This window comes from Streptomyces sp. NPDC056373, from assembly GCF_042262425.1.
Classification (GTDB): domain Bacteria; phylum Actinomycetota; class Actinomycetes; order Streptomycetales; family Streptomycetaceae; genus Streptomyces.
Genome location: NZ_JBHJPX010000019.1, coordinates 115,344 through 156,500 on the forward strand (window position 1 = coordinate 115,344; position 41,157 = coordinate 156,500).

Annotated in this window: 36 protein-coding genes (1 of these 36 cut by a window edge); 21 read left to right on the forward strand and 15 right to left on the reverse strand. The window is 71.5% G+C overall.

The genetic code is table 11. From position 1 onward, the window contains the following. The 3 genes from ACFCXS_RS33490 to ACFCXS_RS33500 form a co-directional block, all read left to right on the forward strand. Positions 1 to 444 carry the 3' portion of a BlaI/MecI/CopY family transcriptional regulator gene (locus ACFCXS_RS33490; RefSeq protein ID WP_376647121.1) on the forward strand. It extends 30 nt beyond the left edge of the window, so 444 of the gene's 474 nt are visible here — the last part of the coding sequence; its start codon lies off the left edge, out of view; it ends in the stop codon at positions 442 to 444. A 9-nt stretch (positions 445 to 453) separates the two neighbouring features. Then, complete coding sequence (locus ACFCXS_RS33495) at positions 454 to 987, forward strand: amino-acid N-acetyltransferase (RefSeq protein WP_031111859.1); 534 nt, start codon at positions 454 to 456, stop codon at positions 985 to 987. A gap of 264 nt (positions 988 to 1,251) precedes the next feature. Continuing rightward, on the forward strand, positions 1,252 to 1,587 hold the full coding sequence (locus ACFCXS_RS33500; protein WP_376647122.1) for an Lsr2 family protein: 336 nt from the start codon (positions 1,252 to 1,254) through the stop codon (positions 1,585 to 1,587). Between the two features lie 9 nt (positions 1,588 to 1,596). On the opposite strand, the gene ACFCXS_RS33505 is transcribed toward ACFCXS_RS33500, so the two are convergent. Next, complete coding sequence (locus tag ACFCXS_RS33505) at positions 1,597 to 2,529, reverse strand: SCO3374 family protein (RefSeq protein ID WP_376647123.1); 933 nt, start codon at positions 2,527 to 2,529, stop codon at positions 1,597 to 1,599. 451 nt (positions 2,530 to 2,980) lie between these two features. On the opposite strand from ACFCXS_RS33505, the gene ACFCXS_RS33510 reads away from it, so the two are divergent. After that, positions 2,981 to 5,506 carry an ATP-dependent Clp protease ATP-binding subunit gene (locus ACFCXS_RS33510; protein ID WP_376647124.1) on the forward strand — a complete coding sequence of 842 codons (2,526 nt, stop codon included), beginning with the start codon at positions 2,981 to 2,983 and terminating at the stop codon, positions 5,504 to 5,506. 63 nt (positions 5,507 to 5,569) lie between these two features. Here the strand turns inward: ACFCXS_RS33510 and ACFCXS_RS33515 are convergent, their stop codons facing one another. Together ACFCXS_RS33515 and ACFCXS_RS33520 are read right to left on the reverse strand one after the other, a co-directional pair. Beyond that, positions 5,570 to 8,626, reverse strand: a complete 3,057-nt coding sequence (locus tag ACFCXS_RS33515) for an NACHT domain-containing protein (RefSeq protein WP_376647125.1) — start codon at positions 8,624 to 8,626, stop codon at positions 5,570 to 5,572. 58 nt (positions 8,627 to 8,684) lie between these two features. Next, the gene (locus ACFCXS_RS33520) at positions 8,685 to 9,326 is read right to left on the reverse strand and encodes an HAD family acid phosphatase (protein WP_376647126.1); all 642 of its coding nucleotides are present in this window, start codon (positions 9,324 to 9,326) and stop codon (positions 8,685 to 8,687) included. A gap of 440 nt (positions 9,327 to 9,766) precedes the next feature. Between ACFCXS_RS33520 and ACFCXS_RS33525 the strand changes: the two genes are divergently transcribed. Continuing rightward, positions 9,767 to 10,471 carry a M23 family metallopeptidase gene (locus ACFCXS_RS33525; RefSeq protein ID WP_376647127.1) on the forward strand — a complete coding sequence of 235 codons (705 nt, stop codon included), beginning with the start codon at positions 9,767 to 9,769 and terminating at the stop codon, positions 10,469 to 10,471. Between the two features lie 25 nt (positions 10,472 to 10,496). On the opposite strand, the gene ACFCXS_RS33530 is transcribed toward ACFCXS_RS33525, so the two are convergent. Further along, the gene (locus ACFCXS_RS33530; RefSeq protein ID WP_376647128.1) at positions 10,497 to 11,093 is read right to left on the reverse strand and encodes a TetR/AcrR family transcriptional regulator; all 597 of its coding nucleotides are present in this window, start codon (positions 11,091 to 11,093) and stop codon (positions 10,497 to 10,499) included. Positions 11,094 to 11,216: 123 nt separating this feature from the next. Here ACFCXS_RS33530 and ACFCXS_RS33535 point away from each other — a divergent pair, with 123 nt between their 5' ends. Both ACFCXS_RS33535 and ACFCXS_RS33540 read left to right on the forward strand, forming a co-directional pair. Beyond that, positions 11,217 to 12,800 carry an MDR family MFS transporter gene (locus ACFCXS_RS33535; protein WP_376647129.1) on the forward strand — a complete coding sequence of 528 codons (1,584 nt, stop codon included), beginning with the start codon at positions 11,217 to 11,219 and terminating at the stop codon, positions 12,798 to 12,800. A gap of 121 nt (positions 12,801 to 12,921) precedes the next feature. Then, on the forward strand, positions 12,922 to 13,047 hold the full coding sequence (locus tag ACFCXS_RS33540) for a hypothetical protein (RefSeq protein ID WP_376647130.1): 126 nt from the start codon (positions 12,922 to 12,924) through the stop codon (positions 13,045 to 13,047). Here ACFCXS_RS33540 and cseC read toward each other — a convergent pair. From cseC to ACFCXS_RS33565, 5 genes are all read right to left on the reverse strand, one after another. Further along, positions 13,023 to 14,372 carry a two-component system sensor histidine kinase CseC gene (cseC, locus tag ACFCXS_RS33545; RefSeq protein ID WP_376647131.1) on the reverse strand — a complete coding sequence of 450 codons (1,350 nt, stop codon included), beginning with the start codon at positions 14,370 to 14,372 and terminating at the stop codon, positions 13,023 to 13,025. The genes ACFCXS_RS33540 and cseC overlap by 25 nt on opposite strands. A 14-nt stretch (positions 14,373 to 14,386) precedes the next feature. After that, a complete protein-coding gene (gene cseB, locus ACFCXS_RS33550) occupies positions 14,387 to 15,088 on the reverse strand; it encodes a two-component system response regulator CseB (RefSeq protein WP_376647132.1) in 702 nt (233 codons plus the stop codon). A 168-nt stretch (positions 15,089 to 15,256) separates the two neighbouring features. Next, positions 15,257 to 15,913 (reverse strand): hypothetical protein, encoded by a 657-nt coding sequence (locus tag ACFCXS_RS33555; RefSeq protein WP_376647133.1) that lies wholly within the window; start codon positions 15,911 to 15,913, stop codon positions 15,257 to 15,259. Beyond that, positions 15,901 to 16,440: a SigE family RNA polymerase sigma factor gene (locus tag ACFCXS_RS33560; protein ID WP_030251439.1), complete on the reverse strand. Its 540-nt coding sequence runs from the start codon at positions 16,438 to 16,440 to the stop codon at positions 15,901 to 15,903. Before ACFCXS_RS33560 ends, ACFCXS_RS33555 begins: the two co-directional genes overlap by 13 nt. A 285-nt stretch (positions 16,441 to 16,725) precedes the next feature. Further along, positions 16,726 to 17,679: an A/G-specific adenine glycosylase gene (locus ACFCXS_RS33565; protein WP_376647134.1), complete on the reverse strand. Its 954-nt coding sequence runs from the start codon at positions 17,677 to 17,679 to the stop codon at positions 16,726 to 16,728. Positions 17,680 to 17,797: 118 nt separating this feature from the next. Here ACFCXS_RS33565 and ACFCXS_RS33570 point away from each other — a divergent pair, with 118 nt between their 5' ends. Continuing rightward, a complete protein-coding gene (locus tag ACFCXS_RS33570) occupies positions 17,798 to 19,369 on the forward strand; it encodes a sensor histidine kinase (RefSeq protein ID WP_376647135.1) in 1,572 nt (523 codons plus the stop codon). A 56-nt stretch (positions 19,370 to 19,425) separates the two neighbouring features. Further along, entirely contained in the window at positions 19,426 to 20,049 is a 624-nt protein-coding gene (locus ACFCXS_RS33575; RefSeq protein ID WP_376647156.1) for a response regulator, read from the forward strand. Between the two features lie 140 nt (positions 20,050 to 20,189). Here ACFCXS_RS33575 and ACFCXS_RS33580 read toward each other — a convergent pair whose 3' ends face one another. Further along, on the reverse strand, positions 20,190 to 20,831 hold the full coding sequence (locus ACFCXS_RS33580) for a phosphatase PAP2 family protein (protein ID WP_376647136.1): 642 nt from the start codon (positions 20,829 to 20,831) through the stop codon (positions 20,190 to 20,192). A gap of 175 nt (positions 20,832 to 21,006) precedes the next feature. Between ACFCXS_RS33580 and ACFCXS_RS33585 the strand changes: the two genes are divergently transcribed. Then, on the forward strand, positions 21,007 to 21,879 hold the full coding sequence (locus tag ACFCXS_RS33585) for a hypothetical protein (RefSeq protein ID WP_376647137.1): 873 nt from the start codon (positions 21,007 to 21,009) through the stop codon (positions 21,877 to 21,879). A 123-nt stretch (positions 21,880 to 22,002) separates the two neighbouring features. Here the strand turns inward: ACFCXS_RS33585 and disA are convergent, their stop codons facing one another. Together disA and radA are read right to left on the reverse strand one after the other, a co-directional pair. After that, positions 22,003 to 23,127, reverse strand: a complete 1,125-nt coding sequence (disA, locus tag ACFCXS_RS33590; RefSeq protein WP_376647138.1) for a DNA integrity scanning diadenylate cyclase DisA — start codon at positions 23,125 to 23,127, stop codon at positions 22,003 to 22,005. An 80-nt stretch (positions 23,128 to 23,207) separates the two neighbouring features. Then, the gene (radA, locus tag ACFCXS_RS33595; protein ID WP_362044224.1) at positions 23,208 to 24,617 is read right to left on the reverse strand and encodes a DNA repair protein RadA; all 1,410 of its coding nucleotides are present in this window, start codon (positions 24,615 to 24,617) and stop codon (positions 23,208 to 23,210) included. A gap of 196 nt (positions 24,618 to 24,813) precedes the next feature. Between radA and ACFCXS_RS33600 the strand changes: the two genes are divergently transcribed. Next, complete coding sequence (locus tag ACFCXS_RS33600; protein WP_376647139.1) at positions 24,814 to 26,538, forward strand: hypothetical protein; 1,725 nt, start codon at positions 24,814 to 24,816, stop codon at positions 26,536 to 26,538. Positions 26,539 to 26,585: 47 nt separating this feature from the next. On the opposite strand, the gene ACFCXS_RS33605 is transcribed toward ACFCXS_RS33600, so the two are convergent. Further along, on the reverse strand, positions 26,586 to 27,404 hold the full coding sequence (locus tag ACFCXS_RS33605; RefSeq protein ID WP_376647140.1) for a hypothetical protein: 819 nt from the start codon (positions 27,402 to 27,404) through the stop codon (positions 26,586 to 26,588). A gap of 83 nt (positions 27,405 to 27,487) precedes the next feature. Between ACFCXS_RS33605 and ACFCXS_RS33610 the strand changes: the two genes are divergently transcribed. From ACFCXS_RS33610 to ilvD, 4 genes are all read left to right on the forward strand, one after another. Beyond that, entirely contained in the window at positions 27,488 to 28,420 is a 933-nt protein-coding gene (locus tag ACFCXS_RS33610) for a Ppx/GppA family phosphatase (protein ID WP_376647141.1), read from the forward strand. Positions 28,421 to 28,513: 93 nt separating this feature from the next. Then, positions 28,514 to 29,338, forward strand: coding sequence for a sugar phosphate isomerase/epimerase family protein (locus ACFCXS_RS33615; RefSeq protein ID WP_376647142.1), 825 nt, complete (start codon positions 28,514 to 28,516; stop codon positions 29,336 to 29,338). Next, positions 29,335 to 29,967: a TetR family transcriptional regulator gene (locus tag ACFCXS_RS33620; protein WP_376647143.1), complete on the forward strand. Its 633-nt coding sequence runs from the start codon at positions 29,335 to 29,337 to the stop codon at positions 29,965 to 29,967. Before ACFCXS_RS33615 ends, ACFCXS_RS33620 begins: the two co-directional genes overlap by 4 nt. Positions 29,968 to 30,118: 151 nt before the next feature. After that, positions 30,119 to 31,972 (forward strand): dihydroxy-acid dehydratase, encoded by a 1,854-nt coding sequence (ilvD, locus tag ACFCXS_RS33625; RefSeq protein WP_376647144.1) that lies wholly within the window; start codon positions 30,119 to 30,121, stop codon positions 31,970 to 31,972. Positions 31,973 to 32,168: 196 nt separating this feature from the next. Here ilvD and ACFCXS_RS33630 read toward each other — a convergent pair whose 3' ends face one another. After that, positions 32,169 to 34,385 (reverse strand): serine/threonine-protein kinase, encoded by a 2,217-nt coding sequence (locus tag ACFCXS_RS33630; protein ID WP_376647145.1) that lies wholly within the window; start codon positions 34,383 to 34,385, stop codon positions 32,169 to 32,171. Positions 34,386 to 34,569: 184 nt separating this feature from the next. Between ACFCXS_RS33630 and ACFCXS_RS33635 the strand changes: the two genes are divergently transcribed. From ACFCXS_RS33635 to proC, 6 genes are all read left to right on the forward strand, one after another. Further along, complete coding sequence (locus ACFCXS_RS33635) at positions 34,570 to 34,890, forward strand: SH3 domain-containing protein (protein WP_376647146.1); 321 nt, start codon at positions 34,570 to 34,572, stop codon at positions 34,888 to 34,890. Between the two features lie 365 nt (positions 34,891 to 35,255). Further along, entirely contained in the window at positions 35,256 to 35,765 is a 510-nt protein-coding gene (locus tag ACFCXS_RS33640; RefSeq protein ID WP_376647147.1) for an EamA/RhaT family transporter, read from the forward strand. Between the two features lie 197 nt (positions 35,766 to 35,962). Then, positions 35,963 to 36,844, forward strand: coding sequence for a class I SAM-dependent methyltransferase (locus ACFCXS_RS33645; RefSeq protein WP_376647148.1), 882 nt, complete (start codon positions 35,963 to 35,965; stop codon positions 36,842 to 36,844). Positions 36,845 to 36,916: 72 nt separating this feature from the next. After that, positions 36,917 to 37,750, forward strand: a complete 834-nt coding sequence (locus ACFCXS_RS33650; RefSeq protein ID WP_376647149.1) for an ABC transporter ATP-binding protein — start codon at positions 36,917 to 36,919, stop codon at positions 37,748 to 37,750. Further along, the gene (locus ACFCXS_RS33655) at positions 37,747 to 38,562 is read left to right on the forward strand and encodes an ABC transporter permease (RefSeq protein ID WP_376647150.1); all 816 of its coding nucleotides are present in this window, start codon (positions 37,747 to 37,749) and stop codon (positions 38,560 to 38,562) included. The genes ACFCXS_RS33650 and ACFCXS_RS33655 overlap by 4 nt, the downstream gene beginning before the upstream one ends. A gap of 104 nt (positions 38,563 to 38,666) precedes the next feature. Further along, positions 38,667 to 39,479, forward strand: a complete 813-nt coding sequence (gene proC, locus ACFCXS_RS33660) for a pyrroline-5-carboxylate reductase (RefSeq protein WP_376647151.1) — start codon at positions 38,667 to 38,669, stop codon at positions 39,477 to 39,479. Positions 39,480 to 39,522: 43 nt separating this feature from the next. Here the strand turns inward: proC and trpS are convergent, their stop codons facing one another. Continuing rightward, positions 39,523 to 40,557, reverse strand: a complete 1,035-nt coding sequence (gene trpS, locus ACFCXS_RS33665) for a tryptophan--tRNA ligase (protein ID WP_376647152.1) — start codon at positions 40,555 to 40,557, stop codon at positions 39,523 to 39,525. Between the last annotated feature and the right edge of the window lie 600 nt (positions 40,558 to 41,157).

The window sequence follows — 41,157 nt, forward strand, 5'->3', positions numbered from 1 at the left end:
GCGGTCATGTCGCGGGTGTGGAAGTGGAACCGCCCGGTGACCGTTCGAGAAGTCCTGGAAGATCTTCAGAAGGAGCGGTCCATCGCGTACACCACCGTGATGACCGTTTTGGACAATCTCCATCAGAAGGGCTGGGTGCGCCGCGAGGCGGAAGGCCGTGCCTATCGATATGAGGCGGTCTCCACCCGCGCCGCCTACGCGGCCGCCCTGATGAACGACGCCTGGTCGCAGAGCGACAACCCCGCCGCCGCTCTCGTCGCCTTCTTCGGCATGATGAGCGAGGAACAACGGCAGTCTCTCAGCGATGCCGTGCGGATCGTGCAGGGGCCGGAAACCCAGGAACCGACCGAACCGTCGGAATCCGCGGAACGGGCCGAACGGCCGGAACGCGGGGAAGGGGCCGAGGAGAACCCCGCCTCCGCTCAGGACCCCGGCGGGCGATAGCGTCCCGCCATGTCCGCGAAGAGCCCCGAAGCCACCGCAAAAGCCATCACCGTCCGGCGGGCCCGCACCAGCGATGTCCCGGCCGTGCGCGGCCTCCTTGACGCCTACGTGCGCGGCCGCATCCTGCTCGACAAAGCGACGGTGACGCTTTACGAGGACATCCAGGAGTTCTGGGTCGCGGAACGGGACGACAACGCCGAGGTCGTCGGCTGCGGTGCGCTGCACGTGATGTGGGAAGACCTCGCGGAAGTCCGCACTCTCGCGGTGAAGCCCGGCCTGAAGGGCGCGGGCGTCGGGCACCGGGTGCTGGAGAAGTTGCTGCAGACCGCCCGCTGGCTCGGTGTTCGCCGGGTTTTCTGTCTGACCTTCGAAGTCGACTTCTTCACCAAGCACGGCTTCGTGGAGATCGGCGAGACACCCGTCGACACGGATGTGTACGCGGAGCTGCTGCGTTCCTATGACGAGGGCGTCGCGGAGTTCCTGGGACTCGAACGAGTGAAACCGAACACCTTGGGCAACAGCCGGATGCTTCTGCATCTGTGATCGTCGGGCGCAAGTCGTCGCAAGAGGGCCGGGCGGGTTCGGCAAGGCATATTCCGCGGGGCCGCCCCTGCCCCGGTGCCCTATGTCCGAAACGCGCACGTTTCCGGACCGAGCCCGGGCTGCCGGTCTCTGCCGGGGGTTTGTGTTTTTCCGGCAAAAGCGGTTTGCTTTCCGAGGTACTGCAGTACTGCATATAACAGGGGACGGCGATACGGCGGACGCCGGCACACCCCGGCCCTGAAGATATCGATGAAAGGAAATCCGGTGGCACAGAAGGTTCAGGTCCTTCTTGTCGACGACCTCGACGGTGGCGAGGCGGACGAGACCGTGACGTTCGCGCTGGACGGCAAGACGTACGAGATCGATCTCACCACCTCCAATGCGGACAAGCTCCGTGGCCTTCTCGAGCCTTACGTGAAGGGCGGTCGTCGTACCGGAGGCCGTGCTTCGGGCGGACGCGGAAAGGCGCGCGCGGCTTCGGGCGGCAGCCAGGACACCGCGGCGATCCGCGCCTGGGCGAAGGAGAACGGCTACGAGGTCAACGACCGCGGCCGTGTTCCCGCGACCATCCGCGAGGCTTACGAGAAGGCCAACGGCTGAACAGCGGCACTACCGACCCTGCGTACGCACGGCCGGTGGCTGGGCGCACGCGCGCCGCAGCCGGACCCGGTGGCACTGTGTGGCCACCGCGTTCACCAACCGCACGAGATCGGGGGCGTCCCCAGCGCCCCCCAGCGCCGACAGCGTCGGCAGCGAGGCCTCGACCTCGCATCCCGGCTCGGGGGGCCGCAGCCACACGGCGGCCCCCTGGGAACCGACCCGGCCCGGCGCGGACGGCCGGCCGACGGCGGAACCGGGACCAGAGGGCGGCGACCCGCCCCTGAACGGTGTGCCCGCGCCACAGGCCGGGAGAGCGACCGCCGGTACGGCGCGGGGCTCGCACGGATCGCGCGGCCCGGACGGTTCGGACACCCCGCACGCTTCGTGTCCCTCGGACGCCCCCCGCGCTTCGCAGCCCTCGGACGGCTCCCACGGCTCACGTGCCTCGGAAGGCACCCACGGCTCGCGCGCCTCGGACGGCTCGGAGGGCTCGCACGAGAGCAGCCCCGCCCTCTCCCCGTGAGACACCCGGGGCGACGGCGCCGCCATCAGGCCGCCCGCCCCGATCGCCGCCAGATCCAGCGGCAGGCGTCCCCAGTCCAGCCACTCCAGCAGCCCGGGAAGTTCTTCGGCGCTGCCCGCGGCCACCAGGAACAGCATCCGGTCGCCGTGGAGGGCCACGGGAGAGCCCGTCGCCCGGCGGCGCAGCGTCGCGTGCCCCGCCCGCGCCGGCACGTCCAGAACGTCGTAACGCACCCCCACCACCAGTCGCGGGGGATCGCCGGGCACCGTCGGCCAGCCCAGTTCCTTCTCGTACCACCGCCGGACCTGACCGCTCGCGGGACGGTCCGTGCCCGGGCCGCTCACGGCTGGGCCGGCCGGGTCGAGCGGCCGGCGGGGGAGCGGGAAGGCGGGGGACGGGAGGGCCGGGGACGCGATCACGGGACGAGGGGCGCCGAACATGCCAAGTGCAACAGCCGGAAAGCCGTGCGGGTTACGCTGGGTGGCGTCGCGGACGCACAGGGTGGCGAATCGGGGGCGCGAAAGGGGTGCGGGGAGGCGCAAGGTTGTTCGCCCGTAGCGGAGGGAACGGGGGCGCTCGGCATGGACTTCCGGTCCCCGCGGGTAAGACATCCCTAGTGGGAGGGGGCGACACGCAGAAAAGGACGTCTCACGTTCGCCATCGGCGTACTGGCGAGTGGGGTATACGCCTGGCCTGCGGGAACATCGTCTCGCACCATCGGGTTGGAGCAGATGTCGGCGTCACGGGTCAGGAGGCCATCGACGGTGTCGGCAGTTGGAATGAGCGGTCCCCGCTTGCGGGACTAAGCTGCGGAAGGACAGGGAGGGGAAGTTCCCCCCACTGCCTGACCGCTCTGAGGAGCGATTAACGATGTTCGAGAGGTTCACCGACCGCGCGCGGCGGGTTGTCGTCCTGGCTCAGGAAGAAGCCCGGATGCTCAACCACAACTACATCGGCACTGAGCACATCCTCCTGGGCCTGATCCACGAGGGTGAAGGTGTCGCCGCCAAGGCCCTTGAGAGCCTCGGGATTTCGCTCGAGGCGGTCCGCCAGCAGGTGGAGGAGATCATCGGGCAGGGGCAGCAGGCCCCGTCCGGGCACATCCCCTTCACCCCCCGTGCCAAGAAGGTCCTGGAGCTGTCGCTCCGCGAGGCCCTTCAGCTGGGCCACAACTACATCGGCACGGAGCACATCCTGCTCGGCCTGATCCGCGAGGGCGAGGGCGTCGCCGCCCAGGTCCTCGTCAAGCTGGGCGCAGATCTCAACCGCGTGCGGCAGCAGGTCATCCAGCTGCTCTCCGGTTACCAGGGCAAGGAGACCGCCACCGCCGGCGGTCCTGCCGAGGGCACCCCCTCCACGTCCCTGGTCCTCGACCAGTTCGGCCGGAACCTCACCCAGGCCGCTCGTGAGTCCAAGCTCGACCCGGTCATCGGGCGCGAGAAGGAGATCGAGCGGGTCATGCAGGTGCTGTCCCGCCGTACGAAGAACAACCCGGTGCTGATCGGTGAGCCCGGCGTCGGCAAGACCGCCGTCGTCGAGGGCCTCGCCCAGGCCATCGTCAAGGGCGAGGTGCCCGAGACCCTCAAGGACAAGCACCTCTACACCCTGGACCTCGGCGCGCTGGTCGCCGGCTCCCGCTACCGCGGTGACTTCGAGGAGCGCCTGAAGAAGGTCCTCAAGGAGATCCGCACCCGCGGCGACATCATCCTGTTCATCGACGAGCTGCACACGCTGGTCGGTGCGGGTGCCGCCGAGGGCGCCATCGACGCCGCTTCGATCCTGAAGCCGATGCTGGCCCGCGGTGAGCTGCAGACCATCGGTGCGACCACGCTGGACGAGTACCGCAAGCACCTGGAGAAGGACGCGGCCCTGGAGCGCCGCTTCCAGCCCATCCAGGTCGCGGAGCCGTCCCTGCCGCACACGATCGAGATCCTCAAGGGTCTCCGTGACCGGTACGAGGCCCACCACCGCGTCTCCATCACCGACGAGGCGCTGGTCCAGGCCGCCACCCTGGCCGACCGGTACATCTCGGACCGCTTCCTGCCGGACAAGGCGATCGACCTGATCGACGAGGCCGGTTCCCGGATGCGCATCCGCCGGATGACCGCCCCGCCGGACCTGCGCGAGTTCGACGAGAAGATCGCGGGCGTGCGCCGCGACAAGGAGTCCGCGATCGACTCGCAGGACTTCGAGAAGGCCGCCTCCCTGCGCGACAAGGAGAAGCAGCTCCTGGCCGCCAAGGCCAAGCGGGAGAAGGAGTGGAAGGCCGGCGACATGGACGTCGTCGCCGAGGTCGACGGCGAGCTGATCGCCGAGGTCCTCGCCACGGCCACCGGCATCCCGGTCTTCAAGCTGACCGAGGAGGAGTCCTCGCGTCTGCTGCGCATGGAGGACGAGCTCCACAAGCGCGTCATCGGCCAGGTCGACGCCGTCAAGGCGCTGTCGAAGGCGATCCGCCGTACGCGTGCCGGTCTGAAGGACCCCAAGCGCCCCGGTGGCTCGTTCATCTTCGCCGGCCCCTCCGGTGTCGGTAAGACCGAGCTGTCCAAGGCGCTCGCCGAGTTCCTCTTCGGCGACGAGGACGCGCTGATCTCCCTCGACATGTCGGAGTTCAGCGAGAAGCACACGGTCTCGCGGCTCTTCGGCTCGCCCCCCGGTTACGTGGGCTACGAGGAGGGCGGCCAGCTCACCGAGAAGGTCCGCCGCAAGCCGTTCTCCGTCGTCCTCTTCGACGAGGTCGAGAAGGCCCACCCGGACATCTTCAACTCGCTGCTGCAGATCCTGGAGGACGGTCGCCTGACCGACTCCCAGGGCCGGGTCGTGGACTTCAAGAACACGGTCATCATCATGACGACCAACCTCGGCACCCGGGACATCTCCAAGGGCTTCAACCTGGGCTTCGCGGCCCAGGGCGACACGAAGTCCAACTACGAGCGCATGAAGAACAAGGTCTCGGACGAGCTCAAGCAGCACTTCCGGCCCGAGTTCCTCAACCGCGTCGACGACGTGGTCGTCTTCCCGCAGCTCAGCCAGGACGACATCCTCAAGATCGTCGACCTGATGATCGGCAAGGTCGACGAGCGCCTGAAGGACCGGGACATGGGCATCGAGCTCTCCCAGTCCGCCAAGGAGCTGCTGTCCAAGAAGGGCTACGACCCGGTGCTGGGTGCGCGTCCGCTGCGTCGCACCATCCAGCGCGAGATCGAGGACTCGCTGTCGGAGAAGATCCTCTTCGGCGAGCTGCGTCCCGGTCACATCGTGGTCGTCGACACGGAGGGTGAGGGCGAGACCAAGACCTTCACCTTCCGCGGCGAGGAGAAGGCGGCCCTGCCGGACGTCCCGCCGATCGAGCAGGCGGCCGGCGGCTCGGGTCCGAACCTGAGCAAGGACGCGTAAGCGTCACGACCCGCTGAGAGGGGCCGGTGCTGAACAGCACCGGCCCCTCTCGCATGCCTCGGATCAGATCCGGATGATCTCGGCGGCGGGGAAGAATTCGGCGTAGGAGATGAGGGGCTCCTTGCTCTCGAACCGCCTGACCGCCAGCGTGCGCAAGCCGGGCAGACGGGACGCGAGGGTGCGCAGTGCCTTCTCGGGGTAGTACCGGTCGGAGATCTGCAGGCTGGTGAGATTGGGCAGGTGCGGCATGGCGTCGAGGGAGTAGGCGCCGGACAGCCCGTACAGGTACAGAGCAGTGAGCGACGGGAGTGACGCCACTTCTTGCCAGTCATCGGCACTCAGTGGCGTCTGAGCCGATACGTCGAGGGTCAGGTACCGCACCGTGGGCCACCGGGCCAGGTCTCGCAGACCAGTGGAACGGATGACGTCCATGCCCAGGTAGAGGTCTTCCAAGGGCGCGTCGACCGGGAGGGAATCGGCGAGGCTGCTGCCCGGGAGCCGCTGGTTGACCCACAGCTGGGTGAGCAGGCGCAGCGTCCGCAGCCCACCGATGTCCGCCAGCCCGAACACCAGCAGATCGGTGAGGGGAAGCTCCGACAAGGGCGCGAGGCCGGCGGCCCGGGGGCAGCCTTGGATCCGCAGGCTGGTCAGCGATCGAAACCGCAGCAGTTCGCCCAGGTCGTCGAGGAGCGCATTGTGGTGCAGGCTCAGAGTGCGCACCGAGGCGGGTTCGGCAACGGAGCCGAGGATCTCGGCGAGGGGCGCCGGGCCCTGAAGTCTGATCCGTTCCCAGGGACGCATCAGACGGAGTGCCGCCCTCTGCTCGGCCGAATCGCAGCTCAGCAGCAGCCCGTCCCGTTTCAGGTGGTCGAGTACCTCGATCGCGTACTCCCGAGCGTCGAACCGGCTCCAGGTCCCCACGAGCTGGCGCCGTACCCCGAGATCCGGATGCCCGCGGAAGCGGCGCAGCACGGCCAGCGCGCCCTCGGGTTCCTGGTCCCCGAGGAGGGATGCAGCGACCGTGACGCCGAGCCCTTCGTCCGCGGTCAGCCCTTCCGGTCCCGGCAGCAGCTCCAGGACCAGTGGTCCGGCCTCCGCCAAGGCCCTTGCCTCCGGTGTCGTGCGCGGAGGGATCAGCCCGGCCGCCCGTTCCTCCACCTCCGCACGTACGCCGGGGTCCAAGGCCGCGGCGTGTTCCAGGCAGGCCAGGGCGAGGAGGGTCAGCCGTGGGGTGTCCTCGGCCAGCAGGCGGCGGAGGAGCATCGCCCGCTCCCGGGGGCGGGCGTGCGCGACCGCCATGCGGATCACGTCTTCCCACAGGGCGTCGCCCGCGTGACCGGCGAGCACGTCCAGGTGGCCCTCCTCGACGGCGTACCGGGCGCCCAGGTAGTCCTGGAAGGTGCGGTGGACGAAGTCGACGACGCCCTCTGCCGGCTGGCGGAGCAGGCCGCTCCGGAGCATGAGGGTGTGCAACACGTCCGCCGAGTCCCGCCGGCCCGGCACCCGCGCGATCGCCGGCAGACAGCGGGTCACGATGCCCTCGGCCGTCTCCAGGTCCATCTCCGTCCGTCCGCTCAGCACGAGCGCGTAGGCGAGGCGCTGGAGCAACTCCAGCTGGGCCTCCTCGCCCAGCTCGGCCCCGTCCACCGCGCCCATGCCCCGCTCCCGGTCGCGGCGCGCGAGCAGCATCCCGAGGGCGGCGTCGTACAGCTCCTTGCGGCCGGTGGGGAGGTAGCCCCGCCGCTCCCGGTGGAGGGCGCAGATCAGTCCGCACATCAAGGGGTTGGTGGCGAGGCGGGCCAGGTCCCGTTTGGTGTGCAGGGCGTCAAGGAGCCGCGTCTCGTACTCGGGCGCCCGCGCGGCCGCGTGCCAGCGGTGCACGAACGTCGTCACGTCGGCTCGGCGCATGGGGGCGAGGGTCAGTTCCCGGAAACCCTCCGTGGCCAGCCAGTCGGGGCGTACGGCTGTCGGGCGTGAGGTCAGCAGCCAGTGATTGCCGGGGAAGGCGTGGATCAGGGCGAGCAGCCAGTCACGGGTGCGGTGCCGCTCGGCGGCGGGAATCTCGTCCAGGCCGTCGACGAGTACGAGGCCTCGCCCGGCGTCCAGAACGCGCTCGGCCCAGCCCTCGGGCGGGGCCAGCGGGCAACCCACCGCGGTGAGGAAGGCGGACGGCGCGGGGAGCGCGCCCAGGCGGATCAGAGTGCGCAGGGGGAGGACGAACGGGATGCGGGCCGTGTCCCTGCTGGCGGTCACCGCCAGCCACTGCACGAGAGTGGTCTTGCCGGATCCCGCGTCGCCGCGCAGCATGACCCGGTCATGGCTGCCCAGGGCCTCCTCCGCGGGAAGACGCACGGTGGCGCCGGCGGCGGACGTGTGCTCGCCGGGCGGCGCCTCGGGTGGTGCGCCCTGCTCGGCGCCGGCGGCCTCCAGGCTCAGATAGGCCACTTCGAGGGGCCAGCGGTCCGGGGAGTCCCGCAGGTCGATGCCGTAGATGGTGATGTGGTTGTGGCGCTCGGCGACGAACGGCAGGTAGCGGCGTTCGAAGGAGGCGTCACGGGCGTACGGACGGGGATTACGGGTGAGCAGATCGTCGACCTTGGCGATCAGTTCCCCTTGGCCCCGGGTCTGCTCGACGAGGGTGCGGGCGACAAACGTGGAGCGACGGGTGAAGAACTCCAGGATGTTCAGGCACGCCCACTCGGTCGCGTGATCGAGGAAGTGGCAGGAGTCCGCGGACAGGCCGTCGGGTGCGGGGGCCGCGTAGTGCAGTTTCTTGGCCAGCTCGCGGTGGCCCAGGCGGACCGCCTGGACGTCGTCCATGTCGAGGTCGCCGAGGGCGAGCAGCCTGCGCGCCAGTGTGTCGGTGACGGCGATCTGCTCGTCGGACGGGAAGGGGGGCTCGCCGGGAGAGTCCACCGCCTGCGCCACGATCCGACCGGCGAGCCCCTGTACGTCCTGCTCGTCCAGAGTGCGCTTCTCGCCCCGGAAGGACACGAGCGCGGCGAGGCGCACGGGCTGGTCGAGCAGTCCAGCGCCCGGGCTCTCCGAACGGAAGAGCTTTTTCAGCAGGGGGGCGACCAGTGCGGACGCCAGTCTGCCCCCGAGTACCGTCGGATCCATCCGCCTCACCCCCGTGATCGTGAACGGGGGTGAGACTACTCGCAGTTGACGGGGCGGGTCAGGAGAGCTGCCCGTCGTAGTCCGGCAGCTTGAACGTCTTCTCGGCGTGGCCGCCCGACAGGTCGGTGGCGCTGTTGCCGATGTTCGCGATGATCGTGTAGCCCTTGCGCTCGACGTCGACGCGCTGGGCCGTCTTGTAGTCGGCGACGTTCTTGAAGAGGTCGATGAAGTTGCGGACGTAGAGTCCGGAGACCTGGTAGCCGGTCTGCTTCAGGTTGTACTGGGTGAACGAGGCGATGATGTCCGGCCGGGCGGTCACGAAGAACAGCGCGACGCCGCGCTCCTGGGCGTATCTCGCGGCTTCCAGGACCGGCTTGTTGGCCGGTTGCGGATAGGCGAAGCCGAAGTCCGTCTCCAGTGTCGTGTTGTCGATGTCGAAGACGATCGCCTGCTTCTCGCCCGGCTTCTGGGCCGCGATCCGCTGCTTCAGATAGGGCAGTGCCTGGTCCATCACGGCCTGGCAGTCCTTCTGCCAGGTGCCGTAGTCGACGTCCGCGGCCGCGGACGTCGACGTGACCTTGGTGGTGGTGGAGGCCTGTGCGGCGGGCGCGGCGTCGGCCGGTGCGGCCATGGCCACGAGCGCCGCCGCGGAGACGGCGGTCACTGATGCGCGGCGCAACCAGGGGCGTCGGGTCTGCATGTCGTGGGGGTCCTCTCACGTCCGTGACGCTGCCAACATGTCGTGTGCATGCTCGTGCTCGAGGGTGGCGTGAGGGGAACCGTAGGGTTACCGGACGGTAGGCGCCTAGAGGCCTGCGTCACATTTTCTGAATGACCGAAGAGGGCCCTCGGTGACATGGCGCACAGGCGATATGTCCGTTACTAGCAGGAATAGTGGCTAACGGACCGGGAGAAAAGGGATTCTTCCCCCGATGCGCGGGTGGAAGTGCTGGCCAGTGTCCTGATTCGTACCGAATGACTGCTCTGTCAAGAGACGTAGAACACTGAACCAAATTACTAACTAGCGTCGTAGATCACGCTTTTGGGAGTTTGTCGGGCTTCGGGTTACCAAGGGATGGCCACACGGCGAGCGGTTGTGCGCCGGGTGGTTTTCTCCGTCCCCTTCCACACGAGGTTTCGATGTCCCAGCGCGTCACGTCCCGTTCTTCCCGTACGTCCCAGCTCCGCACCCGTGCGACCGTGCTGGCCGCCGGCCTTGGTGTCTCGGTCGCACTGGGAGCCGGGGTCGCGTCCGCCGCCGACACCACGGCCGCGTCCGGGGCCGCCAGTGCCGTCCAGGCGCAGGCCGCCGCCCAGGCCAAGGTCGCCAAGGCCGAGGCCGCGAAGGCCGAGAAGGCCGCCGCCGCCAAGAAGGCGGCCGAGAAGAAGGCCGCGGCCAAGAAGGCGGCCGCCAAGAAGGCCAAGCCGTCCTGGATCGACCCGGTGAAGAAGTACACGCTCTCCGCGAGCTTCGCCCAGAACGGCGGCATGTGGGCGCACAAGCACAGCGGCCAGGACTTCGCCGTGCCGAGCGGTACGCAGGTCCTCGCCGCCCACGGCGGCACCGTGGTCAAGGCCGGCGGCAACGGCGCCGGCGACGGTCCCGCGTACGGCAACGCCATCGTCATCAAGCACGGCAACGGCACGTACTCCCAGTACGCCCACCTGTCGAAGGTCGAGGTGCGCGTCGGCCAGATCGTCAAGACCGGCCAGGAGATAGCCAGGTCCGGCAACACCGGCAACTCCAGCGGCCCGCACCTGCACTTCGAGATCCGTACGACCCCGAACTACGGCTCGGCGGTCGACCCGGTGAAGTTCCTGCGCGCCAAGGGCGTGACGGTCTGACCGAAGGCGTGATCCCCCCGGCCCGCTAGGAGCTTCCGGCTCCCCGGTGGGCCTGGGTCACCAGGTCCGTGGCGACCTCGAGGACGGCTTTGTTCTTCTCCTCGGGGTCGTCTCCCATGTCCTGCAGCAGGAACATGCCGGCGTGCAGTGTGAAGATCGCGCTGGCGCAGCGGACCTGGTCGACCAGGTCCGAGTCCGGGTCGACGATGATGTCGCGCAGACTGTGGATGCGCGCCTTGAAGGACTCACCGATCCGCAGGTCCCGTACCGTCGCCTGGTTCTCGTGCATGAAACGGAACAGTGGCGCCGCCTCGGCGAGCGTGTCGGCGTAGCGGCGGATGATCTCCTGCTTCGTGGCCAGGGTGTGCGGCTGCTGCCGGCCCCACGCGATCAGGTCCTCGATCGGCTGGGTGAGGTCCTCGAAGATGCTGACGAGGATCTCTTCCTTGGTCTTGAAGTGGTAGTAGAGCGCCGCTTTGGTGACCTCCAGGTGCTCCGCGATCTCGCGCAGTGAGGTCTTCTCGTAGCCGTGCTCGGCGAAGAGTTCGAGCGCCACGTCCTGGATGCGCCGGCGGGTGTTCCCGCGGCGCCGCTGCCTGGTGCCGTCCATGGTGCCGCCCATCCTCCTACGCCGTCCGCTTTCCATAAAACTTACTTGACGCCCGGCTAGTTCCGCGGCTAGCTTCCGAGTGTAGTCACTAGCCGGTCGACAAGTAAGTAGCGGTAGCTGGGGGAGTGGGAAGCGATGGCGGACACAACGGACACACTGGCGGCAGACACCGGGGAGAAACAGCCCAGGAGCGTACGGGTCGTACTGCTCGCGCTGATGATCGCGATGATGCTCGCGATGCTCGACAACATGATCATCGGCACCGCGATGCCGACGATCGTCGGTGACCTGGGCGGTCTCGAACACCTCTCCTGGGTCGTCACCGCCTACACCCTCGCGACCGCGGCCTCCACCCCGCTGTGGGGCAAGCTCGGCGACATGTACGGCCGCAAGGGCACGTTCCTGTCGTCCATCGTGATCTTCCTGATCGGCTCCGCGCTCAGCGGCATGGCCCAGGACATGAACGAACTGATCGGCTTCCGCGCGGTGCAGGGCCTCGGTGCCGGCGGTCTGATGGTCGGCGTCATGGCGATCATCGGTGACCTGATTCCGCCCCGGGAGCGGGGCAAGTACCAGGGCATGATGGCCGGCGTCATGGCGCTGGCGATGATCGGCGGCCCGCTGGTCGGCGGCACGATCACCGACAACTGGGGCTGGCGGTGGGCCTTCTACATCAACCTGCCGCTCGGCGTGGTCGCGCTCGTCGCCGTCACCGCCGTGCTGCACCTGCCCAAGAAGCGCTCCAAGGCGCGGATCGACTACCTGGGCGCCGCGCTGCTGACCGTCGGCATCACCGCGATCGTGCTGGTGACGACGTGGGGCGGCACGGAGTACGCGTGGAGCTCCGCGCGGATCATGGAGCTGATCGGCATCGGGGTGGCCGCGCTGGTCGGGTTCGTGTTCTGGCAGACCAGGGCCGCGGAGCCGGTGGTGCCGCTGCACATCTTCCGCAGCCTGAACTTCACGCTGATGTCGGTCATCGGTTTCATCACCGGCTTCGTGATGTTCGGTGCCACGCTCTTCCTGCCGCTGTACCAGCAGTCCGTGCAGGGCGCTTCCGCGACCAACTCCGGGCTGCTGCTGCTGCCGATGCTCGGCGCGATGCTGGTGACCTCGATGGTCGCCGGGCGGGTGACCACGAACACCGGCAAGTACAAGGTCTTCCCGGTCCTCGGCAGCGCGCTGATGATCGTCGGCCTGTACCTGCTGTCCACGATGGACACCGGAACCTCCCGTCTGACGTCCGGCGTCTTCATGGCCGTGGTCGGGCTCGGCATGGGCTGCCTGATGCAGATCACCATGCTGGTCGCGCAGAACAGCGTGGAGATGAAGGACATGGGCGTCGCGTCCTCCTCCACCACGCTCTTCCGCACCCTCGGCTCCTCCTTCGGCGTCGCGATCATGGGCGCGCTGTTCAACAACCGCGTCCAGGACGTCATGAGCGAGCGGGCCGGTGCGCTCGGCTCCAAGGTGACCGAGCAGTCGGCGCAGCTCGACTGGAAGAGCATGCAGAAGCTGCCGGCGCTGGTCCGCGAGGCGTACCAGCACGCGGTGTCCGCCGGCACGCACTCGGCGTTCCTGCTCGGGGCCGTGGTGGCGGTGGTCGCCCTCGTGGCGGCCGTGTTCGTGAAGGAGGTGCCGCTGAAGGGAGCGGGACCGAAGCAGGACGGCGAGCCCGACACCCCGGCGGCGCAGCCGCCCATGGTCGAGGCCGTCTGACCGCACCGCACGAGGCCCCCGGGAGTGAGTGTCCGCCCCGGGGGCCTCGTCATGCCCGGCCGCGGAATGCCCGGCCGCAGGCGGGGGCCGCTGTCGGACCCCCCGTGCCACCATCGGTCCCATGGACAGGACGCGGCGGATGCGGCTCGCCAAGGACGCCATGGACCGGGACCGGGACCGGGGCCGGGCGGGCCCCGACCTGGACCCGGACGCCCGGACGGCTCACGAACCCGGCAGCATCGGATAGCTCCCGGTGTTCGTCGGCGCGTGCTCCGGCAGCCACAGCACGGCGACCGCGCCCTCGGCCGGCAGATGCTCGGGCGTCCCGGGGGTGCGGACGTTGCGGAAGGTCAGCCGCGCGCCCATGACCCGGGCCTGTCCGGCCGCGATGGTCAGGCCGAGCCCGTGGCCCTGCCCGGCCCGGTCCTTGCTGCCGGTGCGGAAGCGGCTCGGCCCGTCGGCTAGCAGGTCCTCGGGAAAGCCCGGGCCGTGGTCGCGCACCCGGATGACCCGGCCCTCGACGCTGACCTCGATGGGCGGCTTGCCGTGCCGGGCCGCGTTGGCCAGGAGGTTGAACAGGACGCGCTCCAGGCGGCGCGGGTCGGTGGTCACCTCCGACTCGTGCACGACACGCACCTCGATGGCCCGGTCCTTGGCCGCCACCCGCCGGGCGACGAACTCCCCCAGCATGACGTCCTGCAGCTCCGCCCGCTCGGAGGCCCCGTCCAGCCGGGCCACCTCCAGCACGTCCTCGACCAGCGTGCGCATGGCCTTCGCCCGGTCCAGCACCAGCTCGGTGGGGCGCCCGGGCGGCAGCAGTTCCGCGGCGGTCAGCAGCCCGGTCACCGGGGTGCGCAGCTCGTGCGCGATGTCGGCGGTGACCCGCCGCTCGGCCTCGATGCGCTGCCGCAGCGCGTCCGCCATGGCGTCCACCGCGCTCGCCAGGTCGTCGGTCTCGTCCCGTACGACCCCGCCCATGGCGTCCCGCACGCGCACGTCCGTCTCGCCGCCGGCGAGCTGGTTCGCCGCGACGGCCGCCTTGCGCAACCGCCGCGAGAGGTGCCCGCCGATGAGCACCCCCAGCGCGCTGCCGCCGAGGACGACCGCGATGGACCCGATGAGCAGGGCCTGGTCGAGGTCCTGGAGGATGTCCGAGCTGCGGTCGGTGAAGCCCGAGTGCAGCGACATCACCTGCCCGTTCTTCAGCGGCACGGCGGCCCATATGTCGGGCACGTCACCCGGCCGGTCCGCCACGTACGTCGCCCGCTGGCCCGCCTCGACCCGCTCCCGCAGGGCATGCGGCAGGGCGGGGTCGTTGATCTTGGTGTTGGGGAAGTTCATCCGCCCGGACAGCTCGAAGTTGCGCTGGGCGATCATGATCCGCTCGTCGGCCAGGTCGCGCGCGTTGTCCAGCATCGAGACCCGGGCGGCGTTGTGCACCACGAGGCTCAGCGCGATCGCCACCAGCGCGCCCACCAGGGCGATGGCCGCGCTCAGCTTCCATCTGAGGCCCGTACGGATGCCCGCCCGCTCCAGGCCCGCGGCGACCAGGCGCCGGAAGTGCCCCCTCATACCCCTGCCCCTGCTCAGGCCTTCAACTTGTAGCCGAACCCGCGGACCGTCTCGATCCGGTCCTGGCCGATCTTCTGCCGCAGCCGCTGCACATGCACGTCGACGACCCGGGTGTCACCGCCCCAGCCGTAGTCCCACACCCGTTCCAGCAGCTTGTCCCGGGAGAGCACCGTGCCGGGCGCGGAGGAGAACTCCAGCAGCAGCCGCATCTCGGTCGGTGTCAGCGCGACCGGCTGCCCGGCGCGGCGGACCTCCATGCCCTCGGTGTCGACCTCCAGGTCCCCGAAGGCCAGCACCCCGCCGCTCGCCGGGGCGTCCGGCTCCTCGGCCCGGCCGCCGCCCGCGTGTCCGAAGCGTCGCAGCACCGCGCGGATGCGGGCGACCAGGACGGCACCGTCGAACGGCTTGGTCACATAGTCGTCGGCGCCCGCCTCCAGGCCCAGCACGACGTCGATGGAGTCGGCCCGCGCCGACAGCATGATCACCGGCACGGTCGACTCGTCCCGGATCCGGCGGCACAGGCTCACCCCGTCGAGGCCGGGAACCATGACGTCCAGCAGCGCGATGTCGGGGCGGTCCGCCCGGAACGCCTCCAGTCCCGACAGCCCGTCGGGCATGGCGGTGACCACGAAGCCGTCCCGTTCCAGGGCGAGCTGCGTGGCCTCGCGGATGACGTCGTCGTCCTCGACGAACAGGACGTGGGTCTGGTCTGCCATCCCGGTGCTCTCTGTCCTCTGTGATCCGTGGGGTGCCATCGGCTGCTACGACACATGTGCGGTTGTTGGAGGTGCGTTCCCCTGCTGGGACGCACGGCCCACGCTATGCGTTCACCGGGGGATCGGTCCGAGTGCCCCGATCGGTTCACGCGGCCCTCCGCGCCCGCGTCAGCTCGCCGGCACCGGCGACGCACTGTCGCCGGCGACCTTCCCGTAGTCGTTGTGCGTGCGGTACTTCTCGGCGAAGTGGCCGGAGGTCCATCTGTACGTGATCACGTTCTCCCCGGAGGGACTCGACACCGGGTCACCCTTGTCGTACACCTGCTTGGTCACCACCAGGTCGCCGCGGTCGATCTCCGCGTAGACCGGCGGCTCCTCGGAGGCGAACACGTTCTCGTACGAGCCGTGCTGCTCGCGGTACACGTAACTGCCGACGCCCACCGCGTCACCGCAGGTCAGCACGTTGACGACGACGTCGTCCGCGGAGCCCGAGGTCAGATTGCCGTAGGAGACGTCGACCGGGTACTCGTTCGCCACGCACGGCTTCAGCTCCCGCTTCACCTCGGGCGCGACCTTCGGGTCGTCCTTGACGAGCTTGACCGCGTTCACCGTGTCGGGTGACTTCGACGGTGCGGCGGACGGTGTCGCGGCGGCGGCGCCCGCCACCGAGTCGGCGTGTGCCGGGCCCTCGTCACGGGCGCCGGTGCCGCCCGCACCGCACCCGGACACCAAAAGGGCGAGGGCGGTGGGCACGGCCAGGGCCGCGCTCACCGCCTGGATACTGCCCCGGGTCCGTGCAGAACCCGCGCCGGTCAGGCCGCGCACCGCTCCCGCTCCTCACGCTCCAGCGCGCGTGCGTCCAGGTCGCGGGACTCCAGCTCCTCGCGGAGCCGGGCGAGCGCCCGGTGCAGCGTGCTCTTGACCGTTCCGGCCGACATGCCGAGGGCGGCGGCCGTCTCCTCCGTGGACATCTGCTCCCAGTGTCGCAGCACCACGACACTGCGCTGCTTCGGGGCGAGAACCTTCAGGATGTCCATGAGCAGGGCGCGGTCCGCGTGCTGCTCGGTGGCGTCGTCGACCGAGGCGTCCGGGAGCTGCTCGGTCGGGACCTCCTCCAGCTTGCGCGCCCGCCACCACTCCGTGCGGGTGTTGATCATCACCCGGCGCAGGTAGGCGTCGGCCAGCCGCTTGTCCTCGATGGTCTCCCACCGGCCGTACGTCCGCACCAGCGCCGTCTGCAGCAGGTCCTGCGCGTCGGTCGGGTCCGGGACCAGGCGGCGGGCACTGCGCAGCAGCGCGTCCTGCCGGGTGCGGACGTACTCCTCGAACTCGAGCACCTCGCCCTGCGCCATGGTGAACCGCCTCCCGTTTCCCCGTTTCGGGCCGGCTCCCCGCCGCCCGTGTACTGCCTGTGGTCTTCAGTGCTCCCGTGTCTTCCGGGAACGCATCTGAAGGTACGGAGGCGTTGTCACGGCGCTGTCCGAAGCAGCCTTCGGCCAGCGCTCGGCTGTCCGTCGGTTGTGTAACGGAAATCCGAACGGGGTAAGGAGGTGGGGGTGTTGAGGCTGGTTCGGGGTGATTTGTCCACCCCGAGCTCCGTTACGGGCGGCGGTCCGCGGCTGTGACCTGTCTGTGCGTCAGGTCAGCGGCAGCCGGTACGAGCCGTCGGCCAGCGGCTCCACCAGACCGTCGGCGACCAGACCGTCGAGGGCGCGGGCCCGCTGCACCGGCTCGTGCCACACCCGGTCCAGTGCCGCCTGCGGTACGGGCCCGTGGGCCTCCCGCAGCACGGCGAGCAGCCGCCCGCGCACCTGCCGGTCGGTGCCCGCGTAGGTCTGGCCCCGGCGCGGCGGCCCGTCGTGCTCCGGCTTGCCCGCCAGCCGCCAGGCGCACTGCGCGGCGATCGGGCAGCGGTGACACGACTCGCTCTTCGCCGTGCACACCAGCGCGCCCAGCTCCATGGAGGCGGCGGCCCAGCGGGCGGCGGTCGGCTCGTCCTCGGGCAGCAGCGCGCGGGCCAGCCTGCGCTCGGCGGCGGTGGTGGCGTTCGGCGGGTACTGCACACCGGTGACCGCGCGGGCGAAGACGCGGCGGACATTGGTGTCCAGCACCGGGTGCCGTTGCCCGTAGGCGAAGGAGGCGACGGCGGCCGCCGTGTACTCGCCGATGCCGGGGAGCGCCAGCAGCTGGGCGTGGTCGGCCGGTACGTCACCGCCGTGCCGTTCCGTTATGGCGACGGCGGCACCGTGCAGCCGCAGCGCACGGCGGGGGTAACCGAGCCGCCCCCAGGCGCGAACGGCCTCGCCGGGCGCCTCCTTGGCCAGGTCGGCCGGGCGCGGCCAGCGCTCCAGCCACTGCTCGTAGACGGGCAGAACACGGCTCACCGGGGTCTGCTGCAGCATGAACTCGCTGACCATCACCCCCCATGCCCCGGCCTCGGGGCGCCGCCACGGCAGGTCACGGGCGTGTTCGCCGAACCAGTCGATGACGGGGGAGTGCAGGTTCTCTCCGGGGACCGGCCCCGAGGGGGTCCCACCGGAGGGGGTGGGTGAGGCGGCGGTGGGATGCGGGGGTTTCGTGGGAGCAGTCATGGCCCTTCGATGGTGCCACGCAGAGGCCCCTGTTCGGTTGAACCGCCACCCCTGAAGGAGACAGCTGCCTGACGATCGACAGCAGCGCGGGCGGGCCGGCGCTTGTAGCGTCAGGCGCATGGAACGTCCCGGCCCGGCCTCTCTCGCCCGCGGCGCCCTCCTCTGGGCAGCCTTCGCCGTCCCGGCGCTCACCGCGGACCGGGTCGGGCTGAACGAGCCGCGGCCGGGCTGGCAGCAGGCGGTTGGTGTGGTCGTGCTGGCCGGGGCCGCCGCTGTGTCCCGGCGGTTGCCTCTGGTCGCCTTCGGGCTGGTGGCGGCCTTGAGTCTCGCCGCCGCCCCGGCCCTGTTCACCATCTCCTACGGCCCCGCCCTCGGAGTGTGCGCACTGCTGCTCGGGCTGCGGGCGGCCCGGGCGCGCCCGGCCCTGGTGTGCTTCGCGGCCGTCGGCTGCGTGGGCGCCGCGCGCAGCGCGCTCATGGGGGCCGACCCGGCCCCCGAGTGCTTTGTCATGGCGGGCACGCTGCTCTTCGGCTGTGTCTTTCCCTGGCTCGGCGGGCGCTACTGGAGGCAGAGCCGTGAGCTGGCCGAGGAGGGGTGGCTGCGTGCCGCCCGGCTGGAGGACGAGACCCGCTTCGCCGAGGAGGGGGCGAAGCTGCGTGAACGGGCCCGGATCGCCCAGGACATGCACGATTCCCTCGGCCACGAACTGAGCCTCATCGCTCTGCGCGCGGGTGCCCTCCAAGTCGCCCACGGCCTCGGCGACGAACACCGCGCCGCGGCGGCCGACCTGCGCGCGGCCGCCGCCGACGCCACCGACCGGCTGCACCGCATCATCGGCGTTCTGCGCGAGGACGACGACGAGCCGGTGCCGTTGGCCCCGGCCGGCGAGACCCTGGAGCAACTCGTCGCCCGCGCCGCCGAGTCGGGCCTCCCCGTGCGCTGGGCCGCCGGACACGACCCGCCCGCGGACCCCGGCGACGTCGCCGAGCGGCTGCTGCACCGCGTGACCAGGGAGGCACTGACCAACGCGGCACGGCACGCGCCGGGCGCCCCCGTGGTCGTGGCGGTCACCGCACGCGCCGCGGGCACCTCCGTCACGATCACCAGCGGCCGGGCGACGCGGGATGCCTCTCCGCCTTCCGGGGGCGGCACCGGTCTGCTCGGGCTGCGGGCCGCGGTGACCTCGATCGGCGGGGAGTTCGAGGCAGGCCGGCACGCGGAGGGCTTCCGGGTGCGGGCGTACGTTCCCCGGCAGCGGACCGCCGTCACACCTCCGCGCCCCGCCCGGGCACCGTTCACCCAGGTCCGCCGCCGGGTCGCCATCGGCCTCGGCACCGCGGCCGGCGTGGGCGTCGCACTCGTCGGCGCCGCCTTCGGCTGGTACGCGTACGCCGAGACGCACTCGGTGCTCGAACCGGCCGCGTACACCGAACTGCGCCTGGGCGCACCGACGGCCGAGGTCGAACGCATGCTGCCCGATCGCGATGTGAACGACCCACCCGACGACCGGGCTCCCGCTCCGCCCAGGGGAGCAGAGTGCCGCTACTACCGCGCGAGCGGCGAACTGTTCGTCTCCGTTGACCACTTCAGACTGTGCTTCGATGCCGGGCGGCTGGTCGCCAAGGACGTGGTCCCCGGGGTGGGGATGTCCGGCGAAGGCCGGGAAGAGTACGAGGAGTTCGCACGGTGAGCACAGGAGACGCGAGCAGGGCACCGATCCGGGTGCTGCTGGCCGACGACGAGGCGATGGTCCGGGCCGGGGTGCGCGCCATCCTGGGCAGTGGCGGAGGGACGGAGGTCGTCGCCGAGGCGGGCGACGGGCGCGAGGCGGTCGAGCTGGCCCGCGCGCACCGCCCGGACGTCGCCCTGCTGGACATCCGCATGCCCCGCCTGGACGGCCTCGGGGCGGCGGAGGAGATCGTGCGGTCCGTGCCCGGCACGGCCGTCGCGATGCTCACCACCTTCTCAGAGGGCGCCTACGTGACCCGCGCCCTGGGCGGTGGCGCCACCGGCTTCCTGCTGAAGTCCGGGGATCCGTACGAACTCGTGGCGGGCGTGCGGGCGGTGGCAGCAGGTGCCGCGTTCCTCTCGCCCAAGGTGGCCCGGTACGTCATCGACGAGGGCCTCGGCGGCGGGCGCCTCACTCGCGAGGCTCGGGCACGCGCGCGGGTGGCGGTCCTGAGCCCCCGTGAGCGCGAGGTGCTCGGCCTGGTCGGCGCAGGCCTGTCCAACCCGGAGATCGCCGCCCGGCTCCACCTGGTCGAGGGCACGGTGAAGGCCTACGTCAGCTCGGTCCTGGACCGGCTGGACGTACGCAACCGGGTACAGGCGGCGATCGTGGCGTTCGAGGCGGGGCTGGCGGAGCCGTGAGCGACCGGGTCTCGCCGTACCCGTCGGTGGAGGACGAACGACCGGCCGGCGCTGCGGGCGCGCAGCGCTCGACGACAGCGCACGGCCGCGGCTGAGCAGCGCGCGTGCGGCCTGGCCCACTGCGCGCCGTGCGTCCCGGCTCACCGGCGCGCGGCCGTCTCGTACGACGGGACGGGCGCCGGGCCCGGCCCGAGCAGCCACCGCACCGCCGGTGCCGACGAGGTGCGCAGTGCCCCGGCCAGCCGCGCCGTCGGCCCGGCACCCAGCCGTACGGCGACGAGGACGACGAGTGTGCCCAGCCCGAGGCCCGCCACGACGTCGTGCGGATAGTGCACGCCGACGAAGACCCTGGAGAGGGCCATGAGGAGGGCGAGCGGAGCGGTCAGCCACAGCAGCGCACGCCGTACCAGGGCCAGGGCGACCGCCGACGCGCCCGCGATCGTGGCGTGGTTCGACGGGAAGGACCAGTCGCCGTGCGGGGGGCATTCGGCCAGCGACACGGCCGCATCGGCCACCGCCCGGCACGGACGTTCCTCCGTGACAACGGACTTGAGAATTTCACTGCACACATACGCCGCAGCAGTGGCCGAAGGTGCAAGGGCCGCTGTCGCGAACACCTGGGGGCTGCCGCGACGGGCGCGCCACCAACCGGCGGCGAACAGCGCCACAAAGACGAGCAGCCCGGCCTCCGTCCATGTCCTGGCCCCGTGTTGCACCCACGACGGGGTGGTGTGCGCGAAGTCGGTGATGGCGCGGTAGAGCGTCGTGTCCTCGAAGGTCATGGTCACGGACCGTAAGCGGAAGGCCTGTTCCGTCACACCCGGCGATCGTCATGCCGCGCACCTGACGAAAGACAGGGGCGGGAACGGGACTTCCGGAATGATGATCCGGAAAAGTTGTCGCTCCGAGCGGCGGGTGGGACGGGTTGACGAGCCGATCTCTCGTAAGGTTTGAGCCGTGGGATCTCTGCGCAATCCGGTCGGGCCGCTTCCCTCCTCCATCTATTGGCGTCGGAGGGTCGTACTGGTGTGTGTGGTCGCCGTGTTGGCGCTGCTGACCACCTGGATCGTGATGATGGGCGGCGGGGGCGGCAAGGACGGTGACAACGGCGCCGACGGCAAGAATCCCGCGCCTTCCATCACGCCCGGGCCGTCGGGTTCGGGCCCGGCCATCAGCCAAGCCCCCGGAGGACGCGACGAGTCGGGCGGCGGCTCCGGCGGTTCCGGCGGCTCCTCGTCCGGCTCCGGCGACGGCTCGGGAGACGGCTCCGGTGACGGCACGGGGACTGGGTCGGCAGACGGCTCCGGCTCCGGCGGCGGTTCCGGCTCCGGCGGCTCCGAGGGGGCGGACGGCGACGGCGGTTCGGGCAGCGGTGCCACCGCGGGCGGCGTCGGCGCGGGAGACACGCTGCCGTCCGGCTCCACCCTCCCCGACTGCACCGCGAGCGCGGTCAAGTTCAGCCTGCGCAGCCGGCACAACACCTACGACCCGGAGCAGACGCCCACGTTCCTGCTGACCGCACGGAACGTCTCCGGCAGCGACTGCAAGATCGATCTCGGGCCGAAGAACGCGGTGTTCACCATCGCCCCGGCGAGCAGCGACGACGACTACTGGTCCTCCGAGGACTGCCCCGAGTCCGCCGCGCACCAGCTGTACCGGGTCGCCGCGGGCAGCGGCATCACCTACACCGTGAAGTGGGACCGCAAGCCGAGCGCTCCCAAGTGCGCCACGCCTCCCGCGGGTTCGGCCGGGGCGGGCACGTACCTGCTGGAAGCCAAGGCTCCGGGCTTCGCGAAGGCCCAGACGTCGTTCGTGCTCTCGGCAGACTAGGGCCGCGGCGCCCGATCCGCGACCCGAGCAGCGGCCCCTGTCCAACCGGTCGTCGAGAACGGCCGAGGGCGGTACCCCTTGCCGGGTACCGCCCTCGGCCGTTGCGGCAGGGTGTCCTGCGCGCTAGACGTACCGCTCCAGGATCGACGACTCCGCCAGACGCGACAGGCCCTCGCGGACACTGCGCGCCCGGGCCTCGCCCACGCCGTCCACCGTCTGCAGGTCGTCGACGCTCGCGGCGAGCAGCTTCTGCAGCCCGCCGAAGTGCTCGACCAGGCGGTCGATGATCGCGCCGGGGAGCCGGGGCACCTTGGCCAGCAGACGGAACCCGCGCGGCGAGACAGCCGAGTCCAGCGTCTCGGGTGCGCCGGTGTAACCCAACGCCCGCGCCACCGTGGACAGTTCGAGAAGCTCGGCGTGGCTGAGGGCGTCGAGTTCGGCGAGGGCCTCGTCGACCGTGCGGGAGCGCTTGGCCGTGGGCTCGGGGACGTAGTCCCGGACGACCAGCTCACGCTCGGGCTCCACGCCTGCGATCAACTCGTCGAGCTGGAGGGCCAGCAGCCGGCCGTCCGTGCCCAGCTCCACCACGTACTCGGCGATCTCCGTGGCGATGCGGCGGACCATCTCCAGGCGCTGGGCGACCGCCGAGACGTCCCGGACGGTCACCAGGTCCTCGATCTCCAGCGCCGACAGTGTGCCCGCGACCTCGTCCAGGCGGAGCTTGTAGCGCTCCAGGGTCGCGAGGGCCTGGTTGGCGCGGGACAGGATCGCCGCCGAGTCCTCCAGGACGCGGCGCTGGCCGTCGACGTACAGGGCGATCAGCCGCATCGACTGGGAGACGGAGACCACCGGGAAGCCGACCTGCTTGCTGACGCGGTCCGCGGTGCGGTGCCGGGTGCCAGTCTCCTCCGTGGGGATCGTCGGGTCCGGGACCAGCTGCACACCGGCCCGCAGGATCTTCGACAAGTCCGAGGACAGCACGATGCCGCCGTCCAGCTTGCACAGCTCGCGCAGGCGGGTCGCGGTGAACTCGACGTCCAGGACGAAACCGCCGCTGCACAGTGCCTCGACCGTCTTGTCGGAGCCGAGCACGATGAGCCCGCCCGTGTTGCCGCGCAGGACCCGCTCAAGGCCGTCACGCAGGGCGGTGCCGGGCGCCACGGCGCTCAGAGAGGCACGCATCAGGCCATCGGTACCGGCACTCCCGCCGGACTTTCCGGGAGACGATGCCCGGTCGTTGGCTGCCACTGCACTCCTCCGGTCGCAGGTTCTGGGCGCCCCCGTGTCGCGCGCTCGGTTCGCACGGACGGGCGAGACCAGGGCAAAGTCTACCGGCGACCCTCCTCGTCCTGTGGGGCCTCTCGGCGACGGGAGCGCGGAAGGACCCGCAGGGCGTCCCCTATGTCCGCGACTTCCAGGACCTTCATGCCCGGCGGGACCTTGCCCGGATCGGCCGGTACCAGGGCATGTGTGAAGCCCAGACGGTGGGCTTCCGCCAGTCTGCGCTGCACGCCCGTGACGCGTCTCACCTCGCCGGCGAGGCCCACTTCCCCGATCGCGACGAGGTTCTTGGGGAGAGGTGTGTCACTCGCGGCGCTCGCCAGGGCGAGGGCGACGGCCAGGTCGGCGGCCGGCTCCGAGAGCCTCACACCGCCGACCGTCGCGGAGTAGATGTCCCTTTTGCCCAAGGCGCTGATCCGCCCGCGCTGTTCCAGCACCGCGAGCATCATCGAGACGCGGGAGGTCTCCAGGCCCGAGGTGGTGCGGCGCGGGGAGGGGATCTGCGAGTCGACCGTGAGCGCCTGGACCTCGGCGACCAGCGGGCGGCGGCCCTCCAGGGTGACGGTCAGGCAGGTGCCCGGGACCGGTTCGGCCCGGCGGGTCAGGAAGAGCCCGCTCGGGTCGGCGAGGCCCGTGATGCCCTCGTCGTGCAGCTCGAAGCAGCCGACCTCGTCGGTGGTGCCGTAGCGGTTCTTGACGCCGCGCACCAGACGCAGGCGGGCGTGCCGGTCGCCCTCGAAGTGCAGGACGACGTCCACCAGGTGCTCCAGCAGGCGCGGGCCCGCGATCGCGCCGTCCTTGGTGACATGGCCCACCAGCAGCGTGGACATGCCGCGTTCCTTCGAGGCCCGGATCAGGGCGCCCGCGACCTCCCGCACCTGGGCCATGCCGCCGGGCGCGCCGTCGATCTCGGGAGAGGCCACCGTCTGCACCGAGTCCATGATCAGCAGCGACGGTTTCACCGCGTCCAGATGGCCCAGCACCGCGGCCAGATCCGTCTCGGCCGCCAGGTACAGGTGGTCGTCGATGGCGCCGATGCGGTCGGCCCGCAGCCGGACCTGGCTCGCCGACTCCTCGCCCGTGACGTACAGCGTGCGGTGCTCGTCGCTCGCGGACTTGGCCGCGACGTCGAGCAGCAGGGTGGACTTGCCGACCCCCGGCTCGCCCGCGACCAGCACCACCGCGCCGGGCACCAGCCCGCCGCCGAGCACGCGGTCCAGCTCGGGCACGCCGGTGGGGCGGGCGGTGGCCTGCCGTCCGTCCACCTGGCCGATAGGGAGGGCGGAGGTGGTGACCCGGCCCGGTGTCGTGGTGCGCACCGCGGGCGCGCCGTACTCCTCGACCGTCCCCCAGGCCTGGCACTCGGGGCAGCGGCCGAGCCACTTCGCCGTCTGCCAGCCGCACTCCGTGCAGCGGTAGGACGGGCGGTCCTTGGTGGTCTTCGTACGGGCAGCCATGGACGGAACCGTAGCCGCAGGCACTGACATCGCGTGTCCGGCCGCCGTCGGCCGGACACGCGCCAGGGGGCCGCCACCCCGCGCCGGCGGCGGAACAACCGGTTCGTGTCCCCGATTGAGGGATCGTTTCACCCGTACGGATTAAATGTGCTCAAGCCGCCGGAAGGTGCCACTCCCGGCCCCCTACGGTCGCCGAATGATGAGCAGTACTCCGGAGATCTCGACCCGCTCGACCCGCACGGCCGGCGCACATCGGGCGCACCGGGAAGCGCGCGACCGCGGAGCGGCGCGCACGCTGGCGCAGCGGCCGCCCGCGCGCTACGAGCCGTACCTGGACGGCCTGTTCACCTACTGCCTGTCGGTGCTGTGTGACCACGAGGCCGCGACCACCGCCCTGGGCGACGTCCTCGCACTCGCCGAACGCCGCGGCCGGCAGGCCCCCGAGGCACCCGCGGACCGCAGGGCCTGGCTGTACGCGCTGGCCCGCTGGGCGTGCCTGCGCAAGCTGGCCGAGGCCAAGCAGAAACGTCTGAGCACTCACGCGGCGGGCCGCACCGACCGGCGACGCGCCGACCGCCCGGCCGCCCCGGTCCCCTCCGAGGAGGTCCAGGAGCGGCGCCGACGCGAACTGGCCCTGCTGGCCTGGCCGGAGGCCGCGGGCACCACCCCGGAGCAGCGCGAGGCGCTCGAACTGGCCGTGCGCCACCACCTCGCCGCCCACGAGGTCGCCGCCGTCCTCGGCATGGACCTGGCCGCCGCCCGTGATCTGCTCGCCTCCGCCGCGTGCGAGGTGGAACGCACGCGTGCGGCCCTCGCCGTGGTCGAGACCGGGGCGTGCCCGAGCATCGCGCACCTCGTCGGCGACGACCGGCTCGTGCTCGGCACGGCCCTGCGCCGCGAACTCGTGCGGCACGTCGACGACTGCCCGCGCTGCCGCCGCACCGCCGAGCGCGCCATCCCGGGCCGCTGGCCCGGCACCAGCGTCACGCCCGCCGAACTGCCCGTCCTTCCGGCGCCCCGCGCGGCCGTGCACATCGCCATGGCGCACCAGCCGCGCGCGCGGCACGCCGCTCCCCGCTTCGACCGGCGGGGCTTCCCGATGGATCCCAAGGACCACGCCGCCCGAAGAGACCGCCTCCGCGCGCGTGCCGTCACCACGACCGTCGTCGCCACCGTCGTGGCCGCCCCCGTGCTGGCCCTGTGGGCCGCCTACCGGGGCACCCCGGTGGGCGAGGGCCACGACGGCCGCTCGGCCTCCGCGCTCGAGGTGGACGACCCGTTCGGCCTGGACGGCGAGATGGCGGGCGGCGGCTACGAGAACACGGGCAACGCGAGCACCCGCCCCGGCCCCCGCTTCGGCAAGGACGGCAAGGCCGACGTCTCCGTGGAGGTCCTCGGCGTCGCCGGCGCGGGACGCGAGAGCGCCCTGGAGATCACGGCCGACAACAGCGGCGACACCACCCTGGTCACCCTGACCGCGAGCGGCCCGGCCCCGGTCCGCTGGTCGGCGTCCACGGGAGCCCCCTGGCTCTACCTCAGCCAGTCCTCGGGAACGCTCCGGCCCGGCGAGTCGCTGACGATCAAGGTGTACGTCGACCACCTGCGGGAGCCCGCGGGCCCCTGGCACGCGCAGGTGGCGGTGGCACCGGGGGGCGCCGTCGTCCGCATCGAGGGCTACGGCACCGCGCCCACCCCCTCCGGCCCGGACCCCCGCCCCACCGACCCGGGCGACCCGGTGCCGACCCACCCCGACCCGACGCCCACGACCACCGCCCCGGACCCCGACCCGACGCCGACCACCCCGCCCCCGTCGACCGACCCGGACCCCACACCCACGCCGACGGAACCGGACCCGGCCGACCCGGAAGGCTCGACGCCGCCGCCCTCGGACAGCGGCGACCCGAGCCCGGGCACGTCGTAGCCGGCCCCTCAGGCCCGGAACGGGCCGGATGCGCGGGACGCGGCCCCTCAGGCGCCGGGGCCAGCCGGACGCGCGGGATCGGCGGGATGCGGTGCCAGCAGCGGCAGCTGCGAGGCCAGCCGCTCCTCGCACAGCTCGACCAGCCGGTCGTAGCCGGCCTTGCCCATCAGCTCGATCAGCTCGGGCCGGTAGGAGACGTAGACGGGATCGCCCGCGCCGTGCGCCGAGGTCGCCGACGTGCACCACCAGTGCAGGTCGTGGCCGCCCGGGCCCCAGCCGCGCCGGTCGTACTCACCGATCGACACCTGCAGCACACGCGTGTCGTCGGGCCGGTCGATCCACTCGTACGTCCGCCGCACGGGCAGCTGCCAGCACACGTCCGGCTTGGTCTCCAGCGGCTCGCGGCCCTCCTTCAGGGCGAGGATGTGCAACGAGCAGCCCATGCCGCCCTCGAAGCCGGGCCGGTTCTGGAAGATGCACGACCCCTGGAAGGGCCGCGTCTGCCGTTCGCCGTCCTCGTCCTCCGAGACCCAGCCGTTCCGTGTGCCCTCGCCGTGGTGCTGCCAGATGTCCGGCGTGAGCCTGGCCACATGCTCGGCGACGCGCTTCTCGTCGTCCTCGTCGGAGAAGTGGGCACCCAACGTGCAGCACCCGTCGTCCGCGCGGCCCGCCTGGATGCCCTGGCAGCCGCTGCCGAAGATGCAGTTCCAGCGAGAGGTCAGCCATGTCAGATCGCAGCGGAAGACCTGCTCGTCGTCCGCCGGATCAGGAAACTCCACCCATGCGCGAGCGAAGTCGAGGCCCTTCTCGTCGGAGTCCACGACAGCCGGTGATTTGTCGCGCTTCGCCTTTTTCGTCTTTGGCACGAGTCCAGGGTACGGGCCCGGCCACGGGCCTTGTACCCCCGCCGAGGACGGCGGACCGCCCACAGGGCAGTAGCGTTCCGTACATGAGACTCGGTGTCCTCGACGTGGGATCGAACACGGTGCATCTGCTCGTGGTGGACGCGCACCCCGGCGCGTGCCCGCTTCCCGCGCACTCGCACAAGGCGGAACTGCGCCTCGCCCAGCTCCTCGACGACGACGGCGCGATCGGCCCCCACGGCGTCGACCGGCTGGTCTCGGTGATCAAGGAGGCGCTCCAGGCCGCCGAGGACAAGGGTGCCGAGGAGGTCCTCCCGTTCGCGACCTCCGCCGTACGGGAGGCCCGCAACGCCGACGACGTCCTGGAGCGCGTGCGCACCGAGACCGGCGTCGAGCTCCAGGTCCTCACCGGCGCCGAGGAGGCCCGGCTGACCTTCCTCGCCGCCCGCCGCTGGTTCGGCTGGTCGGCAGGCAAGCTGCTGGTCCTGGACATCGGCGGCGGCTCCCTGGAGGTCGCCTACGGCATCGACGAGGAACCCGACGCGGCCGCCTCGCTGCCGCTGGGCGCCGGCCGGCTGACCGCCGGCTGGCTGCCCGGCGATCCGCCCGACCCGGAGGACGTCCGCGCCCTGCGCCGCCACGTCCGCACCGAGATCGCCCGCACGGTGGGCGAGTTCAGCCGTTTCGGCACCCCCGACCACGTCGTCGCCACCTCCAAGACCTTCAAGCAACTGGCCCGCATCGCCGGCGCGGCCCGCTCCGCCGAGGGCCTCTACGTCCAGCGCGAGCTCAAGCGGGAGTCCCTGGAGGGCTGGGTCCCGCGGCTGGCCGCCATGACGGAGCGGGAGCGCTCGGAGCTGCCGGGCGTCTCGGAGGGCAGGGCCGGCCAGCTCCTGGCGGGCGCCCTGGTCGCCGAGGCCGCGCTGGACCTCTTCGGCGTGGAGCGCGTGGAGATATGCCCCTGGGCGCTGCGGGAGGGCGTGATCCTGCGTCGCCTGGATCACATGGAGTCCGAGTAGGGCGGGTCTCGGGGGGCCGGACGCTATGGCAAACACCACAACGGCCAAGAGGCCCCCCACCCCACCCCGGCCACACCCCGTAATCTGTCCTGCATGGCAGAGCCAGCCGTGAAGATCCCGGACGCGAAGGTCGCCCTGTCGACGGCCTCGGTCTACCCGGAGTCGACGGCCACGGCCTTCGAGATCGCCGCGCGCCTCGGCTACGACGGAGTCGAGGTCATGGTCTGGACCGACCCGGTCAGCCAGGACATCGAGGCCCTGCGCAGACTCAGCGACTACCACCAGATCCCGGTCCTGGCCGTGCACGCCCCCTGCCTGCTCATCACGCAGCGCGTCTGGTCCACCGACCCGTGGACCAAGCTCCAGCGGGCCCGTGCGGCGGCCGAGAAGCTCGACGCGAGCACGGTCGTCGTCCACCCCCCGTTCCGCTGGCAGCGCCAGTACGCCCGGGACTTCGTCGCCGGCATCTGGCGCATGGCGAACGAGACGGACGTACGGTTCGCCGTCGAGAACATGTACCCCTGGCGCTACCGCGACCGCGAGATGCTCGCGTACGCCCCCGACTGGGACGTCACGAAGGACGACTACCGGCACTTCACGATCGACCTCAGCCACACCGCGACGGCCCGCTCCGACGCCCTCGACATGGTCGACCGCATGGGTGACCGGCTCGGCCACGTCCACCTCGCCGACGGGCGCGGCTCGGCCAAGGACGAGCACCTGGTGCCCGGCCGCGGCACCCAGCCGTGCGCCGAGCTGCTGGAGCGGCTCGCCCTGACCGGCTTCGACGGGCACGTCGTCATCGAGGTCAACACCCGCCGCGCCATGTCCAGCGCCGAGCGCGAGGCCGACCTGGCCGAGGCCCTGGCCTTCACCCGCCTGCACCTGGCCTCCGCGGTCAAGGTGCCGCGGCGATGACCGGCCGGCCCCCGGCAGGCAACGCGTCCGGCACCACCGCCCGCCGCCGCGGCCGCCCCCCGCGCACGGAGTCGGCGGACACCCGCGACCGCATCCTGACCGCCGCCCGCGACGAGTTCTCCGAGCGCGGCTACGAGAAGACGTCCGTACGCGGCATCGCCAAGTCCGCCGGCGTCGACTCCGCCCTCGTGCACCACTACTTCGGCACGAAGGAACAGGTCTTCGAGGCGGCGATCACCCAGTCCTTCGGCCCCGCCCTGCAGGCCCCGAAGGCCATCGAGGAGGGCCCGCTCGACGGAGTGGGGGAGCGCCTGGCCCGCTTCTTCTTCGGCGTCTGGGAGAACCCGGCGACCCGCGCGCCGCTGCTCGCCATCGTCCGCTCCGCCCTCACCAACGACACCGCGGCCGCCGTCTTCCGGCGCATCATCGCCACCCAGGTGCTGCGCCGCATCGCCGTGCGGCTGGAGCTGCCGGACGCCGAGCTGCGGGCCGAGCTCGCCGCCGCCCAGCTCGTGGGCACCGCGATCCTGCGGTACGTCCTCAAGATCGAGCCGCTGGCCTCGGCGGACCCGGAGCAGGTCATCGCCCGGCTGGCCCCGGTCGTGCAGGGACACCTGACCGATCCGTGAGGGCTGCGGGTGCTCTCGCAGATGCCGTCGTCCGAGACGGCCGTCCCGCATTCCGGACACTTCGTCCCGCCCACTGGATGACCGGCGTACGCTCGGTAGCAGTCAGAAATCTCCGAACTCTCTGACGCCGTCTTTGAAGGAGCGAGCGACGATGCCCGAGCTGAGGTCCCGCACAGTCACCCACGGCCGCAACATGGCGGGCGCCCGCGCCCTTATGCGCGCCTCCGGTGTACCGGGCGGGGACATCGGCCGCAAGCCGATCATCGCCGTCGCCAACAGCTTCACCGAGTTCGTCCCCGGGCACACGCACCTGGCGCCGGTCGGCCGGATCGTCAGCGAGGCGGTCGTCGCCGCCGGCGGCATCCCGCGCGAGTTCAACACCATCGCCGTCGACGACGGCATCGCCATGGGCCACGGCGGCATGCTGTACTCCCTGCCCTCCCGCGACCTGATCGCGGACAGCGTGGAGTACATGGTCGAGGCCCACTGCGCCGACGCCCTGATCTGCATCTCCAACTGCGACAAGATCACCCCGGGCATGCTGAACGCCGCCCTGCGGCTGAACATCCCCACGGTCTTCGTCTCCGGCGGCCCCATGGAGTCCGGCCGCGCCACCCTCGTCGACGGCACGGTCCGCACCCTCGACCTGGTCGACGCGATCTCCGACGCCGTGAACGACAAGATCTCGGACGAGGACATCCTCCGCATCGAGGAGAACGCCTGTCCGACCTGCGGCTCCTGTTCCGGCATGTTCACCGCCAACTCGATGAACTGCCTGACCGAGGCCATCGGCCTGTCCCTCCCCGGCAACGGCTCGGTCCTCGCCACCCACACGGCCCGCAAGCAGCTCTACGTCGACGCGGCCGACACGGTCATGGACATCACCCGCCGCTACTACGAGCAGGACGACGAGACGGTCCTGCCCCGCAGCGTGGCGTCCTTCGCGGCCTTCGAGAACGCCATGGCGCTCGACATCGCCATGGGCGGCTCCACCAACACGATCCTGCACCTGCTGGCCGCCGCCCAGGAGGCCGGCGTCCCCTTCGGCCTGGACGAGATCAACGCGGTCTCGCGCCGCGTGCCGTGCCTCGCCAAGGTCGCCCCCAACGTCGCGAAGAACCGCACGTACTACATGGAGGACGTGCACCGCGCCGGCGGCATCCCGGCCCTGCTCGGCGAGCTGAACCGCGCGGGCCTGCTCAACGAGGACGTGCACTCGGTCCACAGCCCGTCCCTCTCGGACTGGCTCAAGACCTGGGACGTCCGCGGCGGCTCCCCGTCGCCGAAGGCCGTGGAAATGTGGCACGCGGCCCCCGGCTGCGTCCGCTCCGCCGAGGCCTTCTCCCAGTCCGAGCGCTGGGAGGCGCTCGACGAGGACGCCGAGGGCGGCTGCATCCGCTCCGCCGAGCACGCCTACTCCAAGGACGGTGGCCTCGCGGTCCTCAAGGGCAACCTGGCCGTCGACGGCTGCGTCGTGAAGACGGCCGGCGTCGACGAGTCCATCTGGACCTTCGAGGGCCCCGCGGTCGTCTGCGAGTCGCAGGAGGAGGCCGTCCAGAAGATCCTCACCCAGCAGGTCAAGGACGGCGACGTCGTCGTCATCCGCTACGAGGGCCCCAAGGGCGGCCCCGGCATGCAGGAGATGCTCTACCCGACCTCGTACCTGAAGGGCCGTGGCCTCGGGAAGACCTGCGCGCTGGTCACGGACGGCCGCTTCTCCGGCGGCACCTCCGGCCTGTCCATCGGCCACGCCTCACCCGAGGCGGCCGCGGGCGGCACCATCGCCCTGGTCGAGGACGGCGACCGCATCCGCATCGACATCCCGAACCGTTCCATCGAACTGCTGGTGGACGAGGCCGAACTGACCCGCCGCGAGCAGGCCCTGAACGGCGTGTACGCCCCGAAGAACCGCGACCGCAAGGTCTCGGCGGCACTGCGCGCCTACGCGGCGATGGCGACCAGCGCGGACAAGGGCGCCGTGCGGGACGTCTCGAAACTGGGCTGACCCCCACTGGCTCCGAGGGCCGCCTCCCGCTTGCCGGGGGCGGCCCTCCTGCATGTCTCCCGCTTGCCCTCGTCGGCTCTCGCGCGTGTCTGCCGTTCGCCGGGGGGTGGCTCTCGTGCGTGTCTGCCGCCTGCCAGGAGCGGCTCTTGTGCGTGTCTGCCGTTCGCCGGGGGCAGCCGCGCGCATCCCGTGGCGGCTACCAGGCCGCCGGATCGCGCCCGTTCACGGCGAAGACGGTCCCGTCCGGCGCACTGCCGAAGACCCGGTCGCCCACGACCACCGGCTCGGGCAGCTCGGCCGGGATCCGGTCCGACCGGTCGCCCAGCCGGGGGGACGTCTGCCCGGCGACCTTCCCCCGCCGCGCGTCGACGGCGAGCAGCCGCCCGTCCGACGTCGTCACGTACACGTACCGGTCACCGGCGACCGGTGTGGACCCTCGCATCGTTCCCGTCTCCAGATTCCACAACTGCTCACGCGCCTCGAGATCGACGGCCACCAACGATCCCCCGGTCCCCATGAGAAAGGCCAGGTTCCCGCGCACGGCGCCATGGGCCTGCTGGAGGGGGACGGCGAGAGGCACCCTTCTGGTCTCACCCGTCTTCGGGGTGTAGCGGACCACGGCCCGCGCATCGCCGCGCACGGCGTCGAGGGACAGGAGGAACACCGAACCGCCCGTCGCGCCGAAGGGCTTCAGCGTCCCGTCGAGCCGGGCGTCCGACCGCACGTCGCCCGTCCGCGGGTCCACCACGGTGAGCCGGGTGCTCCGCCCGTCCTCCGACGTGCCGGCGAGGTACGCCGACGGGGCACCGCCGAACGTGGCGAAGTACGGCATCGCATGGCCCGGGATCCGGTGGCTCCAGCGCGCGTCACCGGAGGCGCCGTCCACGCCGGTGACCTTCCCGTCGGCACCCGTGACCAGGAGCATGCCGCCGGCGTGCACCGCGCTGCCGGCCTCGGGTGTGTCCCGCTGCCAGCGCACCCCGCCCGAGGCCGGATCGAGCGCCTCCAGGCGACGCCCCTGGTTCGGCGCGGGCTGAACGAGTCCACCGGCGAGCACCGGCGGCTCCTTCCGGGGGCCCTTGCCGACGGCGTGCCGCCACAGCAGGTGCCCGTCGGACGGATCCAGGGCGAAAACCAGTCCGGACGTGGCGCAGAGCAGCCGTCCCGCCCCGTGGGAGCACAGGGGCGCGCTGTCCCCGGCCGCCGGAGTCGTCCGCCATCCGCCGAACGCGGCGGACGTGGTCCGCGGGGAGGCGGGCCGGGGCGCGCTGCCGTCACCCTCAAGCAACGGCAGCGAGGCCAGGGCGCCGACGACGGCCAGGCCGAACGCCCCGGCTACGAGGGCCGCCCGCCTGCCGAGCCGCAGCCCCCTGCCACGACCGGCGCGCCCCGCACCATCTGCCGGCACGGCACCATCGGCTCGCCCGGCACCGCCTTCCGGCACGGCAGGACCGGCGTCCATGGCACGACCGGCTCGCACCGCGCGATCGGCTCCCACCCCACGGGCGGGTGTCCCGGCGGGCTCCCTCGGACCTGCGGTGTCCCAGGTCCGCTGGGCCGGTATGAACGTCTGCGTGTCGTACGAGGCGGCCACCGACCGCAGCTCCCGCATCAACTCGTCGGGCGTCGGCCGCTCCTCCGGCTCCTTCGCGAGACACCGCAGCACCAGCGGCGCCACCTCGTCCGGCACACCGGTCAGGTCGGGCTCGTCGTGCACCACCTGGTACGCGACGATGTACGGGCTGTCGGAGTCGAACGGCCCCTGCCCCGTGGCCGCGTGCACCATCACCGACCCGAGCGCGAAGATGTCGGCGGCCGGTCCCACCTCGCGCGGGCGCCGGAACTGCTCGGGCGCCATGAAGGGCGGCGTGCCGATCAACCTGCCCGTCTCGGTGCGCAGTTCGCTGTCCACCGGCCGGGAGATGCCGAAGTCGATGACCTTCGGTCCGTCGTCGGCGAGCAGGACGTTGCTCGGCTTCAGATCCCGGTGGACGACCCCGGCGCGATGGATGTCCCGCAGCGCCTCGGCCAGCCCCGCCATCAGCCGCCGCAACTGGGCCGGCTCCATGGGGCCGTTCCGCTTGACGTGTTCGGACAAGGTCGGGCCCGGGATGAACAGCGTGGCCATCCAGGGCCGTTCACTGTCCGGGTCGGCGTCGACGACGGGTGCCGTGAAGGCGCCGCTCACCTTGCGCGCCGCCGCCACCTCCTGCCGGAAACGCCCCCTGAAATCCGGGTCCTTGGCGAACTGGGTGTGTACAACCTTGACCGCGAGCTTCATCCCGGAGGTGCTCCGGGCCAGATGCACGACACCCATCCCGCCCGAGCCCAGACGGGACTCCAGACGGTAGTGACCGGCGTGTTCGGGAAGTTCCGCTTCCGCGCCCGCTCCGGCATTTCGCTGTGGCGCCATGGAACCACCCCCGTGCTGTTCGTCCGCGCGCGCGACGCACGGAGCCTAGTCGAAGACTCGTACGGGACAGAGGCGGCTTGCTAGCCTCCACGGACGAGTCGCGCACATGTGTTTCATGGTGTGACTCGGGGGATTCAACAGCACTCCATGGCGTCGGCCGTGGGGCTCAACGGGGGAGAAACACATGTCTGTCGACCATGTCGGGGAACTCGAGGGCGCCGGCGAGGGCGAGACCGTCACCATGGCGGCGTCGGCCCTGCGCTCGTACGCCGTCGCCCCGGGCGTCCGTCTGAACGTCCGCAGCGGCCCCGGCACCGGCTACGGCATCGTCCGCGTCCTGCCCGAGGGAGCGAGGGTCACCATCTTCTGCCAGCGGCCCGGCACCACGGTGGCGGGCCCGTACGGCAGCTCGAACATCTGGGACAACATCGACGACGGCGAGTACGTCGCGGACGCCTACGTGAACACCGGCAGCGACGGCTACGTCCGCCCGCGCTGCAGCTAGGGCGCCGCAACAGGCAACGTTCGCCCCGTCGCGACGCCCGGCACGCTCCCCCAAGCTCTTCGAGCAGGGCCGCGCCCCCACTCGCCGCACCGGCCGAAAGCCCGAGTACGCCCAGTACGAGGGCTTCCGGCCGGGACGCCGAGAGCACGCACCGGACGCCGCTCCTCGACGGGCAGACGTCGCCTGCCGTGGCACCGGTGCTCCGACCGCACAGGTTCGCCGGGTCGGTGGCGCCGGTGCCCGGGCCGTCGGGACCCGGTACGGGAGCAGGGCGAGCGTCGCCGAGCCGGCCGGACCGGGCTCCGGCATGTCCGGTCCGGTGCCCCGCACGAAGCCCGCGCCCCGGCGAGGTTGATAATCGACCCGTGAGCGCAGATGACAGCACCCCTGCCGCCGAGGGCTCCAAGGCCGAGGCCCCCGGCCCCCGCCCCGAGCCCCTGCGCTTCTTCGGCACGACCTGGCTGAACCACGACAACGGCTACACGCCCCGTCGTATCGCGGCCGCCGTCGGCTCCCTGGCCACCGCCGCCGCTTCCTGCCTCGTCCTGCGCCTCGCCTACCAGGGTCTCCAGATCGCCGCGATCGGCGGCTTCGTCACGGTCCTCATGGTCGCGATGTTCGCGATCTGCAGCGCGATGGCCTTCCGCCACACCTGGGACGGCTTCACCCGCCGCCCCGACCCCGAGCGCCAGGCGTCCCTGCGGGGTCTCCTGGCCGTCGGCTTCGTCGGCTCCCTTCTCGCGTATTTCTTCCGCTCCCTCACCGAGGCACCCGGCGAGAAGCTCCACCGCCAGGAGTACGAAGAGGCCCGCAAGCAGTACGAGAAGCGCACCTCACGCCGCTCGGGCAACCCGAAGAACCGCCGCCGGCCGTAGCGTCCGGCGGGAGACCGGGAGACCGGGAGACCGGGAGACCGGGAGACCGGGAGACCGGGAGACCGGGAGACCGGGAGACGACCGGGCGGGGCCGTCAAGCGGGTCGGGGTCACGCCCGACTTCTCGAGCCCACCCGACTCCGCCGCTCACACCCGAATCTCACCACTCACCACCCCGCCCCCGGCCACGATGGCCGTATGACCACACCTCCCTCCGCCCACCACCCCACCGGAGCCCACCCCACCCCCGAACCCCCTGACGCCACCCCCAAGCCCCCTGACGACACCCCCGAACCCCTCGCCGAGCGCCCCACCCCCGCACCCGCCCGAACCGCCCGAGCCCAGTCCTTCAACGCCGCCGCAGCCCAGTACGCGGCCAACCGCCCCTCCTACCCCCCGGCCCTCCTCGACGCGATAGAGGACCTGACCGGCCGCCCCCTCGCCGGCACCCGCGTCGCGGACATCGGCGCCGGGACCGGCATAGCCACCGCCCTCCTGCACGCCAGGCGCGCGAACGTCATCGCCGTGGAACCCGGCGACGGCATGGCGGCCCAGTTCCGCCGCACCCTCCCTGGCATCCCGGTCATCCGCGGCACGGGCGACGACCTCCCCCTCACCGACGACTCCGTCGACCTGCTCACCTACGCCCAGGCCTGGCACTGGACCGACCCCGCCCGCGCCGTCCCGGAGGCCCTGCGCGTCCTGCGCCCCGGCGGCGCCCTCGCCCTGTGGTGGAACACCGACGCCCTCGACGTCCCCTGGATCGCCGAGGCCGCCGCCCGCACCGAGCGTCACTTCAACATCGACGTCTCCGCCGAGAAGCGCAACGTCAACGCCCGCGCCGCCGACCCCACCGGCCTCCTGGACTTCACCCGCCGGACGGTGCGCTGGAGCCGCCGCGTCCCGGTCGACACCCACCTCGCCAACATCGGCAGCCACTCGGTCTTCCTCGTGCACGACCCGGAAAGCACCGCGTCGTTCCTGGCCGAGGAACGCGAGCACCTCCTGCGCACCTTCCCGGACGGTTTCGTGGAGGAGGTCTACGAGGTCGTCCTCTTCCTCGCCCGGACCCCGGCCTGACGCGCGCCCGCCCGCGAAGGCGGCACCACGGGCGGCTTGACGCGTCCGATCCCCGGGAGCATTATTCATCGCATGATGAATAATGCTCCCGGCACACCACGCCCGGGCCCCGCCCTCACCCCCGACCGCGCCCCGGCACCGGCCACCCCGGCCGTCCACGCCGAGAACCTCACCGTCGTCCGCGGCCCCCGCACGGTCCTGCGCGGCCTCGGCTTCACCGTCCCCCGAGGCCAGATCACCGGCCTCCTCGGCCCCTCCGGCTGCGGCAAGTCGACCCTCATGCGCGCCCTGGCCGGCACCCAGGCCAAGGTCACCGGCACCCTCGACGTCCTCGGCCACCCCGCCGGCCACCCCGCCCTGCGCACCCGCATCGGCTACGTCACCCAGGCCCCGTCCGTCTACGACGACCTGACGGTGCGGCAGAACCTGGACTACTTCGCCGCGATCCTGAACCCCGGCCGGGCAGCCGCCGACCGCCGTGCCGAAGACGTCACCCGCGCCATGGCCGACGTCGACCTCACCACCCACGCCGGCTCCCTCGCCGGCAACCTCTCCGGCGGCCAGCGCAACCGCGTCTCCCTCGCCGTCGCCCTCCTCGGCACCCCCGAGCTCCTGGTCCTCGACGAACCGACCGTCGGCCTCGACCCGGTTCTGCGCCGCGACCTGTGGCACCTCTTCCACGACATCGCGACCGGCCGCGGCGCCACCCTCCTCGTCTCCTCCCACGTCATGGACGAGGCCGAACGCTGCCACCGCCTCCTCCTCATGCGCGACGGCGAACTCCTCGCCGACGACAGCCCCGACGCCCTGCGCACCCGCACCGGCGCCGACACGGTCGAGGAGGCCTTCCTGCACCTGGTGGACGAGGCGAAGACAGCAGCCCGCACGAAGGAGACGACCCGATGACCACCCCGACGACCCCGACGACCCAGACCGCTCCGGCGACCCAGACCACCAGGCCGCCCGCCCCACCCAGGGCCCTCAACGCCTCCCGCACCACCGCCACCGCGGCCCGGGTCCTGCGCCAGCTCACCCACGACCCCCGCACCATCGCGCTGCTGGTCCTCATCCCCTGCGTGATGCTGTTCCTGCTGCGCTACGTCTTCGACGGCAGCCCCCGCACCTTCGACAGCATCGGCGCGTCCCTCCTCGGGATCTTCCCGCTCATCACGATGTTCCTGGTGACGTCCATCGCCACCCTGCGCGAACGCACCTCCGGCACCCTCGAACGCCTCCTCGCCATGCCGCTGGGCAAGGGCGACCTCATCGCCGGCTACGCCCTGGCCTTCGGCGCCCTCGCGATCATCCAGTCCGCCCTGGCCACGGGCCTCGCGGTCTGGTTCCTCGGCCTCGACGTCACCGGCAGCCCCTGGCTCCTGCTCCTGGTGGCCCTTCTCGACGCCCTCCTCGGCACGGCCCTCGGCCTCTTCGTCTCGGCCTTCGCGGCCTCGGAGTTCCAGGCGGTCCAGTTCATGCCGGCGGTGATCTTCCCGCAGCTCCTCCTGTGCGGCCTGTTCACCCCGCGCGACAACATGCACCCGGCCCTGGAAGCCCTCTCCGACGTCCTCCCCATGTCGTACGCCGTCGACGGCATGAACGAGGTCCTGCGCCACACCGACATGACCGCCGGCTTCGTCCGGGACACCCTGATCGTCGCCGGCTGCGCCCTCCTGGTCCTGACCCTGGGCGCCGCCACCCTGAGGCGCCGGACCGCGTAGCCCGCCCGGCGTGACATCCCGCCCAGCGGACACCCGAGCCGTCCCCCACTCCCCGGTGCGAGGATGGACCCCGGACGACGCACCCTTCGGAGGCACCCCGCGCCATGACCCAGAAAGTCGCAGTCCTCGGCACCGGCAAGATCGGCGAAGCCCTGCTCAGCGGAATGATCCGCGCCGGCTGGACCCCGTCCGACCTCCTGGTCACCGCCCGCCGCAGGGAACGAGCGGAAGAACTCCGCACCCGCCACGGAGTCACCCCGGTCACCAACGCCGAAGCCGCCAAGACCGCCGACACCCTGATCCTCACGGTCAAGCCGCAGGACATGGGCACCCTCCTCGACGAGCTCGCCCCGCACGTCCCCGCCGACCGCCTGGTCATCAGCGGCGCCGCCGGCATCCCCACGGCCTACTTCGAGGAGCGCCTCGCTCCCGACACCCCGGTCGTCCGCGTCATGACGAACACCCCCGCCCTCGTCGACGAGGCGATGTCCGTCATCTCCGCGGGCACCCACGCCACCGCCGACCACCTCGCCCACACCGAGGAGATCTTCGGCGCCGTCGGCAAGACGCTCCGCGTCCCCGAGTCCCAGCAGGACGCCTGCACCGCCCTCTCCGGCTCCGGCCCGGCCTACTTCTTCTACCTGGTCGAAGCCATGACCGACGCCGGCATCCTCCTCGGCCTGCCCCGCGACAAGGCCCACGACCTGATCGTCCAGTCCGCCATCGGCGCCGCGACGATGCTCCGCGACAGCGGCGAACACCCGGTCAAGCTCCGCGAGAACGTCACGTCCCCCGCCGGCACGACGATCAACGCCATCCGCGAACTCGAGAACCACGGCGTACGGGCCGCCCTCATCGCCGCCCTCGAAGCCGCCCGCGACCGCAGCCGCGCCCTGGCCTCCGGCAACAACAGCTGAACACCGGGGGCGGGCCCGGCCCGCCCCCCGGCAGCCCGCAGCCTCACACCCTCGACACGGAACCCGCCGCGGCCACCTCCTCCACAGCGGGCAGCAGCCCGATCGCCCGATACGCGGCATCCACCGTCGGCCGGGCCGCCCCCCGGGCCCGCGCCGCCCCGTCCCGCAGCACGCCCTCCACATAACCGGGATCGGCACACAGCTCCTTGTGCCTCTTCCGCAACGGCCGCAGCACCTCGACCACAGCCTCGGCGGTGTCCTTCTTCAGATCCCCGTACGACGTGTACGCCCCGGCCAGCTCCTCGGGATCCCCGCCCGTGCACGCGGCGAGGATCTCCAGCAGATTCGCGAGCCCCGGCCTGGCCTCCCGGTCGTAGGCGACCTCCCGCCCGCTGTCGGTCACGGCGCGCATCACCTTCTTCCGCACCACGTCCGGCTCGTCCAGCAGATAGACGATCCCCGGCCCGACGTCGTCGCTCTTGCCCATCTTGGACACCGGATCCTGCAGGTTCATCACCCGCGCAGCCACCGCCGGCCGGGTGGCCCGCGGCACCACGAACGTATGCCCGTACCGCTGGTTGAACCGCACGGCGATGTCCCGCGCGAGCTCCACGTGCTGCCGCTGATCCTCCCCGACCGGCACCGCGTCGGCCCCGTACGCCAGGATGTCCGCCGCCATCAGCACGGGATACGTCAGCAGCGACAGCCGCACGCTCCCGCCCCGCCGCTGCTCCCGCGCGGCCTTCTCCTTGTACTGGATCATCCGCCGCATCTCACCGTCGGTGGCCACGCACTCCAGCACGTACGACAGGCGGGCGTGCTCGTCCACATGGCTCTGCACGAACACCGTGCAGAGCTCCGGATCCAGCCCGGCCGCCAGCAGCAGCGTCGCCGACTGCCGGCTCAGCCTGCGCACCCGCGCGGGATCGTGGTCCACGGTCAGCGCATGCAGATCGACGACACAGAACAAGGCCTCCGCCTCGTGCTGGTCCACGGCTGCCCACCGCCGCATGGCCCCCAGGTAGTTCCCCAGCGTCAGATGCCCCGTCGGCTTGACCCCGCTGAAGACCCTTGTCATCTCTCTTCCACCTCCCGGTCGGGACCGCCGCCCCGGGCGGCCGCCCCTCCGTGGTGCCGGGAGGGAGAAACGAAAACGGCCGCCGAGGCGGCGGCCGTTGAGTGCATACGTGAGCACGGCCGCCGTCAGGCGGCCCACCACAGCTGGGTACACGTACGCGTCGTCATGCAGCCCACGCTACGCCCCGGGAGTGCCGTCCGCCCCTGGTTTGACACGCCCTACCCCCATCCGTAGTGTTCTCCGAGTTGCCCGACGTGAGCGCCGACTCCGGTCGGTCCCCGGGCAGCCACTCCGCAAGTACTCACCACTATTCGATGCGCAGAACATCTGCCGTCGCTTCATTGGCATGTGTATTTACGGAATGAGGAATCCACGTTCGTAAGGGCGCGGCCCCCGATTCGCTCGGGAGCCGGGGAATCCGCTAAAGTCTCACTCGTCGGAACGGCCCAACAGCCGCGAAGACAAACCCCGCTGACCGGGGATCAGGCCCGAAAGGATCTGATAGAGTCGGAACCGCCGGAAAGGGAAACGCGGAAGCGGGAACCTGGAAAGCACCGAGGAAATCGGGTCGGAAAGATCTGATAGAGTCGGAAACGCAAG

Coding starts and splice junctions, on each gene's coding strand:
- ACFCXS_RS33495 (WP_031111859.1), top strand. CDS start 454: ATGTCCGCGAAGAGCCCCGAAGCCACCGCAAAAGCCATCACCGTCCGG.
- ACFCXS_RS33510 (WP_376647124.1), top strand. CDS start 2,981: ATGTTCGAGAGGTTCACCGACCGCGCGCGGCGGGTTGTCGTCCTGGCT.
- ACFCXS_RS33515 (WP_376647125.1), bottom strand. CDS start 8,626: ATGGATCCGACGGTACTCGGGGGCAGACTGGCGTCCGCACTGGTCGCC.
- ACFCXS_RS33520 (WP_376647126.1), bottom strand. CDS start 9,326: ATGCAGACCCGACGCCCCTGGTTGCGCCGCGCATCAGTGACCGCCGTC.
- ACFCXS_RS33525 (WP_376647127.1), top strand. CDS start 9,767: ATGTCCCAGCGCGTCACGTCCCGTTCTTCCCGTACGTCCCAGCTCCGC.
- ACFCXS_RS33530 (WP_376647128.1), bottom strand. CDS start 11,093: ATGGGCGGCACCATGGACGGCACCAGGCAGCGGCGCCGCGGGAACACC.
- ACFCXS_RS33535 (WP_376647129.1), top strand. CDS start 11,217: ATGGCGGACACAACGGACACACTGGCGGCAGACACCGGGGAGAAACAG.
- ACFCXS_RS33540 (WP_376647130.1), top strand. CDS start 12,922: ATGGACAGGACGCGGCGGATGCGGCTCGCCAAGGACGCCATGGACCGG.
- cseC (WP_376647131.1), bottom strand. CDS start 14,372: ATGAGGGGGCACTTCCGGCGCCTGGTCGCCGCGGGCCTGGAGCGGGCG.
- cseB (WP_376647132.1), bottom strand. CDS start 15,088: ATGGCAGACCAGACCCACGTCCTGTTCGTCGAGGACGACGACGTCATC.
- ACFCXS_RS33560 (WP_030251439.1), bottom strand. CDS start 16,440: ATGGCGCAGGGCGAGGTGCTCGAGTTCGAGGAGTACGTCCGCACCCGG.
- ACFCXS_RS33565 (WP_376647134.1), bottom strand. CDS start 17,679: ATGACTGCTCCCACGAAACCCCCGCATCCCACCGCCGCCTCACCCACC.
- ACFCXS_RS33570 (WP_376647135.1), top strand. CDS start 17,798: ATGGAACGTCCCGGCCCGGCCTCTCTCGCCCGCGGCGCCCTCCTCTGG.
- ACFCXS_RS33575 (WP_376647156.1), top strand. CDS start 19,426: ATGGTCCGGGCCGGGGTGCGCGCCATCCTGGGCAGTGGCGGAGGGACG.
- ACFCXS_RS33580 (WP_376647136.1), bottom strand. CDS start 20,831: ATGACCTTCGAGGACACGACGCTCTACCGCGCCATCACCGACTTCGCG.
- radA (WP_362044224.1), bottom strand. CDS start 24,617: ATGGCTGCCCGTACGAAGACCACCAAGGACCGCCCGTCCTACCGCTGC.
- ACFCXS_RS33600 (WP_376647139.1), top strand. CDS start 24,814: ATGATGAGCAGTACTCCGGAGATCTCGACCCGCTCGACCCGCACGGCC.
- ACFCXS_RS33610 (WP_376647141.1), top strand. CDS start 27,488: ATGAGACTCGGTGTCCTCGACGTGGGATCGAACACGGTGCATCTGCTC.
- ACFCXS_RS33615 (WP_376647142.1), top strand. CDS start 28,514: ATGGCAGAGCCAGCCGTGAAGATCCCGGACGCGAAGGTCGCCCTGTCG.
- ACFCXS_RS33620 (WP_376647143.1), top strand. CDS start 29,335: ATGACCGGCCGGCCCCCGGCAGGCAACGCGTCCGGCACCACCGCCCGC.
- ilvD (WP_376647144.1), top strand. CDS start 30,119: ATGCCCGAGCTGAGGTCCCGCACAGTCACCCACGGCCGCAACATGGCG.
- ACFCXS_RS33630 (WP_376647145.1), bottom strand. CDS start 34,385: ATGGCGCCACAGCGAAATGCCGGAGCGGGCGCGGAAGCGGAACTTCCC.
- ACFCXS_RS33635 (WP_376647146.1), top strand. CDS start 34,570: ATGTCTGTCGACCATGTCGGGGAACTCGAGGGCGCCGGCGAGGGCGAG.
- ACFCXS_RS33645 (WP_376647148.1), top strand. CDS start 35,963: ATGACCACACCTCCCTCCGCCCACCACCCCACCGGAGCCCACCCCACC.
- ACFCXS_RS33650 (WP_376647149.1), top strand. CDS start 36,917: ATGATGAATAATGCTCCCGGCACACCACGCCCGGGCCCCGCCCTCACC.
- ACFCXS_RS33655 (WP_376647150.1), top strand. CDS start 37,747: ATGACCACCCCGACGACCCCGACGACCCAGACCGCTCCGGCGACCCAG.
- proC (WP_376647151.1), top strand. CDS start 38,667: ATGACCCAGAAAGTCGCAGTCCTCGGCACCGGCAAGATCGGCGAAGCC.
- trpS (WP_376647152.1), bottom strand. CDS start 40,557: ATGACAAGGGTCTTCAGCGGGGTCAAGCCGACGGGGCATCTGACGCTG.